The following is a 57,671-nucleotide window of genomic DNA, read 5'->3' as shown; positions in this document are numbered from 1 at the left end:
CCGTTCTTCTGAATTCCTCGAATCTGTCAAGAGCAAGGCTGATAATGGCTGCCAGATTTTCCCATTCACCTTCCGTAAGCTCATCAGGCCTTGTGGTAACGGCTTCAGGGAGTCTTACCGCCATTTTAAGATATTCAAAATCCGGCCCGTCTGATGCAATGCCTCTCAGTTCGCTGATGTAGGAGTCAATAAGCGGCTTATTGATCTTCACATCATTACTTTCTTCAAGATTCTCCAAAGTGATGTAGCAGTCTACTTTTCCACGGATAATTCTATCATTAAGAATTTTTCTGATCTCAAATTCTTTTTCCTTATAGCGTAAAGGTATCTTGATATTCAAATCAAAACTCTTGCTGTTCAGTGATTTAATATCTATAGAGATTTTTTTACCTTCAAAAACATCTTCGGCCCTGCCAAAGCCGGTCATTGATAAAATCATAGTTTTTTATTGTTGTACAAAGATAAACATTTAAATTAGCACTGTGAAAAATTTGATTTCTGTAGTAGGTCCCACCGGAATCGGAAAAACAAGGCTGGCAATTGATTTGGCTATCCATTTCAATACGGAAATTATTTCCTGTGATTCCAGGCAATTTTTCAGGGAAATGAAAATAGGTACTGCTGCGCCTTCCCAGGAAGAACTGGCAGAAGCTCCACATCATTTCGTCGGAAACCTTTCAGTACAGGAATATTACTCCATCGGACAGTATGAGCAGGACGCCTTACAAAAACTCGATCAGCTTTTCCGGAAATATGACACCGTGATCCTCGTAGGGGGGAGTATGATGTATGAAAAAGCCCTTATTGAAGGCTTGAATGACCTGCCCGAAGCAGATGCGGAAAATCAGAGGAAGCTTCAGGAGATCCTGGATGACGAAGGAATTGAAAAGCTTCAACTAATGCTGAAGGCACTCGATCCGGAATATTTTGAAGCCGTAGATATTCATAATCACAGAAGGCTTTTGCGGGCGATTGACATCATCTGGCAAACCGGCAAAAAATATTCGGATCTGATAGCGGTTTCGCAAAGGGCCAGAGATTTTAGCGTTATCAGGATCGGGATTGAGGCATCAAGGGAGGAATTGTATGACCGGATTAACAGGAGGGTAGATATAATGATGGAAAAAGGTCTGCTTGAGGAGGTGAGAGGCCTGGAAGGGTTTAAAGACTTGACTGCCTTGAAAACCGTAGGCTATACAGAATTATTCAAATACCTCGAAGGGGAATGGAACCTGGATTTCGCCGTTTCCGAAATTAAAAAAAACAGCAGGAGGTATGCGAAACGCCAGCTCACCTGGTACAGGAAAGCAAATGATATTCATTATCTGAAGCTGGGATATTCCCAAAAGGATTTTGAAGATCTGATCCGGTGGGTTGATGAGCAGACCCAATAGTTTATTCTGATACAAAACAAAAATGCGGTCCTGAGAGACCGCATTCAACAATATAATTTTATTTACTACTTCCAACCGCCGCCTAAAGCTCTGTAAAGATCAACAATACTGCTCAATCTTTGTCTTTTCACGGATGCCAGATTCAGTTCGGCCTGAAGGGAATTAGCCTGAGCCGTAATGACTTCCAGATAATTGGCCATACCTCCTTTGTATAGCATCTCGGCACTCTTTATCCCATCTTTCAGGGTAGCAACTTGCTCGGTAGCTTTCTGTTCCTGAACTTTCAGATTTTCGTTAGAAACCAAAGCATCCGAAACCTCACCCATTGCATTAAGAACAGACTGGCGGAATGCCAGAACGTTTTTCTCCCGCTGGATTTTGGCTACTTCAAGGTCGGTTTTCAACTGTCTTTTCTGGAAAATAGGCTGGGTGATTCCTCCTAAGGCAGATCCGAACAATGAAGCCGGGATCTGGAACCAGTTGTCGAACTTGAAAGAGTTGACACCACCATTGGCTGTAATTCTGAGAGAAGGGTACATATTAGCCTGGGCGATACCTACCATTGCATTGGATTCCAGTAAGATGAGTTCCTGCTGCCGTACATCCGGACGACGGCTTACCATTGCTGCCGGAAGGCCTGCAGAGATATCCTGTGGCAAAGAGGTATCAGACATTTCAATAGTCCTGCTGATCTTATTTGGGGTTTCCCCTACGAGAATGCTTAAAGCGTTTTCCTGGATGGCAATATTTTGTTCCAGCTGTGAGATCAGAAGTTCCGTAGACTGTTTCTGGGCCGTTGCCTGCTGTACACCCAAAGCGGTAGTATCTCCGCTTTCCCACATTTTTTGTGTAATGGAAAGCGTATTCTTGCTTAATTCCAGATTAGACTTTGCAATTTCCAACTGCTTATCGAGCATCAGCAAATTATAATACCCCTGGGCAATTGCTGCCACCACCTGAGTCTGAATCGCTTTTGAAGCTTCGTAGGTCTGCAGGTACTGGATCCTTGAAACTTCCTGCTGATTCTTGATTTTTCCCCAGATATCAGCTTCCCATGAAAGGTTGAAGGCTGCATTATAATCCTCCACATGGTTTTGTCCTAAAAAGAGATTAAGACTTTGCCCGTTCATGCTGTTTTTGGAAGGTCTGGAAATTTGTCCTGTCACTCCAAAGCTGGCATCCGGATATTGGAGGTATTTGGCCTGTTTCAGTTTTTCCTGTGAAGCCGCAACCTGTTTTAACGCGATCTGCAGATCATAGTTATGGTTGATTCCTTTCTGGATCAGATCCTGTAAAATGGGATCATTGAAAAATTTCTTCCATTCTAGATTCGCAATGCTCGCCGTGTCTGCGGTGGCCGTATACTGGAATTTTTCAGGGAGCTGGAGATCCGGCTCCGTGTAAGCCAATTTAGACACACACGAAACCGAGGCTACAGCCAATATAAATGTTAGAAAAATATTTTTTACTCTTTTCATTGTTATTCTTTTAAAACTTAATGAGCAGCTGTTAAAGCAACATCATGATTTTGTTTTTTAAGTCTTTTCTTTTTTCTGCTAGGCATTTTTTCATGCAGATACTGGAAGATCACATACATCACCGGAATAATAAAGATCCCGAACACAACGCCTGTAAGCATTCCTCCTACCGTACTGATACCGATGGAATGATTTCCTTTGGCAGAAGCACCCTGGGTCCAGACAAGCGGAAGCATACCGATGATAAAGGCGAAAGACGTCATCAGGATCGGTCTCAAACGTAATCTTGAAGCCTGCAATGCAGATTCTATCAGCGTTTTTCCTGCCCTTCTCCTCTGAACGGCAAACTCTACGATCAGGATGGCATTTTTTGCCAATAGCCCGACCAGCATGATCAATCCTACCTGTACATAAATATTATTATCAATTCCGGCCAATCCTGTGAAGGCAAACACTCCGAATATTCCCGTAGGAACGGTAAGGATAATTGCAAAAGGAAGGATGTAGCTTTCATATTGGGCAGCCAGTAGGAAATACACAAACAAAATACTTAAAAGGAAGATGAATGCCGTCTGACCACTTGCCTTGATCTCTTCACGGGTAATACCTGTCCACTCATATCCGTATCCTCTCGGCAGCGACTGTTTGGCCACCTCTTCAACCGCTTTGATGGCATCCCCGGTACTATAGCCGGGCTTCGGAGTTCCATTGATCGTTACTGCATTGAACAGGTTGTTCCTGGTCACCGTTTCAGGACCGAAACTTCTTTTCAGAGTAACCAGCGTTTTTACCGGAACCATTTCACCTAAATTATTTTTAACGTAGATCCCTTCCAATGAATTTACATCCGTACGGTAAGGAACATCTGCCTGGGCCATTACCCTGTAGTATTTTCCGAATCTGTTGAAATCGGATACGAAGCTACTACCATAATAGATCTGCATGGTCTGCATCAGCTCTGAGATGGAAACTCCCAGCTGATTTGCCTTGTCAGCATCCACTTCAATGGAATACTGGGGATTTCCCGCCGCGAAGGTAGTGAATGCAAAAGCAATTTCTTTACGCTTCATCAGCTCACCGATGAACGCCTGGGTTGTTTGCCCCAGCTGCTCAAAAGAACCGTTGGTTTTATCCTGAAGCATGAACTCAAATCCGGACACGTTACCAAAACCCTGAACCGTTGGGAAGTTGAAAAAGAAAGCATTGGCGTCTTTTACCTGGCTTACCTTTCCCGTCAGAGTAGCTGCGATCTGGTCAGGATCTTTCATTTCACCACGGTCTTTATAATCTTTAAGCTTGATAAAGCCTGCGGAATACGGGGACGCATTGGCATTACTGATGAAGTTCATACCATCCGCAACCCAAAGGTGATTGGTGGCTTTTTCTCCTTTTACGATCTTGTCAATCTGCTCAGTGGCGTTGTGGGTCCTTTCCAGGGAGCTTCCCGGAGGAGTATTTACCGCGTATAAAACAAATCCCTGGTCTTCGGTAGGAATAAATCCGGACGGAGCTTTCTTAATCAGGAAAATGCTTGCTGCCGTGATGACCACCAGACCTCCTACAGCGATCCATTTATTCTTAATTAAGAATTTAAGGCTGTAGATATACTTTTGGGTCATGGAATTGAAGCTTGTATTGAACGCGTTGAAGAACCTTGCTCCAAAGCCTTTTTTCTTACCATGGCTATGCTCCCCGTGTTCTCCCTGAGGGTCATTCAGGAAAATAGCACACAGGGCCGGACTTAAAGTAAGGGCATTGATCGCGGAAATCATGATTGCGATGGCCAATGTAAAGGCAAACTGTCTGTAGAAAACCCCCGCAGGCCCCTGCATGAATCCTACCGGAATAAATACCGCACACATTACCAGAGTAATGGAAATAATCGCTCCGGAAATTTCACTCATCGAATTCATGGTAGCGTGCTCTACAGACATCCCGGTATGCTCCATTTTGGCATGTACAGCTTCCACAACTACAATGGCATCATCCACTACGATACCAATGGCAAGCACCAGCGCAAACAACGTAAGCATATTGATGCTGAAACCAAAAAGCTGGAGGAAGAAGAACGTACCGATGATGGCTACGGGAACTGCAATAGCCGGAATCAACGTAGATCTGAAATCCTGAAGGAAAATAAATACAACGATGAATACCAGGATAAATGCAATCACTAATGTTTCTACTACCTGATGGATAGAAGCATCAAGGAAGTCTTTGGAGTTATACATGATGATCGGGTTCACTCCTTTTGGAAGATCAGCCTTAAAGGTTTCCACCTGTTTTTCAATCTCTGTAAGGATTTCATTGGCATTGGAGTCTGCAGTCTGCAAAATGGCAAAACCTGCTACCGGTTTTCCGTCCACCCTGTTGACAGCGGTATAGGTATAGGAACCAAATTCTACTCTCGCTACGTCTTTTAATCTTAAGAATGAGCCGTCGTTATTGGCTTTGATGGCAATATTCTCATAGTCTTCGTTCTTATTCAGTTTTCCTTTGTATTTAAGGATATATTCATAAGTTTCCTTACTTCCCTGCCCGAGACGTCCGGGAGCAGCCTCAAGGTTATGATCCTTGATCGCATTCATTACCTCCTGAGGAGAAAGATTATTGGCTGCCAGTCTGTCCGGCTTCAGCCATATACGCATGGAGTAGTCTCTGGTCCCGAAAACCTGCGCCTGAGCCACACCCGGGATACGCTGTATCTGCGGGATTATATTGATTTTGAGGTAATTTTGTAAAAACAGCTCGTCATACTGCTTGGGATCGTCACTGGACAGTCCCATGAACATGATCATACTGTTCTGTACCTTCTGGGTTGAGATTCCTGCCTGAACCACTTCCTGAGGAAGCTGGCTCATGGCTTTGGATACTCTGTTTTGTACATTTACCGCAGCATTGTCTGCGTCTGACCCCTGTTTGAAGAAAACGTTCAAAGTCATTGTACCGTCGTTACTTGAATTTGAGGTCATATAGGTCATATTTTCCACCCCGTTCACCGCTTCTTCGATTGGTGTTGCCACAGAACGGGCTACTACTTCCGCATTGGCCCCCGGGTAAAACGCTGTAACCTGAACACTCGGAGGAGCGATATCCGGAAAGAGGGCTATGGGCAAGTTAAAGAGGGATAAGGCCCCCAGTAATAGAAGTATTATGGAGATTACGGTAGAAAGTACCGGTCTTTCTATAAATTGTTTTAGCATAAGAAGTTTATTTTTTTAAGTCTTCTGTATTGGAAGGATCCTTATAGAGGTCTGGCTTTTAGTAAACTGTCGGAAGAAATGGCCTTCGGTTTGATGGCGGCACCGTCCTTCAGATTTCCAATCCCTGTATACACGATCTTTTCACTAGGTTTTAACCCTTCGGAAATAAAGTAATAATTGTTTGTTTTTCCTGAGATTTTTACAGGTCTGCTGGTTACTTTCTGGTCTTTTCCAAGTACATATACATAAGTTTTATCCTGAATTTCAAAAGTAGATTCCTGTGGAATCACTAAGGCATCCGAGAACAGCTGCGGCATGCGGATTCTGCCCGTATTTCCGGTTCTCAGCATACCGCTGGCATTCGGGAATACTGCACGTACGCTGATGGCTCCGGTAGTTTTATCGAATTGCCCGTCAACAATGCTCATCTTACCTTTCTGGGGATAAATGGTATTGTCTGCTATCACCAGCTCTACCATCGGCATATTCTTAAGCTTTTCTTCTAAAGTGGCACCGGGATATTTATTCTGAAAAGCAATAAAATCCAGCTCGCTTAAAGAAAAATATGCATATATCTCGCTGATGTCAGACAGCAATGTAAGGGGATTAGGATCTGTTCTGGAGATCAGGCTCCCTTTTTTGTAGGGAATCCTTCCGATATATCCGCTTACCGGGGCTGTAATGGTTGTAAATCCTACATTGATTCTGGCGTTTCCTACTGTGGCTTTAGCCTGTGCCGCTGCTGCTATTGCCGCCGCGTAATTGGCTTTAGCTGTTTTTAGCTGTACGTCTGAAACCACTTTGGCTGCTACCAGTGGCTGTAGACGGTCTACTTCTACCTTGGCCTTCTGGATATTGGCATTCGCGGCCTGCAGATTGGCCTGGGCCATGTTCATCTGCTCACCGTAAGCTCTGGAATCTATTTTAAATAAAGGCTGTCCGGCTCTTACAAAAGATCCTTCTTCTACGTATATCTTGTCCAGATAACCGTCCACCTGAGATCTGATCTCTACATTGTTTTTTCCCTCCAGCGCGGTAGGGTATTCCTGATATGTCGTAGCTGGAGAAGTAATTACGGTATATACAGGTAATTCCGGAGCGGGAAGGGTCGGGTTGGAGCCCTCTGCTGCTTTACTGCAATTCTGTAAAAGGATGATACTCGATATCAGTACGATAATCCTTGTTTTTCCAGGTATTTTCATTTTAAGTTTAAATTTTTTAATGAAGGTTTTAATTTTAATAATGTTGTTTTTGTTTTGATCCTGTTAATTTTTCTAACAGTGTTAACAGTTGATTCAGAATGATTTACAGAATCTTTCATAATAGTTACATTGCCATTTCCATAATTCTAATAGTTATTAAGTTTTGATTACTATATGAGGTGAGGTGTATTAATTATATGTTAATTTTTCTAACGGTGTTAATTATCAAGTTAAAAAAAATACTATGAAGTATTATCAATGATAAGGTTCCATTATCAGCATTTTTAATGAGTTTTGATTAATAATTTCAACTTATCTGATGTTATTTTTCCTAACAGTGTTAATTTGTTGTTCAAAAAAAATTTATAAAGATTTAATAAAAGCCGAAACCGTTTCGTCTAAAGTTGTTTTGTTCATTGTAGACGGAATATCCGTGTTACGCATCATCATAATGGAGATCAATCCGTGTACTGCTGAAAATAAGGCATGAGACATGTGGCAGGCATTGTCCGGGTTAGATCCGTTTTTCTTAATGATGCTGTAGGTACATTCATAGATCATATCCTGGAACGAAGAGAATTCCTCTTTCATCTGGCCTTTCCCGCTGCATTGCATTCCTAAGCCAAACATCAGCTGATAATACTCCTTGTTCTTGAAAGCAAAATTCCAGTATGCATCTACAATAGCCGTAAGCTGCTCTTCCGGAGTTTCATACTTTCTCTGGGCCTTTTCCAGCTCATTGTTCAAAAGATTGAACCCTTTCAGGGAAATCTCAAATAAAATAGCTTCCTTATTTTCAAAATAATCATACACAACAGGAGCGCTGTATTCAATGGCATCCGCTATCTTACGCATGGAAAGTGAACCCCAGCCTTCGGTTCTGGCCAAATTAAATGCCGCCTGCAAAATATTTGCACGGATAGATTCTTTCTCTCTTTGACGACGTTCATGTAGGCCCATGATATTTTTTACTAACAGTGTTAGCAAAACTACAAACTTTTAGCAATATCTTCCAAATAATATTTGAATTTTAACAATTGCTGTAAGTTTATAAACTCCCGAATTGGCTGTTAATAAAAGAAATTTTATCTTTGCTGGCAAAGAAATAAGGATATGAATACTCCGTCAAATATGCTGGCTTTAGGAACAAAAGCTCCTTTTTTTGAGCTTCCGAACCCATCCAAAAGTAACGAAATTCAGTCTCTGGACGAGCTGAAAGGAGAAAAAGGTACATTAATCATCTTTATGTGCAATCATTGCCCCTTTGTATTGCACGTTATTGATAAGATTAATGAGCTGTATGAGGACTATCACGAGAAAGGGATAGAATTTATTGCGATCAACTCGAACGATGTAGAAAAATATCCGGCAGATTCTCCGGAAAAAATGATCGAGTTCCAGATCGAAAAGAGGTTTGATTTTCCCTACCTGTATGATGAAAGCCAGGCCGTGGCGAAAGCTTATGATGCAGCCTGTACCCCGGATTTTTATTTCTTTGATGAAAAGCTGGATCTTATCTACAGAGGTCAGATGGATGATTCAAGACCGGGTAATCATAAGGATGTAACCGGGGAAGATCTGATCATTGCTTTTGAAAACCTTCTGGCAGGAGAGCCTCAGGAAGAAATTCAAAGGCCGAGTATGGGATGCAATATTAAATGGAAATAATGCCTAAAAGCTGTTCAACATGAACAGCTTTTTTTAGGTATATCATACCGGAAATAAGAAATAATGCTGTCAGATCAGTAATTACACCATAACCAGGTCATACACTTACCTTATTGTGGGAAAAGCTTTTAATAAATTCTGAAGGAGTCTTTTCGGTATACTTTTTAAACATCCGGTTAAAATAGGTAACATTATTAAAACCACAGCTATAGCTGCATTCCGAAATGGTCTTGTCCTGGGCCATCAGCAGGCACGCTTTATTAATGCGGAAACGGTTTACAAATTCGGTGAAAGTGATCTGCGTGGCCTTTTTGAAAAAATTACAGAAGGCAGGTAATGTAAGATTGGCCAGCCTGGCCACCTCCTCAATATCAATATCTTTGTCATAATGGTTTTCTACGTACGTGAAAATATTCTCAAGACGGGTTTTGTTTTTGGAAATGATGGTATAAGGCATTATCTCGTTATTCAATAAGATATAGTCTTTGCAATTTGAAAGCTCGAACAGAATTTCCAGTAACAGCAAATATCTTTTATATCCTTCTGATTCCAGCATCATCCTCAGTTTCGGAAGCATGGCCTTTTTAATCTTATGATGAAAATGAATGCCGTATTTTGAGAGCTCCAGAAGATTCTTAATGGATATCGCATCCACTTCCTGCTGCGGAAACTGCAGAATTTCTTCCCTGAACTGAAGTACGATTTCCTCGTGCGGATCCGTGGAATTCAGTCCGAATCCGGAATGGGGAATATTGGAACCGATCAGCACCAGGTCACCGTTGGAATAATTGCTTTTATGATAACCCACATGCCGGGTTCCACTCCCCGAAACTACGCAGACAAGCTCGATTTCCGGATGATAATGGTATTCCCATTTGAATTCCGAAATGGGAGAATTATTGTGGATAATATGAAAAGAGCTTTTTTCATCAGGGATTACCCTTTCAAATGTGACTTTCATTAAATTAATACATTTTAATCATTAAAAATAATAAATATATTAATATAGTTCAAATATTGATTTATTGTGTTAAATTAACGTTAAGTTAAATGCCTATATCTTAGCCGGAAAGAAATGATCCTGATGAAAAATTTCAATATCAAGGCAGTTTTATTTTTAAATTATTTCGTTTTTGCGATTCTGTTGAATTCCGTAGGAACGGTTATTCTCCAGGTACAGCAAAACTTCGGGATATCAAAATCGTCGGCGAGTGTTCTGGAGGGTTTTAAAGATCTGCCTATTGCCATTTGTTCTTTCATTCTGGCATCTTTTCTACCCAAAATAGGGATCAGGAATTCTATGCTGATTGCTTTATTTCTGGTAAGCTGTATGTGTTTTGTAATGCCTTTTTCCAACGATTTTTGGTTTTTCAAACTGTTATTTACGATCGTTGGGATTTCTTTTGCTCTGATAAAGATTTCGGTTTTCACCTCTATCGGGCTGGTGACGGATACAGATAAAGAACATTCAAGTTTTATGGGGTATCTGGAAGGGTTCTTCATGATTGGCGTATTGATGGGAAATGTTTTATTCAGCTTGTTTATTGATGATCATAATCCCAGATCTACCCATTGGCTGAATGTATATTGGGTACTGGGTGCCCTTACCACACTGTCATTCCTGTTTCTTTTCTTTTCCAAGCTGAATGAGAAAGAGGCCAGGAGTGAAAAGACCAACCTGTTAGGAGATCTTAGAAACAGTATAAGCCTGTTCAGCTATAAAAAAGTACTGTTTTTTCTGTTGTGTGCTTTTCTTTTTGTACTGGTAGAACAAAGTTTTCAGACCTGGACGCCCACTTTTTATAAGGAAATCCTGAAAGTGCCGACATCCATGAGTATCCAGGCAGGGGCGGTTTTAGCCGGAGCTTTTGCCCTGGGAAGGTTTCTGTCAGGATTTTTTTCAAAAAGATTCAGCTGGATCTATGTGGTTTCCTTTTGTGCGGCAGGTTTTGCTATCAGCTTACTGCTGGTTTTGCCTCTCACGCATGATATTCATATAGATGCCCGTACCAGCTGGCTGAACGCGCCGCTTGTGGTTTATCTGTTTCCTTTGATGGGAGGGCTGCTGGCCCCGATCTATCCAAGTATCAATTCCGTTATCCTGGCTTCAATTCCGAAATATCTGCATAGTGCGATGTCCGGGCTTATTGTGGTTTTCTCTGCCATCGGAGGAACGATAGGTTCCGTTATTACAGGTTTCGTGTTTCAGGAATTCAGCGGACAGCAGGCATTTTACCTTTCACTGATACCACTTTCACTATTGATTATCTCGGCAATTTTCATGAATAAGTTAAAAATAAATCCTAAAAATTAAAATGAGCAAGCAGCTTTACATAAATGAAATCCAGACCCTTTTTGATGAAGTACAGAGATCAGAAATCTTTGAAGATCAAAAGATGATGACAGATGCGGTTCCTTTATTTCCTGTGTCAGAGATCAATAAAAAATATGAGCAGGAAAAACAATCCGAAGGCTTTAACCTCAAAGGCTTTGTAATGTCGAATTTTGACTTTTTGGGAGCAAGGGTTTCTATTCAGAAAGAGGACCATCTGCCCATTGAGCAGCATATCGAACGGCTTTGGGATGAGCTTACCCGCACCGCGTATGAAGAGCAAGGAACCCTTTTAAAGCTGCCCAGACCTTATATCGTTCCCGGAGGAAGGTTTAATGAGTTCTTCTATTGGGACAGTTATTTTATCATGCTGGGGTTGCAGGTTTCGGGAAGAGTAGAAATGATGGAAAATATTATTGAAAATTGTTCTTACCTGATCCGGAATGTGGGGTTTGTTCCCAATGCCAGCAGAACCCATTTTTTAAGCCGTTCCCAGCCACCGTATTTTTCGCTGATGCTTGACCTGCTGTTTGAAACCACCCAGGACGAAACGGTCTATAGCAGGTATCATGATACCCTGGAAAAGGAATATGCTTTCTGGATGGACGGAAATCAGGAGCTGGACAAGGGCTCTGAAATAAAAAGGATCATTAAAACCAAAGACGGGGATCTTTTAAACCGCTATTACGATTCAGAGAATGCGCCCCGCCCTGAAAGTTATCTGATTGATATTGAAGACAGCAAGCGGGCATCAGGGGAAGAATTTTACAGAAATATAAGAAGCGCCTGTGAATCCGGCTGGGATTTTTCCAGCAGATGGTTTGCAGACGGAGAGCATATTGAGACCATAGAAACGCTGGACCTGGCTGAGGTTGACCTCAACTGCCTTTTGTGGCACCTGGAAAAAACACTGGCTAAATCTTCAGCGCTTCATCACCTCACAGAAAAAGAGAATTATTTTACTGAAAGAGCAGCAAACAGAAGACAGATGATCGATAAGTACTTCTGGGATGGAAATACATACAAAGATTATCATACAAAAAAACACAACAACACAACGTCTGAACATATTGCTGCTCTTTATCCTTTGTTTTTAGGCCTGGCCAGCGAAGAGCAGGCTGAGGCTGTTTCCGGTATCATTGCCGAAAAGTTTCTGTATAAAGGCGGGCTTGTTACTACAACAAAGCAATCCGGGCAGCAATGGGATTTTCCGAATGCCTGGGCACCTTATCAGTGGCTTGGATATAAGGCGATGATGAATTACGGTTTTACGGAGTTGGCGGAAAAAATAAAAAATAACTGGTGCTCTAATGTAGAAAGGGTATACAATAATACGGGAAAACTGATGGAAAAATACAATGCGCTGGATACCGAATCTATTGCAGGTGGAGGAGAGTACCCGAACCAGGATGGATTTGGCTGGACTAACGGAGTGTATCTGAAACTGAAAAAAACTAACTAAACAAATATAAAAAATCATAGGGCTATGAGAAAAAAGTCGATCTTTTTAATTGCCGGAATCGCTACGCTTTATTTTAATAATGCGTATGCCCAGGAAACCGTTCCTCAGGATTCCACAAGAACAGGATCTATCGATCAGATAGTTATTACGGGAAACTCAAACCCGAAAAAGAAGATTGAATCCAGTACAGCAATTTCCACTTTCAGTGCAAAGGAAATCCAAAAGCAGAATCCGGTAAGTACTGCTGCTTTGTTACAGCGGGTTCCCGGCTTTGCGGTAGAGACTTCTGGAGGTGAGGTGGGCAATAACCTTTTTGCCAGAGGTATTCCCTCTGCCGGAGCCTACGAATTTGTACAGGTACAGGAAGACGGATTGCCGGTTTTTGAGGACGGCGCTTTACAATTTGCCAACGCGGATAATTTTTTTCGTGTAGATAATACGGTAAGCAGGCTTGAAGCATTAAGAGGAGGTTCCGGATCCATTTATGCCAACAATTCCCCCGGGGGTCTTGTTAACTTTATTTCCAAGGAAGGGACTAATGTTTTCAGAGGCGTGGCCAAATTAGAGACCAGCACTTACGGTTTAATGCGTACCGACGTTAATTTAGGCGGGGCTTTGATCCAGGACAAATTATTTTTCAATATAGGCGGATTCTACCGGACGGATGACGGAATCAGAAAAACCGGCTTCAAGGCCAATAACGGAGGACAGGTTAAAATGAACCTGAAATATGTTTTTGATAAAGGATATGCAAAAGTCTACTACAAAAAGCTGGATGACAGAAATACATTTTATCTTCCGATTCCTTTGGTGCAGGAGGGAAATGACTTAAAAGAATTTCCGGGGTTTGATGCCAATTATGGCACATACAGCTACAGGGCTATCAGCCAGCTTAATATTCCTCAGGCAGGAGGCGGCTTTTTCAGCAGGAATCTGGAGGATGGGATTCATCCGAAAATGGATGTCCTGGGCGCTGAATTCAAATATGACCTGGGCAATAATTTCAGTGTCTTAAATAAAACAAGGTATACTGATATCAATATGAATTATACGGGCATATTCCCGGCAGGCGCCCCTCAGCTTGCTTCCGCCTTTGCTTCGGCCAGTGACATATCCGGGAATAATTATCAGTATTCCCTGGTAGGGAGCGGGTCCATAGTGAATCCCCAGTATGTTCAAAAGCTTGGTTTTTGGGCTATTGATAAGCAAATGAACAATTTTATAAACGACCTACAGTTTAATTATAAATTCGACAAAGGAAATGTTACAGCAGGTTTTTATAAGTCTAACTGGAAATCACATCAGTACTGGAACTGGAGCAATATCCTTACCACAGCTACAGACAGACCCCAGCTGCTTAACCTGGTAGATACTTCTCTTACTCCTGCTGACGTAGGCTATTCAAAAACGTATAACGGGGTCACAGACATGTCTTTCCTGATAAGAGATTCCCAGATACAGGGTAGCCTGAATGACCTGTATCTGAATTTGGATTACAATATTACGGATGACTTAAGTTTCAACGGAGGAATCCGTTACAGCCGTGATTTCTATAAAGGATACGGAGTAAATACAACAACGGCAAATCTGGATAATTCCGGCTTAACCACAGACGGTGTTCATAGCTTCGCCGCCACAACGGCAGATGATAATATGAGCGTTCTGGGAAATAGGTATACCTACTGGTATTATGATATAGATAAGGTATCCTATACGGGAGCCGTAAATTATAAATTCAACAGACAAAATGCTGTATATGCCCGTTTCTCCCACGGCTTCAGGTCTCCTAATGAAGAAGCGTATTACAATAATATGAATAATCTGAGCGACATCAAACCCGTTACCACCAATCAGCTGGAGATAGGATATAAATATTATTCCAGCAGGCTGGATATTGCTGTGATACCTTTCTATTCAGCCCTTAAAAGACTTTCGTTTACGGACGTTTTCTCTGACGGAACTTCAGAGAATAAATTTGCCAACACTACGAATATCGGGGTAGAGCTGGAAGGATATGCAAGATTATTCAATAACCTGCTTGAAGTAGCTTTCAATGGTACCATTCAAAATCCTAAGTATAAGGATTTTACCGGAAGAAATGCCGATGGGACCACTTTCGACTATGACGGAAATACGGTAAGAAGAATGCCTAAATTTTATTTCAATATTTCACCGGCTGTAAATATTACAAAACAGTGGAGGGCCTACGTAAGCATGAACTACTATGGCAAACGATTCCAAAATGAAGGAAATACCGATGATAATATTTTACCGTCATTCACCGAATTTGGTGCGGGAACCTCTTATCAGTTAGGCAAAATACGTTTTGCCATTGATGGAACAAATATTTTCAATACCATTGGTATCACGGAAGGTGACCCAAGATCTCCGGTATCTTCGGGAACTGATCTCAGAATGGCAAGACCGATCATGGGAGCTGCCGCAAGAGCTTCAATAACCCTGGATTTCTAAGCCAAACTATATAATTAAAGCCTGTCTCATCATTGTGGGATAGGCTTTTTATATACATATTGCGGATTGTTCATTTAAAATTCCGATAGGGTTCTTCCAAATCCGGTTGAACTGGCCTGTGGTTTTAAATCAGTCCAATCAATCTATTCTTTAGGTCCAGGTCCGGTTATTTTTTATCTGAAAAAAGGGTTATATTGCTTTTCAAAGCCGATCGTCGTAGGGTTTCCATGTCCTGAGAATACCTTTGTTTCTTCATCCAGAATGAAAAGCTTGTTTCTGATCCCGTTGATTAACTGTTCGTAATTGCCTTTGTACAGATCTGTTCTTCCTATGCTGCCTTCAAAAAGGACATCACCGGAGATCATGAACTTTTGTGAGGGGTTGTGGTAAACAATACTTCCCGGGGAATGTCCCGGTACATGGTATACTTTAAATTTTTCTCCGTCAAGGTCGAGCTCATCACCCTCACTAAGGTATTCGATGTCCACCTGTAAAGGCTGGATTTTAAACCCGAACCGCATTCCGCTTGCCTGGAACATATCTAAAATTTCCTGATCGTCTTTATGCATGTTCACAGGGATTCTGAATGTATTAAAAGCCCACTGCAGCCCGAGAATATGATCAATATGAGCATGGGTCAGAAGTATTTTCCGGATCTGTAAACTATTGTCGCTGATGAATCCCTCAATAACCCTGGTTTCCCGCTCATCCATATTTCCCGGATCTATGAGCCAGGCATTTTTGTTTTCATTATAAAGTATATAGGTGTTTTCGCTGGCGAAATTGAATACGAAGCTCTTAATCTGAAGCATGATCTTCTTTTATTTTTTTATCAAAAATACGATATTATACAGAAAGTCCCGATTTTTCGTTATCTTCGTCGTAATGAAAACTTTACGATTTTTTTTACTTTCTTTGAGCGGATTGGTTTTTGGGCAAAACATCCAAAGTATACAGCTATTCAATCCGCAGACAAATGACGAAACACCTGTAATCGGCTTTAATCAACAGTTAGTTCTGAGCTTTGATGACCTTACCAACTCAAGCGAAATTTACCGGTATACCATCAAGCATTATGACAGAAACTGGAATGATGATAATCTGTTCTTCACGGAATTTGCAAACGGCAGCTTGAACGGATTGCTTGATAAATTCCAGTATTCATTCAATACACTGCAATCCTATACGCACTATACCCTTACTTTCCCGAATGAAAAAATGCAACCTAAAATTTCAGGAAATTTTGAAATAATTGTCTATAAGGATTCTGCGGAAAAGCCACTTTTCAAAAGGAGATTTTATGTAGTGGAAGATGTGGCTACCCTGGCTTTGAATATTTCCAGGATTGCAGATGCCAAAAATCCTAATATTAACCAGAGGGTAGAGGTACAGGCAGTTACCAAGGGAGGAGATTTATCCTCTAATGTCAATTCGATAAGCCTGAATGTGATGCAGAATAATAATCCTGTAATGACGGTTAAAAATTTAAAGCCAAGCTCTACATTAGGAAGCAGGCTGCTTTTCCAGCAAATGAGTCTGACATTTCCGGGAAATAATGAATTTTATTATTTTGATAATAAAAATATGAATATGGCGGCCGATATGGTCCGTGCTACAGAAGTAAAAGACGGCGTTAATTATACTTATCTGCACCCGGTATGGGCGTTTCCGCTTAATTACCAATACCAGCCTGATGTAAACGGAGCATGGTATTACAGGAGAAATGATCTGGGAATTGAGAGAAATGCAGAAAGAGAGGGAGATTACTCCTGGGTACAGTTCTCATTAGATTCCGATCCTGTAGATAAAGAGATTTATGTATTAGGAGGCTTCAACGACTTCAAGCCGGGCAAGGAAAACCAGATGCAATATGATGTAGCTTCAAAGCAGTACATTGCTAAAATATTTCTGAAACAAGGCTTTTATAACTATATCCTGGCCACTAAAGATGCGGACGGATCTTTGAATTTTGGCGAAATCAACGGGAATTTCTGGCAGACCGAAAACCTTTATCAGGCATTTCTGTATTATGCCCCGTTCGGAAGGAACTATGATGGCCTTATGGGATACGGTGAGTTCAGAACTCCGGTGAGATAAATGTATGATCCTTATACAATAACCATATTGAAATAACCTCCATTCCGGAGGTTATTATATTTCAAATAAAGATCTGATGGCCTCTATCCAACGGCCGGCAGTTCTCAGCCGGACAGCCAATGTTGATTCTTACCTCTTCCTGGAATCCGTTAACTCTAACCGGACCTGTTTATTATACCAGGTAAAAATCATTCAGCTTCTCCTCGCACAGGATTTTGATAACCTCAATCCAGCGGTCTTCATCATTCAGACATGGAATGTAATGGAAATTCTCACCTCCGGCATGTAAAAACTGCTCTTTGCCTTCCACCGAGATCTCCTCTAAAGTCTCCAGGCAATCCGAAACAAAAGCCGGACAGACAATGGCCAGATTTTTAATCCCTTTTTTAGGAATAGTTTCAAGAGTCTCATCAGTATAAGGCTCGATCCATTTGTCCTTACCTAATCTTGACTGGAAAGAGACAATTGTCTTTTCTTTTGGTAAATTCAGTTTTTCAATCACCATATCGGTAGTCTTAAAACATTGGTGACGGTAGCAGAACTGATGGCTTGGGTTGGTATCTCTCGAGCAGCAATCATTGAGATTACAGGTCCTGGTAGGATCTGTTTTATAAATATGCCTTTCCGGAACCCCGTGATAGGAAAATTGCAAGGCATCGAAATTTTCCGGAAGCTTTTCCTTAATGCTTTCTGCGAGACAATTAATATAAATATCCCTGTGGTAAAAAGGCTGGATATAGCTGATCCTGATCTCCGGAAATTTCTTTTTCCTTACTTCCTCGGCTTTCTCGATCACTGTTTCTGTGGTACTCATAGCATACTGAGGATACAATGGGAAAAGAACAATTTCGGACACGCCCTGGTCAGCCAGTTTTTGAATTCCTGCTTCAATGCTTGGCTCCGCATATCTCATCCCGATTTCTACAGGGACATCCACCAGTTTTTGTAATTTTTTCCTGATCTTTTCTGTAATGACGATCAGAGGAGATCCCTCATCTGTCCACACTGTTTTATAAGCCTCGGCAGATTTGGCAGGTCTCGTCCTCAGAATAATCCCACGGACCAGCAGAGCTCGGAAGATCCATCGGTAATCAATTACCCTTTCATCCATTAAAAATTCATCAAGGTATTCCTTTACATCATGTACTGCCGTAGATTTTGGCGACCCGAGGTTTACCAGCAAAATCCCTTTCTTTGGTGGTCCTGGATTCGGGAATTGAGATTCTTTCTGCAAAATTTTTATTTCTAAAAGATTAACAATCAATAATAAAGTGAAACAGGTTTCTATCCGTTTACTGCCTCTACTTTTTCTACCAGATCAGGTAAAAACTGCTTCAGGATATTTTCAATACCGTTCTTTAAGGTTGCTGTGGAGCTCGGGCATCCTGAGCATGCGCCCTGTAGAAGCATTTTTGCCGTTTTATGTTCCTGATCATATTCCATGAGTGAAATCTTCCCCCCGTCATTTTCTACTGCCGGAGCTACATATTCGTTCAGCACATCAGAAATTTTCTGCTCTTCTTCCGTATAATCCCTGTTGATGATTTTTTCCACAGGGCTCTCATGTTTCTGGGGTTCCAGTCTGGAAATTTCACCTCCGTTCTGAAGGTATTCAGCGATCAGGGCACGAACGGCCATCATTACCTGATGCCATTCAACAGAGTTATTCCTTGTTACCGCCACAAAGTTATCCGAAATGAAAACTTCCGTAGCAAAGTCGAACTCTTTGAAAATGGCTTGTGCCAGAGGAACCTGGTCTGCAGCTTCTCTCGACTTTACCTCTACGAAACCGTCGATCAGCAGTTTGCTGGAAACAAACTTCATTACATTGGGATTAGGGGTCATTTCCGCATAGATCTGATACATTTCCTTTCTTTTCTGGATATAGATCCTTGGATTGGCCAAGAGCTCGTCCTCAATCACGTTCTTAAGGCTTTCGGCCACATGCTCCCATTCCACAGTATCCTGCTTGGCAACGGCCACAAAATTGGCGGTAATGAAAATTCTTTCTACAAAGGGATAATTAAAAAGTTCCTGTGCAAGAGGAATTTCCGTAATATCTGAATTTCTGTCCAACTCTAAAGATCCCGGAATTAAGTTATAATCCGCAACAAATTTCATCACTTTCGGGTTTTCGGTTGGTTCTATAATTATAGTACGCATTTTTTCGTTAAATTTGAGATACAAAAATACGCAAATTAGAAGTTAGAAGCTGGAAATAGAAGTTAGATTTTTGCTATCACGGCAATTTAGAAGTTAGATGCCGGAATGATAATTTCAAAATGCGTTCAATTTCACCTTAAAATATCATCAAATTAAAGCTATGGCACTTATAAAAGAACTTTTAGGCAAAACACCACAAATCGGAAAAAACACCTTTCTGGCAGAGACCGCAACTGTTATCGGAGACGTTACTATGGGCGAAGATTGCAGTATCTGGTATAATGCCGTCATAAGGGGAGATGTTCACTATATCAGAATGGGAAATAAAGTCAATGTCCAGGATAATGCGATGCTGCACTGTACCTATCAGAAGCACCCGCTGAATATCGGAAACAATGTTTCAATAGGGCATAGTGCTATTGTTCACGGCTGTACTATCCAGGATAATGTTTTAATAGGAATGGGGGCCATAGTGATGGATGACTGTCTGGTAGAGGAAAATTCTATTGTAGGTGCAGGCTCTGTGGTTACACAGGGGACACACATCAAGTCCGGAGAAGTATGGGGTGGGGTTCCCGCAAAAAAAATCAAGGATATCAATTCCCAGTTGTTGGAAGGAGAAGTTAACAGGATCGCTGACAATTATGTAAAATATTCTTCATGGTATAATGAAGACGTTAAAGAAAGAGGTTAAATCATACTTAACCGAATACAAAAGCTCTGTCCTTCGACAGGGCTTTTGTATGATAATCCTTAGTGAAAAACTCCTGATGAGTTAAGTTATTAAGTGTACAGATCCTGTTATTGAGTAGTCGTTTCCGTAACCAGCACCGCTTTTTCCTTGCTGCATTTAACGGCGGCGGGAGGAACTACCAGCATACAATCGGATGTAATTTTATATTTTTCATTGAAGGCCTTTACCTTTTCCGTATAATCGTTGATTTTGGGCAGGATGGTAGCTTCAAGTTTTTTAGGATAGGCAATATACATCTGAGGGCCGCCGCAGGATTTTGCACCCATTGGAGCAAAAGTCCATTCCTGGGCATCAGTGCATTTTTCTTTGGCAATCTCAGACAGGATGGAAGCTTTCAGTTTATCCAGCTGGGCCTCGTCATATTTCTGGCTGCTTTCATCTGCCGGTCTCTCAGAAATGTCCTTGGGCAAATTGAGGCTGGCATTTTTTGCTGAATTGCAGGAAATCAGGGCAAGTGTAGTACATAATACTATAGCCGGTATCTTTATAAATAAAACTTTTATCATAATTTCTGTTGATGATCAATAATTTTCAAAAGTTATGCCAACACAAAAAAATCAAATTCATTTCCGTAATTTTGACAGGCGATGAACAATCATTTTTTTGACTTAATAGAATATACCAACAGAAGCGTCTTTCTTACAGGAAAGGCAGGAACCGGGAAAACGACTTTTCTTAACGACTTTGTAAAAAGAACAAGGAAAAAGCATATTGTTGTGGCACCTACCGGAATTGCGGCCATCAATGCGGGAGGTGTTACCATTCATTCCATGTTCGGATTGCCGTTGAGAACATTTCTGCCTACTACAGACCGTATTGATGGGAGCATAGCCAATAATATCGCTGACCTGATGCCCCATTTCAAATACCGTAAGGACAAGCTTAAGCTTCTGAGGGAGGTTGAGATCATTATCATTGATGAGGTTTCCATGTTGCGGGCAGACGTTCTGGATATGATGGACTTTTCGTTGCGGTTTATCAGAAGGAACAACCAGAGGTTCGGGGGAGTCCAGATGCTGTTCATCGGAGACCTGTATCAGCTTCCGCCCGTGGTAAGAGATGAGCAGGTTTTAAGACAGTATTACCATTCACCCTTTTTCTTTGACAGCCATGCCATTAAGGAAATTCCTTTGATCACGATCGAACTTACGAAGGTCTACCGGCAGTCTGACCAGGAATTTCTTGAAATCCTGAATGCCATTCGGGACGGTGATGTGGACAAGATAGACTTTGACCTCCTCAATAAAAGATACGATCCTGATTTTGAGAGTGGAAACGAATCTTATGTTTACCTGTGCTCGCACAATAAAATGGCGGATGAAATCAATCAGGAAAAACTGGCAGGAATAAAGCTGGAAGCCAAAACTTATGAGGCCAAGCTTTTCGGGGAATTTAAGGAAAATCAGTTTCCGAACGAGCAGTTCCTGGAATTAAAGGTCGGGGCACAAATTATGTTTATCCGGAATGATGTTTCACCGGACAAAAAATACTTTAATGGGAAATTGGGAGAGATCTCTGCTTTGGATGAAAATGAGATCCGTGTGATCCTCGACGGGAGCGAAAGGGAAATCACCGTAAAAAGGGAGGTCTGGGAGCAGAAAAAATATTTTCTTGATGCGGAAAAAAATATCAAAGAAGAAGTTCTGGGCAGCTTTGAACAGTTTCCGGTAAAGCTGGCCTGGGCAGTGACCATTCATAAGAGCCAGGGGCTGACATTTGATAAAGTGATTATCGATGCGGGGAAAAGCTTTACCGCCGGTCAGGTATATGTTGCGCTTTCGCGCTGCAGAACACTGGAAGGAATTGTACTTAAGTCTCAGATTACCCCTGATGTTATTTTTAAAGACAACAGGATCTTACAGTTTCAGGGGGACACACTTGCCAATGATCATGTAGAAGCTATTCTTGATCAGGAAAAGTATGACTATAGCATAAGGAAAGTTTTACGTACTCTTGATTGTCTCTGGTTTTTACAGGAGGTGGAAGACTGGAATACACTTTCCATGACTACAAAAAATATTGACCGGGTGAAAACCAGCCAGCTTTACCTTCAGCTGAAACATGAAATCGTCAGTCTTGGAAAGATTTTTGAAAAGCTGGAAAGGATTATTTTTCAGAAGGTTAATAATTTTATTAGCCAGAAGGAAGAATGGACCGAAATTGAAAATAAAATCAAAGGGGCCGTTAATTTCTTTTTTACAGAGATAAGGGATAAAATTTTTAATCCTTTAAAAGAATTTTATGCTGAGATCAAAGGAGCGAAAGGCTTAAAACAATACAATGAAGAATTCAGGACCTGGCTGGAGGATATTGAAGAATATCTGAACAGCCTGAAAGACATCCACCTGCTGGAAACAAAGCTTTTGGATGAAAAGCACAACGGAGAGGTTAATTTGAAGATTGCAAAAGTTCCGTCACAGGTTCTGACCTTTCAGCTTTTTGAGCAAGGAAAGACCATTGCCGAAATTGCACTGGAAAGAGGTTTGGTAAAGGAAACCGTGATCGGGCACCTGGCTAAATTTGCGGAACAGGGATTATTGGATGTTTCCAGGGTGATCACTTCGGATAAAATCAGGATTTTTGAGGACGAGTTTAATAAAAACCCCCACGAAACCCTCACAGAGTGGAAAAATGCGCTTCCGGGAAACTTTGAGTTTAATGAAATCAGGATTCTGCTTAACCACTTTACGTATCAGAAAAATAAAGTAAAGGGTTAAATAACTCGAAACTTAGCCGATAAAAACCACATGGGCAGGGCACAAAACTGTTGATTTTATTTCTTAGCAGCAGCCTGTGCTGTTTTTTCAATATCGTAATTTATCGGAACTGCCTTCACCGAATCCGGCTGGAATTTCTATGCTGGATGGTAAGCAGCCAGATATCTGATAACTCTCATGCTGTCACGAACTAACAATTTCAATAGTTTTTCCATGAAACTATCGATCAATCCTATCAATTACAAAAAGTAACCAATACAATTTATATCCTTTAAATTTGTTTGGTTTTTTCAGACCTAAAATTTAAAACTATGAAAAATTTTGAAATTTCTGTTTTAGACCTTGCGCCTGTAAAGCAGGGAAAAAGCATTCATGATACATTTCAGGACAGTTTGTCCCTGGCTAATCATACTGAAAACTTAAACTATAAAAGATTCTGGCTGGCGGAACACCATAATATGGAAAGCATTGCCAGCTCCGCCACTTCCGTTCTGATCGGCTTTATAGCCAATGGGACGAAAAAAATAAGGGTAGGATCGGGAGGTGTGATGCTCCCGAACCATAGTTCGCTGATTATTGCTGAGCAATTCGGAACATTAGAATCACTGTTTCCCGGAAGGATAGACTTAGGATTGGGAAGGGCTCCCGGAACAGACGGATTAACGGCAAAAGCGCTGGGAAGAAACCCGATGATCATCAATGAGCAGTTTCCAAGGCAGATTCTGGAATTACAGACTTATTTTTCAAAAGAAAACTCGGATGCACTCGTTCGTGCGATTCCCGGAGAAGGTCTGGACATCCCTCTTTATATTCTGGGTTCCAGTACAGACAGTGCCTGGCTGGCTGCGGAGCTCGGGCTTCCGTATGCATTTGCCGGGCATTTCGCTCCGGAGCAGATGGAAATGGCTTTTAAAATTTACAGGGAACATTTTGAGCCTTCAAAACAGCTTGACCAACCTTACGTAATGGCCTGTGTCAATGGGATTGCCGCTGAAACTTCGGAAGAGGCTCACAAAATTTCAACAACCCTGTTCCAGGCATTTATCAATATTGTAAGGAATGACAGGAAGCCTTTTGCTCCACCTGTTGATGATATGGATGAAATCTGGTCACCTATGGAAAAATCCATGGTATTGCAGAAATTAAGATATACTTTTATTGGTGATCAAACCGAAGTTGAGGAAAAATTAAGCAGTTTCCAGGAAAAATTCAATGTTGATGAGCTGATTATCAATTCTCACATTTATGATCATCAGAAGAGGCTGGATTCCTACAGTATTTTCAGGAAAGCTGCCGACTCCCTGTTTAAAGCTTAACAAACCATTTATATTAATTGGAAGGTGCTTATTTTTATGAGTATCTTTGCACAAATTTAAAAAGTAAAAATGTCTGATATTAAATTGAATACTATTCCTGAGGCTATTGAAGACCTTAAAAATGGTAAAGTAATTATAGTTGTAGATGATGAAGACAGAGAAAATGAAGGAGATTTTCTTTGTGCCGCAGAGCTTACAACCCCTGAGATCATCAATTTTATGGCTGTTCACGGGAGAGGGCTTATCTGTGTGCCGCTTCCGGAAAAACGATGTGATGAGCTGGGCCTGGATATCATGGTAAGCCGAAGCAGTGATCCTAAGGAAACTGCTTTTACGGTGTCTGTCGACCTTTTGGGAAATGGAACTTCCACAGGGATTTCCGCAGGTGACAGGGCAAAGACGATCTTAGCTTTAATGGATGAAAAATCAAAACCAACGGACTTTATGAGGCCGGGGCATATCTTCCCCCTTCGTGCCAGAAAAGGCGGTGTTTTAAAAAGAGCAGGGCATACGGAAGCAGCAATTGATCTTACTCATCTGGCGGGATTAAAGGAAGGAGGAGTGATCTGCGAGATTATGAACGAGGATGGCACTATGGCCCGTTTACCGGAACTGTATGCTTTCGCCCAGAAGCATGATATAAAAATCGTGTCTATTGAAGATCTGATCCACTATCAGCTTAAAAAAGGTAATCTTATTGAAAGGATTGAGGAAAGAAAAGTCAAGACTTATTACGGAGAATTTGATTTCTTTGCATTCAGGGAAACCTCCAATGATCAGATTCATTTTGCGTTGACAAAAGGTGCATGGACGGTTGATGAGCCGGTACTGGTAAGGGTTCAGTCGTCTGATTCCTATTTTGATGTTCTGACAAGATTGAATAACGGTGAAAAGCCTTTGCTGGAAAAGGTGACCAATATGGTGAATGAAGCCGGGAAAGGTGCTATTATCTTCATTAATAATGTTTCTAATTCAGAAAACACCCTGAGAAAGCTGCAGCAGTTCTTGAATTATCAGGACGGACAGGAGCAGCATCCTACATTAGCCTATAATTACAGGGATTACGGGATCGGAACGCAGATATTGAAGAACCTGGGAATCAATAAGTTCAAGGTTATCACTCAGAATCCGGATATCAAGCCTCAGGTTGGAGGATATGATGTTGAGGTTACTGAGATGGTTCAATTATAAATTATCACTTATTGCCGAAGCGGGTTATCCGTAAAATTGGTAATAAAGTGCTCGACGAAATAAAAATGGCCTGATAAATCAGGCCATTTTTATTTCGTCGAAATTCCGGAATCCGTTCAGAAAGTCCTTTACATTCATTCTTTTTTTTCCTTCCAGCTGTAATTCCAAAGGATAATAAATACCGTCCTGGGTGTAAATCTTAAATTCATTTTTTGAAATTTCCAGAGTTCCGGCCTTTTTTCCATGATCGGAAATCTCAAATCTCCCTCCGAATATTTTTAGTCCTTTTTCTTCATCCCCTAGTTTTAAAGTAGTAAAAGCTGCGGGATAAGGAGACATTCCGAGGATGAACTGATGAACAGTTCTGGCCGGGGCATTCCAGTTAATCCTGGTATCTTCCTTAAAGATCTTGTAGGCATTTTTAGGATGTTCAACCTGCGGCTGGGGCTTTTCTTCAATAGAGTTCTCAGCCAGTCCGTTTAAGGTTTTTACAACCAGCTTTGCGCCCATTACCATCAGCCGGTCATGGAGGCTTCCCGCATTTTCATCCGGCATGATTTCCAGCTCTTCCTGCAGGAGGATGTTCCCTTCATCAATTTTTTCATTGATAAAGAATGTTGTAGCTCCTGTTTTCGTTTCGCCGTTGATAATGGCATAATTGATGGGAGCAGCACCTCTGTAGTCCGGAAGAAGGGAAGCATGAAGATTGAAGGTCCCCATTTTAGGCATTTCAAATAGAACCTTAGGCATCATTCTGAAAGCCACCACTACAAAAACATCGGCATCCAGCTTTTTGAGCTCTTCCAGGAACTGCGGGTTTCTAAGCTTTTCAGGCTGGAAAACGGGAATATGATGTTCAGCAGCAAAAATTTTTACGGGAGACTGACTGATCTTCTGGCCGCGGCCGCTTGCTTTATCAGCCACCGTCACTACACCCACGATTTTATGATCGGATTGATATATGGCCTCCAATGAAGCTTTTGCAAACTCAGGAGTACCTAAGAAAACTACTTTCAATGATTTCATGGCGCAAAGATAATCTTTGTTGATTTAAAAATTAAATAATTGTGATTCATTGAGCCGGGACCTGTTGTCCGGTTATCCTTATGCTAACGTGTATGTTCTGAAATTCAGCATTTTCACCTTTCCGGAATCCAGCAGAAAAATGAGATTTTCCAGAATGTTTTCCTTTGAATGATAGCTTAGCTGTACAGACAGCTCCTCAATGGTTGAAGGTTTTTTAGCTAAAAGATCAATGATCTGGGCTGAGATATTTTTTCCGAAAATAGATTGTTTGTTTTTTTCACATACAAAACATTTCTTGCAATTTTTAGAGTCCTTTTCTCCGAAATAGGAAAGAATAAGTTTCATTTTACAATAGTCATTATTCTCTATGTAAAATTTCATTTCTTCCCATTTTTGAATTTTATTTTTCTGAATATGTTCAAAGAGTTTCCAGTACGCTCCGTTGATCGTTCTTTCATCCCGAGGTTTCAGAAATTTTATGCTGGATAATGCGCCGTCAACATATTCGAGGTAATTTTTTTGCTGCAGTTCTTTCAGGCGTTCCTTTATGAGATGTATGCTTACGCCGGTTTTGCTACTCACCTGCTGCTCGCTGAACATCACTTTATGAGTGGTAATCCCTGAAATTGTACGAAGAAGAAGCTCGATGAAATAGGAATCCTTAGGAGGCAGCTGGTCTATCTCATCGGCCTGTATCAGCAATTGTAATGAGGACAGGCTCTTATTTTCATTATAGAAAATGATCTCCTGATTATGCAGAAAGTTCAGGACATTTTTAATTTTTGCCGCTGATAGTCTGGTGAAGTTCTGTATGCCGGCTGTATTCAGCTGGAATACCTTTTCAGGAAGTTCAAACTCTGCAACCTGGAAAATAGAGTAGACATAAGTGATGATTCTTAAAAACTCACTTTTACCGGGGATTTGGTTTTTGAGGATCTGATCAAAGCTGGATAATTCCTGCTTATTCCACAGCAGGAAAGCAAAGCTGTTTTTTCCGTCTCTTCCGGCCCTGCCTATTTCCTGATAATAATTTTCTAAGGAAGCGGGAGGGGAATAATGGATGACAAACCGTACGTTATCCTTATCTATTCCCATTCCAAAGGCATTGGTGGAAACCAGAACATGCTGATCACTATTATTCCAGACGCTTTGTTTTATATTTTTCTCCCTGGTGGTTAATCCTGCGTGAAAAAAATCAACATTTTTCAATTGGTTTTTATGCAAAAACTCCGTAAGAAGCTCAGCCTCTTTTCGGGTGCGTACATATATGATCCCTGATTCGTTGGTATACTTTAGAATATTTAAAATCCTTTGGAATTTATCGGAAACCTCCTCAGTGAAAATCCTTATGTTTTCTCTTTTAAAGCTTTTCTGAAATATTTCAGGGTCTTTGAGTTCCAGTTTCGTTTTTATTTCTTCCAGTACTTTGGGGGTAGCCGTTGCGGTCAGGGCCAGGCAAGGGATCTCCGGATTGTTTCTTCTGAATTCTTTTATATTCTGATAGCTGGGCCTGAAATCCTGTCCCCATTCTGAGATACAGTGCGCTTCATCCACAGCGATAAATGAGAGCGGAATGATCTCTATATTTTGTAAGAACTGAGTATTCGTTAATCTTTCCGGGGAAATGTATAATAATTTCGTTAAGCCTTCTTTGCAGCGATCATAAATGGCTTCAGCATCATATTCGTCCAGTTCAGAAGATAAGTATTCCGCCTCTATTCCTCTGGATTTTAACTGGTTTACCTGGTCCTTCATCAGGGCAAGCAAAGGGGATATGACCAGGCAGGTTCCTTCTTTCAGTAAAGCGGGAAGCTGATAGCATAAAGATTTTCCTGCTCCTGTAGGCAGGAGTACCAGAGTATCTCTTTCCCTGAGGACAGAGTCTATAATTTCCTCCTGTGAATCTCTGAAGCTGTCATAACCCCAAAAGAAATTCAGGGTATCATACTTTAGCCGACGAAAGTCTTTTTGAGAAATCATAGGGTAAAAATAAGGAAAGTATTAAGACAAAAAAAGCCACGCAGGCTTGCGTGGCTTAATTTATAGATAAATTGGATTATTTTGCTTCAAAGTATACTCTTCGGTTAGCTCTGTTTTTCCATTCAGGACATTTAGTAGCAGGATTACACTCAGGGTATTTAAGGTCTTTCTCACCTCTACCGATAGCATTTAACTTAGAAGAATCCACACCGTTTTTGATCAAATAATCTTTAACGTTATTAGCTCTTCTTTCTGATAGTCTTTGGTTATAAGCGTCAGAAGCTCTTGTATCGGTAGCCCCGATCACGTTATAAGAACCGTTTGAAGAGTTAATATAGTTTACGGCATTATTAAGGATAGGCGTGTTGGATGGTAAGATTCTGTCTGAATCCAGATCAAACTCAATTCCTTCCAGTTTAGTCTCTGTTTCTACAACAGGCCCGGTTGTAGTTGTAGGACAACCATTGTTTTCTACAGGTCCAGGAACCGTTACACACTTATCGTATAGATCGATCACTCCGTCAAGGTCTGTATCAAGGGCAACACCAGCTCCGTCAACTCTTGCACCGGCAGGAGTATCAAGTTGTCTATCCCAATCGTCACAAACGCCATCATTATCAGCATCACCTTTCTTACAAACTTCAATGTCTTGATTTTTATTAGCTAAAACATCCAGTTTGTAGTAGATTTCCTGTAATGGGTCATGCCACATCAGGTGAGATTCGTGTTTTCCTAGCTTAAGAGAAATCCCTAAAGTTGCGTTAAAGAAGTTGTCAGAAACCTGTTCTTCACGTCTGTTGATATCGCTGTATTTGTAGCCGCCGCCATCAAATTCATCATCTCCGGTCATTACGTACATCAATCTACCTTCGATATCTAATCTTCTGTTAACCTTAAATTTAAGACCGGCACCAGCCTGAGCAAACATAGAACCAAGTTTGAATGGCTTAAGTTCCGTTACCATTCTTTGTCCTTTTTCGTCTTTCTGGTAAGCTCTATACGCTAAAGTACCAATACCTGCATACCCGTGTAATGCCCATCTGTATGGAGAGTGGTTATCAACTCTTCTCAAAAGGTTGGAGAAATTGATGTCTCCTAAGATAGAGATCGCATCGTATTGGGTTCTGGCTCCTACCTGTTGGTATTTAGAAGCGTCAGCAGGGGCAGGGTCTTTGGTATTGAACCACCCTTGTCTGGTCTCTCCTCTGTCATATTGTAATTTAAGACCAAAAGCATGGGTAATCGCTTTATCAATACTGATATATGCAGAATAACCAAAAAGGTTTTTTCCGTTACCGTTCTTTATAGATGTTAAATCTGCAGATTGAATCAAAGGAACACCGGCACCGATAGAGATCGCCCAATCATTGAATCTTTTTGATTGTGTCGTAAACGGAGACACGTTAGCAGAGCCGGAAGAAAATGTATTCGGATATTCTCCATTTGAAACTGCCGTTGAGTCTTGTGCAAAGCTCGCTGTAGGAACAGCCAATGCTAATGCAACAATTGCTAAACTTAATTTCATAGTGTATTTTTTATTTAGTTAATTAAATGATTATTTTTATTTCAGTAGTAGAAATGGTTCCTATTCTGTATAGCTGAATTACTTACCAGCAGTAGCGGTAGTAGGACAGCCATTGTTTTCTACAGGTCCTGGAACTGTCACGCATTTATCGTATAGATCAATCACTCCGTCAAGATCCATATCCAATGCAACTCCGGCTCCGTCAACTCTTGCACCGGCAGGAGTGTTCAGTTCTCTGTCCCAGTCATCACAAACGCCGTCATTATCATTATCTCCTTTTTCACATACAACAAGGTCTGTTGCTGCGTTTTCTAGAACATTGGTTCTATAATAGGCTTCTTGCAAAGGATCATGCCATGCCAGATGAGACAGGTGTTTACCTATTTTGAAAGACACACCAAGGTTAACGGTCCATAAGTTATCTGACCGCTTGTCATTAAGCATATTGTATTTTGAAACTTTCGAACTGGTATCATAATCAGCAGGACCTGCCCATCCGCCACCGTCAAATTCATCATCACCGCTAAATATATACATGGTTCTAGCCTCAATGTCGATTAATCTGGATACGTTATATTTTAATCCCAGACCTACCTGATAGAAAAGGGAATTGATATCCAGCTTCTGCTTAATAAACAGAGGAACTCTTGCAGGACTTGTGCTCCATCTGAACTCGTTATTGTCATGCAGAGATGTATTGTAGCTCATGACACCGATACCTCCGTAACCATGAAAAGCCCATCTGTAAGGAGAATGGTTGTCCACTCTTCTCAAAAGATTTGAGAAGTTGATATCTCCTAATAAGCCAATCTGGTTATATTTGGTATTGGCTTCAGCAACACCGGCCAGCTGTCCGGCTGCGCCTCCCAGTTTCGCTTTCTGCGTAGTTTCACCTCTTTGATAGATAAGGCTTACACCAAATGTATGGGAAATCTGTTTATCTACACTTACGTAAGCATTATAGCCCCAGTTGACCTTTTTATCGTAAATGGAATTAAGATCGGAATGCACCATGAATGCTGCACCACCACCAACTGAGATAGCCCAGTCGTTAAACCTTCTGGCCTTATTATCGAAAGGTTGAACATTGGCAGAACCTGAAGAAAAAGTATTCGGGTATTCTGTAGAAGAACTAATTGCAATACTGTCCTGCGCGTAGGTAGCGATAGGTAAGGCGGCCAATAATAATAAACCTAATTTCATACAATATGTTTTATGTTTCGTTTAAATAAAATCTTTTAATAATGTTTTTGAGAATTCCCTTTCAAAAAGATGCTTCTTATGAGGGATTTCCAATCTTTCTGATAAAAAATTTAGTTCATTAAACTTAACGATATCAATGTCTATTATTCTGTCTGTATAGCCTCCGGACACCTTTGAATCGTTAAATCTTCCCATCTCGGCCTCAATACTTTTAACAAAATCAAGCAGTTGAATCGGCGAAAGATGTGTCAACATTATTGTTGCAATATTACAAAAAATATTGGAACTGGCAAATTCTACCGGCTCAGATATTAAAAATTCACTTATTTTTAATATTTCATTTCCCCCTTGTTTGAGTTTTTCCAACGCTGTTTCCAGATTCTTTTTTTTCTCTCCAAGATTGCTTCCGAGTAACAAAATGACTTTATGATGCGACATATTGAGAAATTGATTTGATTTATGAAAAGTTTTTTTAAAAATGTCCTGGCAAATATAGTGGCAATTGTCATATTATGTGTCGTGTTTTTCTTCTTTTTCATTATAATGCTGGTATTCGGTTCAATGGGGAGTGAAAAATCAGTAATAGTAAAGAAGAATTCTATACTTACGATTAATCTTAAAACCAATATTATTGACAGCCCTACTGAAGAGCAGATGGGTTTATTCAACTTTAATGACCAGAGCAGGAGTGTACTGATCTATGAAGCGCTTGAAGCCATTAATAAAGCGAAAACGGACGATAATATCAGAGGGATCAGCATAGAGGCTGATGATCTGAATGCCGGAATCACCCAGATTGATGATTTGAGAAATGCCCTTGAAGATTTTAAGAAAAGCGGAAAGTTTGTATATGCCTATGGAAATTCGGTTTCACAGGGGGCTTATTACTTGGGGTCCGTTGCTGATAAATATTATCTGAACCCATCCGGGATGATCGAGCTGAAAGGTCTTGCCACGGAAGTTACCTTCTTCAAGGATTTTGCTGATAAATATGGCATAGGAATCGAAGTGATCCGCCATGGAAAATTTAAGTCTGCGGTTGAGCCTTTCTTAAGAAATGACATTTCTCCGGAAAACAGAGAGCAGCTCAGTACCCTTTTAAACGATATCTGGAAAAATACCTCTGCAAGAATTGCAGTATCAAGAAAGATAGACACTGCACAGTTCAGAACCGTAGTAGACAGCTTATACGGAATGATCCCGGAACTGAGCCTGAAATACAGGCTTGCGGATCAGCTGATTCAGAAGGCGCAGTACGACGAACTGATCAAGTCTAAATTAAACTTAAAAGAAAAAGAGAAATTAAATAAAATTTCATTAAGAAAATATATTGCTTCCTACGCTGCTGATGAGAAATCAGGAGACAAGGTGGCAGTGCTGTATGCTTCCGGTTCTATTAACAACGGGGATAATTACAATGAGATTTCCTCCGAAAAATATATTAAATACATTAAGGAGCTTCAGGAAAACGATAAGGTGAAAGCTGTTGTATTCCGTATCAATTCCCCTGGCGGAAGTGCCAATGCCTCAGACGAAATCCTGTTTGAGCTTCAGCAGCTGAAAAAGAAAAAGCCGCTTATTGTTTCTTTTGGTGATTATGCTGCTTCCGGAGGATACTATATTGCCATGGCGGCAGATAAAATTTATTCCGAGCCTAATACCCTTACCGGCTCTATCGGAGTTTTCGGATTGATGCCTTATTATAAGGAGATTGCCAATAAAAACGGGATACGCTCGGATATTGTTGCCACCAATGCCAATTCTCAGTATTATTCCGCTTTGAATGGGGTCAGCCCTTATGGAGTAAACATGATCACGAAAAGTGTGGAAGGCACTTATAAAAGATTCGTACATTTCGTGACTCAAAACAGAAAACAGACTTTTGAGCAGATCGACAATGTAGGTGGGGGAAGGGTATGGAGCGGAACCCGTGCCAAGCAGATCGGTCTGGTAGACGAGCTGGGTACTTTAAATGATGCAGTGAAGTTTGCGGCACAGAAAGCAGGATTAAAATCCTACAGCATTGCTTCTTATCCCAGAAAAATGACTGCTTTTGAACAGATTTTCCAGGATTTGAATGAAGATGATGTGGAAGCAAGAATTATCAGGAATAAAATAGGTAAAGCCAATTATGAGATCTTACAGCAGATCACAAACGAAAAATTGCAGTCCGAAATAAAAATGGAAATGCCTTATCAGATAAAGATTAACTAAATTATATTGTACACAAAAACCCCGGATTTTATTTTGAAATCCGGGGTTTATTTTTTATCTAACGTTTTCTCGTGGCCATTCCATATATCCAGAGGACAATCAGAGCTCCCCCAATAGCCAGTATCCAGCTTCTCGGATTCCAAAAAGTGGTTACGTCTCCCCAGTTAAGGATATAAACTCCTATGGCTCCTCCTACGAATGCTCCTACGATACCTAATATGATAGTCATTAGCCAGCCTCCTCCCTGATCTCCCGGCATGATCATTTTTGCAATTGCTCCTGCAATAAGACCGAATAAAATCCATGTTAGAATTCCCATAATTTTTAATTTTTTAATTGTTAATATCTGTGAACTTGTACGTGCTAATTTAAAAATAAAACATGATAAAAATCATCTTTTTTTGAAAAAAGAGTCAACAAATTCCGTACCATTGAACAATTGCAGGTCCTGCATCTTTTCGCCGACACCGATATATTTTACAGGGATCTGAAACTGGTCGGATATCCCGATCACCACGCCGCCTTTAGCTGTTCCGTCAAGCTTGGTTACGGCTAATGCATTAACCTCGGTAGCAGCAGTAAATTGTTTTGCCTGCTCAAAGGCATTTTGTCCTGTAGAGCCGTCCAGCACCAGTAATATTTCATGGGGAGCATCGGGGATAACCTTTTGCATTACTCTTTTGATCTTGGAGAGCTCATTCATCAGGTTTATCTTGTTATGGAGCCTTCCGGCGGTATCTATAATAACTACATCCGCATCTTGGGCGACTGCGCTTTGTACGGTGTCAAAAGCAACGGAAGCCGGGTCTGCTCCCATGCCCTGCTTTACGATCGGAACATCCACTCTTTCGCTCCAGATCGTTAGCTGGTCTACGGCGGCAGCCCTGAAAGTATCAGCAGCTCCAAGGACCACTTTTTTCCCTTTGGATTTAAACTGATAGGCTAATTTCCCAATGGTTGTGGTCTTGCCTACACCGTTTACCCCTACTACCATAATAACATAAGGTTTCTTGGTAGTATCTATATTTCCTGTTCCGGCATGGGGATTTTCAAGCAGCAATCCTGAAATCTCCTCCCGGAGAATCTTATCCAGTTCGCTTACATTTACATATTTATCTCTGGCAACACGTTCTTCAATTCTTTCTATGATCTTAATGGTGGTGGATGCGCCCACATCGGATGCAATGAGTACTTCTTCCAGGTTATCCAATACTTCGTCATCTACTTTGCTTTTCCCGACTACTGCTTTAGTCATTTTTTCAAAGAATCCCTGGCTGGATTTTTCCAATCCTTTATCTAAAGTTTCTTTTTCCTCTTTCTTAAAAATGTTTTTAAACCAACTCATATCAGAATTTTGATTTTATATAGGATGTTGTGTTGTCTCTGCTTAACAAAGATAACAAAAAAACTACCCAAAAGCTGAGTAGTTTTTTATATTGTAAATAAAGCGTAGATTATTTTTTCAAATAACCGTCTACTTCGTCTGCATTCATTACTTTTTCTTCGAAAACGTAAGCACCTGATTTAGATGACTTCACCATTTTCACCACTTTGGTCATTTTTTTAGACTGACCGCTTTGTAGGGTTGCTACTACTTTTTTTGCCATGGTAAATTATATTTTAATAAATTACTTGATTTCTTTATGAACGGTATATTTCTTAAGAACAGGATTATACTTTTTAAGTTCTAATCTCTCGGTAGTGTTCTTTTTGTTTTTGGTTGTAATGTATCTGGACATTCCAGCCATACCGCTTTCTTTATGTTCTGTACATTCAAGGATTACTTGAACTCTGTTTCCTTTTTTTGCCATGATTTCTTAATTATTTAATAAATCCGTTTCTTGTTGCTCTTTCAAGAGCCTCTTCAATTCCAATCTTGTTAATTATTCTCAATCCATGAGCAGAAACTTTTAACGTTACGTGCTTATCTTGCTCCGGAAGGTAAAACTTCTTCTCCAATAAGTTAATTTCAAAACGACGCTTCGTTTTGTTATTAGCGTGAGAAACGTTGTTACCAACCATTGCACGCTTTCCTGTTATTTGGCAAATTCTTGACATATCTCGATGTTCTTATTTGTACTATAATATTTGAGAGTGCAAAATAACGAAGAATTTTTGAGATAGACAAATGTTTTAGAAAATTATTTACAAATAACTGATTGATTAATAATATTGAAATCCGCGTCATAATTTCAGTCAAAATCTGCTGATACCTATAAAAACTTATATAAACAATATACACGGGACCGGACTGACCAGCTGAACATCATCTCTGATCAATTGTATGCAGATATTTGATTTCCGCTCTAATTTCCGGCTTTTTGGATCCTGTGCTGAAATTTCCTGATTAAAAAATAAAACAGCAAGAATCCCAATGCGAAAATTGAAATTCTCGAAAGAAGATCGCCTGCCCGCGTATAAAAGGTCATCCTGTCGTAAAGGTTCACTTTTGCGAATAAAGCAGTCTGATCTCCGTAAAAAGTATCTGCGGTAATTTCTCCTTTGGCATTGATATGAGCAGAGATCCCGCTGTTGGCGGAACGGGCGATTTCCCTTCTGGTTTCAATTGCCCTTAATCTCGCGTAAGACAGAAGCTGTTTGTGCCCTTCCGTTACTCCCCACCATGAATCGTTGGTCATAATCCCTAAAAAGTTGGCTCCCTTTTTTACATAATCCCCGACGAATTCTCCATAGATACTTTCATAGCAGATGATAGGGGCGATTTTTCCTTTGTTGTAAGGATTAGAAAAAGCTACCCTTTCCTTATCGGTTCCCAATGAGGCTACTGTTCCGCCCAGATTAAGCATCGCGTTGCCCAGAATAGGCTTCAATACATTCATGTAAGGGAAGATCTCAACTCCCGGAACCAGTTTTCCTTTATGGTACACCTCTATTTTCCGGCCGGGAACTACCTGAATGGCTGAGTTGAAGTTCTCTACCCAAACATTCGGTCCCACCTGGTAAGCTTCCTTAGGCAGGTTCTCCTCGCTTAAATAATAACGATGGGACGAGATTCCTGTCTCAAAAACAGACCCCGGATGCCTTGAAAGGAAATCTTTGAGATTGTTTAAAAGAAGGCTTTTTTCAAACGCCGTTTCGGAAATGGATCCTCTTCCCGGAATCGCTGTTTCAGGGGCAATATAATAATCGATCTTCCCTGTGGAATACTTTTCCGCCAGATTGAGCAGGTCATTTTCGATCGTCAGGCTGTCTTTTGAATATTTTTCGGCATAAGGGTCGAGCTCAGGCTGAAGCAGCAAAACATTGACCTGTCCGACAGGCTTTTCATTAAAGTTATTATACTGTATCCATGAAATCCCCATCGGGATAAGGATTAAAAAGGCCAGTATTGAGGTATTGGTGATGAGATCCTTTCTTTTTCTTCCCGCTTCCCAGATCCGTACAGTATAGAAAATGAGGACATTGATCAGCAGAATCCAGAAGCTTCCTCCTGTTGCCCCTAAAGTATCATACCATTGGATTAGTTTTGGGTATTCTGAAAATACATTTCCCAGATTCAGCCAGGGCCATGTCAGTTCCCAGTACAAATGGAACTTCTCAAAGCTCATCCAGATGGCAATAAAAAATGCTAATCCCCAATAAGTACCCTGCGCATTTTTATACCAGTGATAACATTGGAAAACCAGGGAATATAAAAATGAATTGACCAGGACAGGGAATAAAACTGCCATCAGGGAATGGCTGCCGTCCGGATTTTTGGATCCGTATAACCAGCCGGTCGTCACTACGTTCCAGATCACAAAGCAAAGATAGGAAAGCCCGAAAATTATCCAGCTTTTTCTTTTGTAGGCTGAAAACCTGGAAATCCCGTGTTCCATCATCAGGAGAGGAACAAGGGCGAAAAATATGAAAAAAGGAACACCGTAAGTTGGCCATGATACAGACAGCAGCATTGCTGAAATGAGTGTAAGTAAGATGTATTTCATTAAATTAAATTAACATACAAATTTAATGTTTTTGAAATGAATACATTTGTAATTGATGTTAAAGAAATTTTACCGGCTTATTATTATTCCCTATACTGTGTTTCTTCTCTATCTTATGTTTCTTGGCATGGGAAGGTTCCAGTATGAAGATAATATTGCAAGGCTGGTGCCCGTGTATGCGACCGTGAAATTCATCGAACTTACAATTTCGTGGCTGTACATCACCGAAATTATTCTCGGGAATATTGTGATGTTTATTCCATTTGGCTTTCTGGGATGGCTTTTTCCGAAGCTTAAGGACATGAAGAGCCTGCTGTTCGCCTTCATATCGGCAATTACCATTGTGGAAGCATTGCAATACTTTACCAGGATGGGGATATTTGAGACGGATGACATTATCCTTAATACCTTAGGCGTTTATCTGGGATGGGGGCTCTGCAGATTTATGGAAGCCAAATCAGGCCGTTGAGTCTTTGTTTCGATCCCTTTAGGGATTTCTCTGAAACCGCTTGCTTTCCCTTGTATCTCCTTTGTTGCAGCATTTTTTATTATGCTCTTTAAGGTGGAATGCCTATGCTCACGTGTTCTCAGTCTTTAAGGTATTTTCTGAAGATTAAAGTATAATTATCGTTAAAAGTAATCATTTCTATTTTTTTGAAAGGGATTTTGTGCGGTCTTTTGTCTATTTTGCCGGTAGGATCATAATTCTTTACCGTTACAGATTTATCGTCCACCTCGGAAAGCTCTCCGATTGAGAATTTTTTCTTTTTTTTAGAACTTTCAATGATACAGTGGAAGTTTTGTTTTTTTAATGATCTGAAAAGAGATTCAGGGTCTTTAAGGGAAATATTCTGAACCATTTTCTGGTCGGTCTTTATCAGCCGTTCTTCGGATAATATCTTTTTAAAGAATTTATCAAAGCTGTTGTTGCGGATGCTGAGGACTCTTTCCTGCGGAATGATCTTAATGCCGTTCGGGATAAAGTCATAGACTTCCTGAACCATTAAGAATTCATCTGACATTTTAAGAATAAATCCGAATATAGATTCATCAGGACTTTCTTCCGAAAGATAAATTTTAACGAAGTTGTTCTTATCAATATGTTTCTGAATTAATTTATTAAATTCTTTGTTGGATAAGGCTTCCCCCATATTGATGCGGCTTTAGTGGAATACGCTAAAGTAATGTATTTTTTCAGATAATAATGTATTTTCTTTATTAAATCTTCAGGAAATTGTTTATTGTTGTGAAAAATGGGATCGGGCATTGCTTATATGATATTCACTTCCCGCTCCAGTTCTATTCCGAATTTTTCTTTCACAGAGCTGATGATCGCGGAAGAAAAATCGAAGATTTCTTTTCCCGTGGCACTCCCTGTAACGTTAATGATTACCAGGGATTGCAATCTGTGGGTGGCTACATTTCCGATTTGTTTTCCTTTCCATCCGCATTGTTCGATCAGCCATCCTGCCGGGACTTTTACCATTTCTTCACCGGCATATCCCTGTATATCAGGAAATTCAAGCTTTAACCGCTCAAATTGGGCTGAAGGGATGGTAGGGTTCTTGAAAAAGCTTCCCGCATTTCCGATGTCTTTAGGATCCGGAAGTTTGCTTTGCCTGATGCTGATAACGGCTCTGGAAACATCCTGAATGCTGGGATGCCGGATGCCCGACTTTTCCAGTTCAGATCGTATGGCGCCGTATTCTGTTTTTATGATGTGATGTTTTTTGGTCAGGCGGAAGGTTACCTGCACAATAACGTATTTACCCTTTCCTTCCTGCTTGAAAATTGAATCACGGTATCCGAAGCGGCATCTTTCCCGATCGAAATCCTCCGTTTCCAGAGTTTCAAGATTTAATGCTTTGCAGCTGACAAAAACATCTTTGATCTCTGTACCGTAAGCACCGATGTTTTGTATAGGAGAAGTCCCTACATTACCGGGGATCAGCGATAGATTCTCCAGGCCGCCATAATTTTTTCTTAAACAGGACAGGACGAAATTATGCCAGTTTTCCCCGGCACTGGCTGTAACCCAAACCTCATTATCACCCCGGCTTTCTTCAATGATCCCTTTCAGGTTTAGTTTGATCACCAATCCGTCATAATCTTTTGTGAATAAAACATTGCTCCCGCCACCCAGAAATAGAACAGGATCGTTATTTCCGGAGAGTGCAAGCTTTAGCTCCTCAATAGAATGTACTTCTGTGAAATATTTGGCTTTAGCTTCTACACCAAAGGTATTATAAGGTTTTAGGGAAAAATTTTCGTACATGGTTTACTGATATTCTTTGGGAAGAATTTTATTTAATTTTATTTTAAAATTCTCAAACTGTTTGTAATGAATGGTATCAATATAGGAATTGACGTATATATGAGAATTTTTTGTGGTCCTGATCTGAAAAATTTCGTCAATACCGTCTACGGATTGTTTACTGGGTGAGCTTTTGATTTTGTTCAATGTTCTTATATCGAATGAAGACATAAGCTGTTCCCATGTTCTGGAGCTGATCCCTGCGCTCCACTGTTTATGGATTTTAAGGTCTGCAATGCCTTTCTCCAGCCGGACGGAATCTTTTGTAACTTTTATAATGCTGTAGTTTCCCTGGCTTCCCCCGATGTCAGACACACTGATAAAGGTGATCTTATCAGGTGTATTTACGGGAATGTTCCCGGTTTTTTTATTACAAGAAGAAAATATCAGCAATAAAAATACAGAAAAACAAGTTGTTTTTATGCCCGTTTTTTTTATTGCTGACATTTCTATTGGATTACAGATTGAATTCCAGTTTATATTTTTGAAGAGCATCCTGTAACAGTTCAGCACTTCTTCTCAAATCTTCTTCCTTCAAAACATAGGCGATCCTTACCTGTTTTTTTCCTAATTCAGGATTGCTGTAAAAGCCTCCTGCAGGCGCTACCATAATAGTCTCATTATTATTGGAATATTTTTCCAGCAGCCATTGGGCGAATTTTTCGGAATCATCCACGGGAAGCTCGGCAACGCAGTAGAAAGCACCTTTAGGTTTCGGGCAGATCACTCCGGGAATAGCATTCAGCAGATCAACCAGTATATTTCTTCTGTGGGTATATTCGTCCCTTACGGCCCGGATGTAGGCGCCGTCATTCTGGTGGGCTGCAGTGGCGGCAATCTGTCCTAAAAGCACGGGACTAAGCCTTGCCTGGGCAAAAAGCATAGCCGCGTCGTGGATTTTTTTTGAGCGGGTGATCATGCATCCTATCCTTACTCCGCACATGGAATATCGCTTGGATTCCGAATCAATGATGATGCTGTTTTCGCTTAATTCAGGAAATGCTAGCATTGAGATCTGCTGTTTTCCGTCATATACATATTCCCTGTATACCTCGTCAGAGATAATTACAATGTCATATTTTAATGCGATTTCCGCTAATTTTTGCAGTTCTTCATGGGTATAGAGATATCCTGTAGGATTTCCGGGGTTGCAGATAATGATAGCTTTTGTTTTATCTGTAATTTTTTTCTCAAATTCTTCAATCGGAGGCAGCGCAAAGCCGGTGTCTATGGTGGACGGGACAGCTGTTACATTTACATTGAAGGTACTTGTAAATCCGTTGTAGTTGGCATAATAAGGCTCAGGAATGATCACTTCATCTCCGTCATCGCACAAGGTTGAAATAGCAAAGTTTAAAGCTTCAGAACCCCCGTTGGTTACAATGAAATTATCAGGAGTCAGATCTGTGAAGTCCAAAGAATGATAATATTCAGTAAGAGCTTTTCTGTATTCAAGGTTTCCCTCAGAAAGAGCATATTCCAGTACTTTTAAATCAATGTTTTTTAAAGCATTTAAAGCCGTTTCCGGGGTCTCAATGTCAGGCTGCCCGATATTAAGATGATATACTTTTATTCCTTTTTGTTTAGCCTTTAAGGCGAATGGAACCAGTTTTCTTACCGGTGAAGGCGGCATATGAAGTGCCCTGTTTGAAATTTTTGGCATTGTTTAAAGAATTTGTATGGCAAAAATAAGATTTAATTCTTCAATATTAAAATAATGGTAGGCTGTTATTCTCTTTGCTGTAATTTCTAAACACTTCGACCCCGGGTTCGGGAGTCTATGGCAGAATTGATGAATAGGGTAAATAGAGAGGCTATAACCGCAATATAATGAATTCATTCTGTTGAAAAATTCGTGCTTGTCAAAAGAATCATTGATGCTGATGTTTTAAAGATAATATAAAGCAGGTAACAGAGTTAGATGCGAATAATGCCTTTCCGGGAAACGCTTATTATCTCAATCTTTCCTATGCAACAAACCGGTTTGGGGTAATAGCCAGTTTGAGGAGACTGGAAAATTTCAACTTTTATTCTCAACGTGATCAGATCGGAAACATCTACCACAACGCTATTCTGAACTATGTGCCTGCCCTTACCAAGCAATATGACTATAGTCTCGCCAATATTTATGTTTACCAGGCACAACCGCAGCTTACCTTTCTCCCTCAAAGAAAGGCAGGAGAGATAGGCTCACAATTCGATATTTTCTATAAAATAAAAAAAGGAACGTTGCTGGGTGGAAAATACGGAACGGATGTGTCTCTGAACATGTCCAACTGGTACGGTTTAAAGGGTACTTACCGAACTTATATCAATGACGATGATAAATATGATACAGACTTCCTAAAATTAGGAGACCGGTATTATTCTGACCAAAGTATCGATATAAGAACCAGGCTGAAAGACAATTGGAAAATCGCTTTTGTTTTTATCAATCAATATTACAATACCTATCGTACGGAGGAAACATCGGGTGAAGTAAAGGCCCAGACTGTAGTTCTGGATAATATTTATAAATTCCCGAAAAGTTCTGTAAAATTAGAGTTACAGCATCAGTGGGCGGACGCTTATCATGGAAATTGGATGGCTGGTTTGGCTGAATATAATTTTAAAAAGAACTGGTCTCTTTTTATCAATGATCTGTACAATTATGGTAACCCTGACAAAGAAAAACAGCTGCATTACTATACCGCAGGGCTGGTTTTTAGAAAAAACAGTGCCAGGATTCAGGCATCCTATGGCAGGCAGCGTGGAGGATTGCTGTGTGTAGGAGGAGTTTGCCGGTTTGTCCCTGAAAGTGCAGGATTTTCTTTAGGGATTAGTATGAATTACTGATATGGTTAGTCATCCAGATTAGTGACAGGAGGCCGGGAAAACTTTTGCATAGTACTGAAATTTGTACGGAATGCCTTCTCATCCGTATAAATATTCCGGCCTCATTTTACTTATGTTTATTTTTACCGTAATTTTGTTTCATAATTAAAATGAAATGAAATACCAGGCCGTATCCATAGAAGACTATATCTCCAAAATCCCTGAAGAAAGACAGGAGGTCTTTAAAAAGCTGTTTGATGTAATTAATGATAATTTACCTGAAGGGTTCAGGGAAAATATCAGCTACGGAATGGTAGGGTGGGGTGTTCCTCTGGAAACTTATCCGGCCGGTTACCACTGTGCGCCGGGCACACCGTTACCCTTTATAGGACTTGCTTCCCAGAAAAATTTTATAGCCTTCTACCATATGGGGATGTATGCAAACCCCGGTCTGTTGGAGTGGTTTGTGGCGGAATTTCCCAAATATTCCAAAAGAAAGCTGGATATGGGAAAATCATGTGTCCGCTTTAAAAAGATGGATGATATCCCTTTTGAGCTCATTGCGGAAGTGAGCAGGAAAATGACGGTGAAAGACTGGATAGAATGCTATGAGGAAAACTTTAAAAAGTAACAGGCTATTCAGGCACTTATTGGCTGTCACTTTTCTGTTATTATGCATTACAGGTTGTAAAAGTTCGCGGCTTTCAGGGCTGAGGAATGGAGATCTTCTTTTTGTAACCGCAAAGCAAACCGGGCTTTCAGGAGCTATCAATAATGTTACACAAAAACAGAAAAACATATCTTTTGACCATGTAGGGATCTTAGAGAAAAATGATAATCAGGCCTTTGTTTTGCATGCCGCGCCCAAAGGCGGATCCCAAAAGCAGCTGCTGAAGGATTTTCTTAAAGATCAGGCAGATGATGGGCAAAGAGTAATAGTTTACCGTTTAAAACCCGAATATCAAAAAGCCGTTCCGCCTGCAATAAAAAAAGCGGAATCCCTGTTGGGAAAACCTTACAACTTTGAATATATCTTAAATGATAACTCCTATTACTGCTCAGACTTTGTTGAAAGAGCTTTCAGGGAAGATCATATCTTCAGGCTGGAACCTATGACCTTTGTGGATCCGGATACAGGAAAGATCAGTGAATTCTGGAAAGAATTTTACAGACAAAAGAACCTGAAGGTTCCTGAAGGTGAGCCGGGATGTAACCCTAATGGATTGGCAGGTTCAGATAAATTGGAAAGAATAATGGAATTATAGAAGAGAAGAAGTTCTTCTCTTTTTTTTGTCCAAATGTAAAATTATTAGTCTATCAATTTGGTAGACTAATAATTTTTTATATTTTTGTGATGAGATTTAGCGGCTGATACCATAGATCCTTTATTTAACCCAATAACTTTTGCTATGATAATACCCAACCCTGATCCGCAGGTCCTGCAAAGCAAGATGAGCCTGCCCAAAAAAGAATGGATACTGGAAATAGAATTAAATGGGAAAATGAAATTTGAACATTTAATGAATGTTATTTATAACCAGTTGGGGATTTGTCACAGGGTTTTATCTGCCAATGTGGAATATGTGGAAGGGTGCAGCTTTGGTTCAGTACAGCTGTACATCAATGTGGATTCAGAAGATTTTGATCAGCTGCAATTTTATCTGGATAAAAATAAGCTTCTCAACACTACTGTTGAGTATGTATGCAGGAAATATTCTTGATAGATTCATATAGTTTTAATTTCAGGCGGCCGGTTATTGGCGTCCTGAACAAAACAAAAGGCACCGGAATTCCGCTGCCTTTGTTATTTTATGAGGTGTAATGACTGAAATGCCCCCGGTGCTTAAATTCTTTCAATGTCCGCTCCGATGGCTTTCAGCCTTCCGTCAATATTTTCATAGCCTCTGTCGATCTGCTCAATATTATGGATGATCGATTTCCCTTCCGCGGAAAGGGCGGCAATAAGAAGTGCGTTTCCGGCCCTGATGTCCGGTGAGGTCATGGTTGTTCCTCTCAGCGGGGTTTCCTGGTTAAGGCCGATCACGGTAGCCCTGTGCGGATCGCATAAAATGATCTGGGCTCCCATATCAATAAGCTTATCTACAAAGAACAGCCTTGATTCAAACATTTTCTGATGAACAAGAAGGCTTCCTTTGGCCTGGGTAGCAACTACCAGTATGATGGATAGCAAATCAGGAGTGAATCCCGGCCACGGGGCGTCTGAGATGGTAAGGATGGATCCGTCAATAAACTTCTGGATCTTATAGTTTTCCTGAGCAGGGATAAAAATATCGTCATTGCTTTGCTCAAGCTGAATCCCCAGTTTTCTGAATGTGTTAGGGATTACGCCCAGCTGATTCCAGTTTACATTTTTGATGGTGATTTCGGATTTCGTCATGGCAGCCAGACCGATCCATGACCCGATCTCCACCATATCCGGAAGCATAGTATGTTCGGTGCCGCGGAGATAGTCAACACCTTCGATCGTCAGCAGGTTGGAGCCGATTCCTGAAATATTAGCCCCCATTCTGTTCAGCATTTTACAAAGCTGTTGTAAATAAGGCTCGCAGGCGGCATTATAAATCCTGGTTTTTCCTTTTGCCAGAACAGCGGCCATTACAATATTGGCAGTACCGGTTACGGAAGCCTCTTCCAGCAGGATGAATTTTCCGCGGAGCTCTTTAGATCTCAACGAATAAAAATATTCTTCCTCATCATAGTGAAACTCTGCACCAAGCTCTACCAGCCCCTGAAAATGGGTATCCAGCCTTCTTCTTCCTATTTTATCTCCTCCGGGAGTAGGCATATAGGCCTCACCGTATCTCGCCAGCATCGGACCCATCAGCATAATGGAGCCTCTCAGCTTGGCCCCGTCTTTTTTGAATTCGTCAGACTTTATATAATCAAAATTTACCTTATCCGATTGGAAGGTATAATCTCCTTTTCCGTTTTTGGTAACTTTTACTCCAAAATCGCCCAGGATTTCAATCAACCGGTTTACATCATGAATATCGGGGATATTTTTTATCCTTACCTCATCGTCAGTCAGCAATACGGCGCATAAAATCTGCAGGGCCTCGTTCTTGGCCCCTTGTGGAGTGATTTCGCCTTGCAGCCTTTTTCCTCCTCTTATTTGAAATGTCCCACTCATTATTTTCTGTTTTTATGTCTCTTTTTGTTCGGTTGGTTTTTATTGTTGCTTTTATTGTTACGATTATTGCCAGTGTAATAGATCTTGCTTTTTTCGAGAGAATCAATGCCCGTCAGATCCAGCCTGTTCTCCGAAAGCTCTTTCAGATGACGGAAGATCACATCATCAGTTACATGTTCCTTATTGTATACATTATAGGATTTCTTCATATTGTTGGCAATGACCTCGATCAGGGCTTCCTTCTCGTCACCTGTTTCAAGCTCTATGGCTTTTTCGATCAGTTGAAGAATGCTTTTACCATAAAATTTGAAATCTCCCTGAAGTTTAGGGTACTCCATTTTTTTAGGCTTTTCAGAAAGCTGTTCCCGGGTTGGGAAAGGATATGGTGAATCTACATCCAGATCATAATTAGCTAAAATAAAAAGATGATCCCAAAGTTTATGATTGTAGTTCTCTTCATCACGAAGCTGAGGGTTTCTCTGACCCATAAAATCAATGATTGCAGTTGCCATTTCATTCCTTTCCTCTTTGGTAGGAAGCTCTTTGCAACGCTCAACCAATTGTTGTATAATCCTGCCGTATTCCGGCATATAAAGCTGAATTTTTTGGGTGTTGTATTCCATAATATGCAAATATATGGATTAATGGAAAAAATGTATCGAAAATTTAAAAGTTTATGATTTTTTAATGAAATTATAAGCAACGGATTGATATGTTATATTATTAAAAAACAGGATAATTATATGTTCTTTAGAATTTATATCAATAAAAGTGTAATTTAGTTAATGGTTTAATAATTAAAAACTTGTTGTATGAAAAAAATAAAAGTATTATTTTCTTTTGTGGTGCTGGGGCTTATAAACTCATGTCAGAACACTGATGAGATCCTGTCCCCGAAACCATCAGAAGTTCACAATAAAATTGTGAATGTTACCCATCATGACGGCAGGCCTTTCAGTATAGGCGGCGGAACTGCCGGTGCCAGATTCGTTTCAGGCCCGGGTGGCGGAGTCTTGATGCAGGGGTTTTATTGGGATGTTCCGGAAGGTGGAAACTGGTGGAACACGGTTAAAGGAAAACTAACCGACTGGTCGAACGCCGGAATTGGGGCGGTATGGCTTCCTCCCGCTTCAAAAGCACAAAACGGAGCCTTCTCCATGGGATATGACCCTACAGATTATTATGATTTTGGAGATTATAACCAGAATGGAAGTGTGGAAACCCGTTTCGGGTCAAGAGCAGAGCTGGAAGCCCTGATCACAAAGGCCCATACTGAAAATATGCAGGTATATGCGGATATCGTGATCAACCATAACAGCGGGGGCCAGTCTGAATATAACCCTTATACCGGAACCAATACATGGACCAACTTCTCGGGAATAGCTTCAGGAAAATTTACAAGAAATTATAATGACTTTTATAAAAATGCGTACGGAAACAATGATGAGGGAGCTTTCGGCGGGTTTCCCGATCTTTGTCACGCCAATCCTTATGTCCAGGACTGGCTGTGGGGAAGAGATGATTCTGTAGGCAAATATTACAAGAATGTGATGAAATTTGATGGATGGAGATTTGATTACGTTAAAGGTTTCGGACCCTGGGTAGTGAATGCCTGGAACTCGAATGTAGGTGGATTCTCCGTAGGGGAGCTGTGGGATTCTAATGTGAATACCCTGGAATGGTGGGCCAACAATGCCAACAGTTCCGTATTTGATTTCGCGGCATATTACAAAATGGATGAAGCTTTTGACAATGGTAACCTGAACATCCTGAATGACGATATGATGTGGAAAAGAAACCCGTTCAGGGCTGTGACATTTGTGGCCAATCATGATACTGATATCATCTGGAATAAAATGCTTGCCTATGCTTATATTCTGACCCATGAAGGCTATCCGACGATCTTTTACAGGGATTATGAGGAATGGCTGGATAAGGAAAGGCTGAACAACCTCATCTGGATCCATAATAACAAAGCAACAGGAACAACCTCTATCCTCTATACGGATAACGATGAATATATTGCAAGACGTAACGGCTACAACGGTAACCCGGGTCTTGTAGTGTACATCAACAATTCATCAGGCTGGCAGGAAAGATGGGTGGAGACCAACTGGAGCAGCCAGCAGATAAAAGACTTTACGGGGCATTCCACCTGGTATCCCACTACCCAGGGGGATAAATGGGTGAAAATACAATGCCCTCCGAATAGCTATTCAGTATGGTCATTGAATCAGTAGTATAAAGCAAAAAGGGAGCATTCGCTCTCTTTTTGCTTTATACTGCAATGAACTTTTTTCTTTGGTGAGGTGTAGGCAGATAGCATTTCTGGTTAGCCAGTTTCATTCTGTTCTTTGAGATCAGATCATAGAGCTTGTCGCTCAGAAACCTTGGAATCAGCCTGCCGATGCCTAACAGCCTGTAAACGCCGCCCAGCAAACCGGCTATCTGCAAAACCGCCCGGGATTTTATCAAATAGTACTGATCGGGTTTCCACAGATACATGGTATTGAACTCTGTTGTTTTCAATCCTCTTTCGGATAAAAATTTTTGCCCGAAATCCGACTGCAGGGAAGCGAACATAAACCGGTCCTTTTTGTCCCTTTCCAGGATCCATTGTACCCAGAAATTGCAGACACCGCAGTCGCCGTCAAAAAACACAACATATTTATTTTTCCAGTTTTCCTGCATGATATTCAATTTTAGAAGATCATTTTTCGTTCAGTTTCCTCTTTTTGCTTTTTGAAATACCTGATCAGTTCCTGTCTCTGATCTGAAGTCAATTTAGCATTCTGGTGTCCTAAAAAATAGGAGTCCAAAGGCATCTTCTCCTTTTCAATCATCTCAATACATTCCTGCAATTTGTGTGCCTGTCTTTTAGGCTCATACATGGCAAAAGTAGAAAAGTTCAATTCTCTTCTTCCTTCATCAATGTGCTTTTTTAAAAGCCAGGAGGCCGGTGCGATATTGGAATACCACGGATAGGTGGTTTCATTGGAATGGCAGTCATAGCAGGAAGTCCTGATGATGGCGGCGGTTCCGGAAGGCGTATGCTTGATCTTCAGAAAATCCATACCGGGATTTACGGGAGGGTTGGTTTTATCAATGGGAAAGAACTGAATAATAATAAATGCAACAAGGATCACTACCAATACTTTTTTCATGTGGTAACCGGTTTTTCTTAACAGATAAAGTTAGTGAAATTTTTATAAACAATATCTGGACTGATTCTAAAATACGGATTATTGATTTGAGCAATTCTAAATAACGCTCCTGCTGTTTTGTTTTTATTCAAATTGATCTTTAAAAATGTTAACTTAATTGCACAATTAGATTTTTGAATAAGTGTTAATGATAAAATGACAATTTTAATATTTATATAGTTTTTAACTATCTTAAAAATAATTTTGATAGATTGTATTTATTGATTAAGTGTTGTAAGTTTGTCAGAACATGATGATAAGAACCGTATCAACATAAAAAATTTAAATATATGGAAAAAGACTTGAATGACATCAGTAAATGCCCGTTTCACAACGGAACCATGAAAAAACAGAGTGTGGCGGGCGGAGGCACCCAGAATAAGGACTGGTGGCCGGATCAGTTAAGAATTGATATCCTCAGGCAACATTCGTCTCTCTCGAATCCTATGGATAAAGATTTTAATTATGCTGAAGCTTTTAAGAGCCTTGATCTGGAAGCGGTAAAAAAGGATCTGCATGATCTGATGACGGATTCCCAGGACTGGTGGCCGGCGGATTTCGGGCATTACGGCCCCTTATTCATCCGTATGGCATGGCACAGCGCAGGAACTTACCGTGTAGGAGATGGCAGGGGAGGAGCCGGCGCCGGACAGCAGCGTTTCGCTCCGTTGAACAGCTGGCCCGATAATGTGAACCTTGATAAGGCAAGGAGATTGCTATGGCCGATCAAGCAGAAATATGGTAAAAAGATATCCTGGGCGGACCTTCTGATCCTTACCGGAAATGTTGCCTTAGAATCTATGGGATTTAAAACTTTCGGATTTGCAGGCGGACGGGAAGACGTGTGGGAGCCGGAGCAGGATGTATACTGGGGCTCAGAAAAGACCTGGCTGGGAGGAGATCTGCGGTATTCACACGGATCTGAAGGAGTAGTGGAAAGCCGTGCCGTATTACCTACGGATGATGATGCGGATGGCGATATCCATTCCAGAGACCTTGAAAAACCTTTGGCTGCGGTGCAGATGGGACTCATCTACGTTAACCCTGAAGGCCCGGATGGCAACCCGGACCCCATTGCGGCAGCAAAAGACATCCGTGATACATTCGGGCGTATGGCTATGAATGATGAGGAGACAGTGGCTTTGATAGCGGGGGGCCATACTTTTGGTAAAACCCATGGTGCAGGTCCTGCCGATCATGTAGGAAAAGAGCCGGAAGCCACAGATGTTGAATCCCAGGGACTGGGCTGGAACAGCACCTATAATTCGGGGAAAGGTGCGGATGCCATTTCCAGTGGTCTGGAAGTAACGTGGACTGAAACCCCTACCCAATGGAGCAACTATTTTTTCAAAAACCTTTTTGAACATGAATGGGAGCTTACCAAAAGCCCGGCAGGAGCCCATCAATGGGTAGCTAAGAATGCTGAAGAGATTATTCCTGACGCTTTTGATCCTTCTAAAAAACACAGGCCGACGATGCTGACGACCGATCTCTCTTTAAGATTCGATCCTGTGTATGAAAAAATATCAAGACATTTCTACGAAAATCCGGACGCCTTTGCCGATGCTTTTGCCCGTGCCTGGTTTAAGCTTACCCACAGGGATATGGGGCCTCGTGCCCGCTATTTGGGTCCTGAAGTTCCTCAGGAAGAGCTGATATGGCAGGATCCGATCCCCGAAGTTGATCACGACCTGGTAGACCCTGCCGATGTCGAAGCTTTGAAAGATAAAATATTAAGCTCAGGACTGAGCATTTCCGAGCTGGTGTCCACAGCATGGGCTTCAGCCTCAACGTTTAGGGGAAGTGACAAGAGGGGTGGTGCCAATGGGGCAAGGATCCGTTTAGAGCCTCAAAAACACTGGCAGGTAAATAATCCGCCTCAATTGCAAAAGGTTTTACATGTGCTGGAAAGTATCCGGAAAGAATTTAATGAATCACAAACGGGAAATAAAAAAATATCCATTGCGGATCTCATTGTTCTGGCAGGAAATGCCGGTGTAGAGAAAGCGGCAAAAGCCGCCGGGCATGATGTAGCCGTTCCGTTTGCTCCGGGACGTATGGATGCCTCACAGGAACAGACCGATGTGGAATCAATAGGACATCTGGAACCTGCCGCTGACGGATTCAGGAACTATCTGAAGAAAAAATATAGTGTTTCAACAGAATCCTTATTAATAGATAAAGCGCAACTGCTCACCCTTACAGCTCCCGAACTTACAGTACTGATAGGAGGTATGCGCGCGCTGGATACCAACTTCGATGGCTCGAAGCACGGCGTTTTCACTAACCGTCCCGGAGTACTGACCAATGATTTCTTCGTCAACCTTCTGGATATGAGGACACAATGGAAAGCAATGTCAGATGATAACGAGTTGTATATAGGAACTGACCGGTCAACAGGGCAGCCCAAATGGACCGCTACCCGTGCAGATCTTGTCTTCGGCTCCAATTCCGAGTTGAGAGCTATCGCGGAGGTGTACGGAAGCGCTGATGCACAGGGCAAATTTGTCAAAGACTTTGTAGCAGCATGGACTAAAGTAATGAACCTGGACAGGTTCGATCTGGTCTGATTGCGAGATGAACCGAATTTTATCTGACTGTTGAATTATTGACAGTCAGATTTTTTATTACCCTATTTATAAAGTTCCAAAAAAATCAAGAACTAAAATTTCAGGCTAAGGTTTTTATTTATACAATTTTTCTGGCTTTATCTCTTTTCAATTTTTGTAAAAAGTTATCAAGCATGTTTTTTTTAACGTGATCCATGACTACTATTTTCCACCATTCGGGCTTCATATAATTATCTGCTACCAGATAATATTTTAAGGCTAATTTTTCAGAAATATCTTGAGCATCTATGGCAACAATATTCATATATGGGTTTCTGAAGTACCTGATTCCAATTTCATCTAAGGTGTCACACAGGTAATCTGTTTTACTGATCAGTTTTTGAATGGCCTTTGTCCAGCCTGCAGAACCGTAAGCCATTAATACCATCCAAACCGCTACGGCGTTGGCTCCCGAGCGGCTGCCACATAAAGTGAAATCCGAGCCGAAAACATAAGCAGCCTCCGCAGTTTGCACTTTTTCAATCAGCCCTTTTCTGCATAAGAATATTCCTGTTCCATAAGGGGTTTGTAGCATTTTATGCCCATCAATGGTAATGGAGCTGACCTCCGGATTTTCAAAAGTTAAATCTTTATCCTGTGATGAAAAAGGATAAATAAAGCCTCCGAAAGCGGCATCTATATGAACAAAATAGTCGGTGGTAAATTGTTTGACGATCTTTAAAAAAGGCTGGGATTCATCAATACTGCCAAATATGGTGGTTCCCATTGACAAATGTACAATCAGGTACTTTATATTTTGGGTCTGCGCTTTTTTAAGTTGTTCCGTGAGGTCATCCAAATTGACTTTCCGGTCAAAATGATTGACTTTCACAGATATGGGGGTTATGCCCAATATGTTGGCCCCTTTATAAACGGAATAATGAGAATCTTCGGTAAAAATAACCCCTATTTCTGAGATTTTGGCATTGTTTTCTTGCATGAAATGGTTGCGATACATCCATTGAGCCTGAATATTGGCTTCAGTGCCACCCGGAGCAACATATCCGTCATATTCCTTTCTTGGTGCACTTAAAATCTCTTCAGCACAGATCCTTAATAAATCAATCTCAAGCTTTTGAGTACCGGTAAAGTATTTCTCTCCCTGACTGTAGGTATGACAGCCAATATGGTTAGGATTGTTTATTAAAACCGACAGGAAAGGGGCTTTTTTTAAAAGCGGGATGTTATAAAACTGTTTCTGATTCAGGTAAGTTCCGGGAAGACCAAGTATAGATCCCTGATTGTAATTTATATTTTTATCTAATGCTTCAAATATTTTCTTTTTAATGATTTCTGCTGAGAGTTTTGGCCAATACATTTGATGGAAGTTATGATGTTTTTTTTTAAAAATTGGGTGCAAATATAAATACATTAAAATATACGGCTGAAAAATATAGTTTACATATTGTTAGTAATATATGTATATGATTATTAATAGTTTATAAATATACTTTTTCTGGTGAAGTAATAAGATTTATAAAATTTTTATGGTGATTATTCACTAAATTTTGAATTAAAATCAATTGATTTCAGTAATGAAAATGTTTTCATTTCTTTAAAATAAAAATGTATTTTAGCCAAAAACAAATGATGTATTATGGAAGAAAAATTAAAAAGCAGTATTCCGGGAACTGTGACTGTTGCGGTATCTAAGGATTGTTTGGATTCCCTGATTACAAAAGACGGATTTGAAATAATGCTGCCCGTGCAGAGAGGGGTTAAATATGACTTTTCAACTTTGAATATACTTTGTGGAGCTGTTTCTACTCCAATAAAAACAGAATTTTTAATCGATAAGGATTTAACTCACGGAATACAGCTTACAATAGATACCATATCTGATAATGGTGATCCTTTTGAGCCCGAAAATATCGTTTTAAAATTTTGGACAGATAAAAAGGCTTTCTGACCATACTTTTAATTGCTATGTTGTGTCAGGCTTAAAATTAAAATGACCGCTTTACCATGTTTCGATTATGGTAGGTTGATTATGCTGAACCTATACTTGAGGTAGGTGTTCTTTGAGTTTGATAACAAATATTTTATAAATTCAATATTTTATGATCCACATTTGGGTATGTTAATTTATTTTGTAATTTTACCAAAAAAACATTTAAAATGAGAAAAAGAATTTTTACCTTATCAGCGGTAATCTGCTCGCTATTTATGTACTCTCAGGTTGGGATTAATACACCAACTCCTCAAAAAAACTTACATGTAAACGGCTCCTTACAGGTCACAAATGAACTTAATGTAGGAGGAAATGCATCTACTGCGGGAAGTGCAGGGACAGCAGGGCAAATGCTTATATCTAATGGTCCGGGCACAGCTCCTTCATGGACTGATCTAAGTGCAGTCAGCGGACAATCATCCATAGCCTTTAATGTATTTAGTACCGGAAGGAGTATAAACGGCTCCACTACATTTAATCCGATTCCAGGTTTGGCTTATAGTTACACAGCACCAGCTAATGGTAAGTTAATTATACAAGCAAACATTTATACGGCATTATATGAAAATCCTGGATCATTTGCTTTTACTAATACCCAGATTGCTATACGAGTTAATGGAACCGAAACACTCTATGGTATGTCAACACCTTTTGGTTCTACTTCGGCAGGACAAAACCCTGTAACGACAGGAATCGTTGGCCAGATAAACCTTGTAAAAGGACAAACTTATAATATTGATACAGTAATAAAAGATGTTTATACAAATGGTAGCACCACAGGGTCTTATGGAGGGACTTTTGTATGGTCAACATATTCTTCTCCATCTTCTATATTAGCAATTTTCATAGCGGATTAAATCTAAATAAACAGTTATGACTTCTCTATTTCGTTATGAATTAATGGATGATGAATTGTTCCTAAACAAATAAAGAGATGATCTTGTCTGTCTTTATCCTGACAGATGAAGTAATAATATATAACGGCTGTTAAAGCATAATTTGCGCGGTTGTTATTTTTGTGTCAGGCTTAATTAACATGACCGGCTTACTATACATCTGGGGAGTTAATACTGCTATGCTACTTTTAAAGATTATAAAAGTTAAAAAAATAAACATTAATTATAAAGCTTCTCAAATTTTTCTTTAAAAGAGTGACGAAAATGTGACCAATATTGAAAAATGGCAAAAATAAAAGCAACCCGTTAATTTATAGCGGGTTGCTTTTGTTTGGTGTAGGCTCACAGCAATTGGAACCCGAAATCCAAAGAATTATTTCTTGCTAAGCTTACCGGTAAAAAGGTAATTTTTACCGCTAAATAATAAAACCTTATCTTTGCAAAAAAAATTGAGCTCCAAAAGTTGGGGAAACTCATTAATAATTAATTTATTAAACATTTTTTATGTCGAATATTGTCGCAATCGTTGGGCGTCCCAATGTAGGAAAATCCACACTTTTTAACCGTTTGCTTGAAAGAAGAGAAGCCATTGTAGACTCTACAGCGGGTGTTACCAGAGACCGCCACTATGGGAAATCAGACTGGAACGGTGCAGAATTTACGGTGATTGATACAGGAGGGTATGATGTGGGTTCTGATGATATATTTGAAGAAGAAATCCGTAAGCAGGTACAGCTGGCCGTAGATGAAGCAACTTCCATCATTTTTATGATGAATGTGGAAGAAGGGCTTACCGATACAGATCATGAGATCTACCAGCTTTTAAGAAGATCGAATAAACCGGTATACATTGTTGTGAATAAGGTGGATTCCGCCAAAGAAGAGCTGCCGGCCACGGAGTTCTATCAGCTGGGGATCGAAAAATATTACACCATTTCTTCTGCCACCGGCTCCGGAACTGGAGACTTACTGGATGATATCGTCAAAGAATTTCCGACTACGGATTACAAAGACCCGTTTGAAGGCCTGCCTAAGATCACCATTGCCGGTCGCCCGAATGTAGGAAAATCTACACTGACGAATGCTTTGCTGGATAATGAAAGAAATATTGTGACCGATATTGCAGGGACCACAAGAGACAGTATCCAGAGCCTTTACAATAAATTCGGACATGAATTTGTTCTGGTGGATACTGCCGGAATGCGTAAAAAATCCAAAGTGAATGAAGATCTGGAGTTTTATTCCGTAATGCGTTCCGTTCGGGCCATTGAAAACTCTGATGTAGTGATTATTATGGTGGATGCTACGCAGGGCTGGGAATCCCAGGATATGAATATCTTTGGAATTGCCCAGAAAAACAGGAAAGGAATTGTAATCCTTGTTAACAAATGGGATCTGATCGAAGATAAGAAGACTAACACCATGCGTGATTTTGAAAAGGCCATTAAAGAGAAAATCGGGCAGTTTCAGGATATCCCGGTCTTATTCGTATCTGCCCTGACGAAACAGAGGATTTTGAAAGCGGTTGATACCGCAATGGAAGTTTATGAGAACCGTAAAAAGAAGATCAAAACCTCCAGGCTGAACGAAGTGATGCTACCGATTTTTGAGAATACTCCGCCACCGGCAATCAAAGGGAAATACATTAAGATCAAATATTGTGTCCAGCTTCCTACGCCATCTCCGCAATTCGTGTTTTTCTGCAACCTTCCTCAGTATGTAAAGGAACCGTATAAAAGATTTACGGAAAACCAGCTGAGAAAAGAATTTGGATTCACCGGAGTCCCGATCGAGGTGTATTTCAGGCAAAAATAAAACCGCAGATAGATTGGCTGACTGCCAATAACAAAAGAACAGAATAAGGTTAAGCATAAATTCAATGGCAATGAAATCGGTCTGATCATCATTCCGTTGCATTTTCAAACATAGCGTTTTTATGGTAACAATACTTTCAACACAGTTTTCCTTAGTAAGCTCCTGGATCAATGAGCTCCGTAACGTTGAGGTCCAGAATGACAGGATGCGTTTCCGCAGGAATATGGAGCGTATCGGGGAGATCGCCGCTTTTGAGATCAGTAAAAATCTCGAACAGAAAGAAATTGAGATTCAGACCCCGCTGGATAAGATCCTGGTGAAAGAAATTGCAGTGCAGCCGGTAGTTACAACAATTTTAAGAGCCGGAGTGCCTTTGTTCCAGGGAATCCTGAATTACCTCGACAAGGCGGACTGCGGATTTGTGGCAGCATACAGAAAGCACGATGCCAATGATTACTTTTCCATTAAACAGGACTATCTTACCTGCCCGAATATTGAAGGAAGGCCTCTGATAGTGGCTGATCCCATGCTGGCTACGGGAGCCTCCTTGATTGAAGCGATCAAGGATCTGCTGACCAACGGAAAACCGACTCAGCTGCACATCGTGGCAGCAATTGCATCAAAACAGGGCGTTGAAACCATTGAAAAGGCCTATCCCCAAGCTCAAATATGGGTGGGTGCCCTGGATGAGCAGCTGACATCCAAAGGCTATATCACCCCTGGGTTAGGTGATGCCGGAGATTTAAGCTACGGAGAAAAACTACAAAGATAAGTTTAGGAAAGGTTCCAGAAATCTTTTATCATATCCAATAATAAAAAAGGGCGTACCTTATCCATTGGATGCTTTGTGCCGGGAAGTACAGCCAGTTTCGCCTCAGGAAGACTTCTGTAAACCCTTATGCTTTCTTCCATAGTTACCATATTGTCTTGGTCGCCCACCATGATTTGGACAGGAATATTAATATTGGCGAAATTGCCTTCCAAAGGTGGTTTTTTTCCCAGATCAATCATAAGATCAGCAATGGCCGGAAGCAGCTGCTTCCATTTAGAGCCGTGTTGAGACTCTAAAAGTTGGGCATATTGCGGGACCTTTTCGAGAATAGTATCAGGATTAAGCATTTTACTTTCTTTAAGCGCCTGTTCTTCAGTCCAGTCGAATTTTGTTCCCAACGTCATTACAGAGTTCACATTTTCAGGAGCTTTCATAGCATAATAAAGAGCCACGTAACCTCCCATGCTATGCCCGAATAAATATACATCAGCCAGGTGATTTTCATTACAATATTCTGCTAATTCCTCAACATATCTTTCAATAGAAATACCTTCTTGCGGGAGCTCACGATTCCCGTGTCCTGAGAATAAAGGAGTATGTACGGTAAAATACGGGCTTAATTTCTCTAAATAAGGCTTAAATTGACTGCTGTGGCCTAAAGCCCCATGTAATAAAATCAGATTTGGCATGATGTTGAATTTTTCCAAAAATAAAAAAAAAGAATCAAAAGATAGTTATTGCTGAAACTAATTAACCCGAGTTCGGGATAAGAATAAGAAATAAATTTGTGATAAAAAGTAAT

The 57,671-nt window shown here is 40.6% G+C and carries 53 protein-coding genes (1 of these 53 running past the window's edge); 22 read left to right on the top strand and 31 right to left on the bottom strand.

Features of this window, described 5'->3' with window-relative positions; genetic code table 11:
* Window positions 1-439: the 5' portion of a YicC/YloC family endoribonuclease gene (locus ABMQ40_RS12395; protein WP_370900045.1), read on the bottom strand. It extends 419 nt beyond the left edge of the window; only the first 439 of its 858 coding nucleotides appear in the window; it begins with the start codon at window positions 437-439; its stop codon lies beyond the left edge, outside the window.
* A gap of 43 nt (window positions 440-482) precedes the next feature.
* On the opposite strand from ABMQ40_RS12395, the gene miaA reads away from it, so the two are divergent.
* The gene (gene miaA / locus ABMQ40_RS12390; protein ID WP_370900043.1) at window positions 483-1,394 is read left to right on the top strand and encodes a tRNA (adenosine(37)-N6)-dimethylallyltransferase MiaA; all 912 of its coding nucleotides are present in this window, start codon (window positions 483-485) and stop codon (window positions 1,392-1,394) included.
* 65 nt (window positions 1,395-1,459) lie between these two features.
* Here miaA and ABMQ40_RS12385 read toward each other — a convergent pair whose 3' ends face one another.
* From ABMQ40_RS12385 to ABMQ40_RS12370, 4 genes are all read right to left on the bottom strand, one after another.
* Entirely contained in the window at window positions 1,460-2,872 is a 1,413-nt protein-coding gene (locus tag ABMQ40_RS12385) for an efflux transporter outer membrane subunit (RefSeq protein WP_370900041.1), read from the bottom strand.
* A gap of 17 nt (window positions 2,873-2,889) precedes the next feature.
* Window positions 2,890-6,075 carry an efflux RND transporter permease subunit gene (locus ABMQ40_RS12380; protein ID WP_370900039.1) on the bottom strand — a complete coding sequence of 1,062 codons (3,186 nt, stop codon included), beginning with the start codon at window positions 6,073-6,075 and terminating at the stop codon, window positions 2,890-2,892.
* 41 nt (window positions 6,076-6,116) lie between these two features.
* Complete coding sequence (locus tag ABMQ40_RS12375) at window positions 6,117-7,277, bottom strand: efflux RND transporter periplasmic adaptor subunit (protein WP_370900037.1); 1,161 nt, start codon at window positions 7,275-7,277, stop codon at window positions 6,117-6,119.
* Window positions 7,278-7,640: 363 nt separating this feature from the next.
* Complete coding sequence (locus ABMQ40_RS12370) at window positions 7,641-8,237, bottom strand: TetR/AcrR family transcriptional regulator (RefSeq protein WP_370900035.1); 597 nt, start codon at window positions 8,235-8,237, stop codon at window positions 7,641-7,643.
* A gap of 153 nt (window positions 8,238-8,390) precedes the next feature.
* Between ABMQ40_RS12370 and ABMQ40_RS12365 the strand changes: the two genes are divergently transcribed.
* Window positions 8,391-8,945, top strand: coding sequence for a thioredoxin family protein (locus ABMQ40_RS12365; RefSeq protein WP_370900033.1), 555 nt, complete (start codon window positions 8,391-8,393; stop codon window positions 8,943-8,945).
* 97 nt (window positions 8,946-9,042) lie between these two features.
* On the opposite strand, the gene ABMQ40_RS12360 is transcribed toward ABMQ40_RS12365, so the two are convergent.
* Window positions 9,043-9,906, bottom strand: coding sequence for an AraC family transcriptional regulator (locus ABMQ40_RS12360; protein ID WP_370900031.1), 864 nt, complete (start codon window positions 9,904-9,906; stop codon window positions 9,043-9,045).
* A 123-nt stretch (window positions 9,907-10,029) separates the two neighbouring features.
* Here ABMQ40_RS12360 and ABMQ40_RS12355 point away from each other — a divergent pair, with 123 nt between their 5' ends.
* Genes ABMQ40_RS12355 through ABMQ40_RS12345 form a run of 3 tightly spaced genes read left to right on the top strand, consistent with a single transcriptional unit; the run spans window position 10,030 to window position 15,211 of the window.
* Window positions 10,030-11,259, top strand: a complete 1,230-nt coding sequence (locus ABMQ40_RS12355; protein WP_370900029.1) for an MFS transporter — start codon at window positions 10,030-10,032, stop codon at window positions 11,257-11,259.
* Window position 11,260: 1 nt separating this feature from the next.
* Complete coding sequence (locus ABMQ40_RS12350) at window positions 11,261-12,739, top strand: trehalase family glycosidase (protein WP_370900027.1); 1,479 nt, start codon at window positions 11,261-11,263, stop codon at window positions 12,737-12,739.
* A 24-nt stretch (window positions 12,740-12,763) separates the two neighbouring features.
* On the top strand, window positions 12,764-15,211 hold the full coding sequence (locus tag ABMQ40_RS12345) for a TonB-dependent receptor (protein ID WP_370900025.1): 2,448 nt from the start codon (window positions 12,764-12,766) through the stop codon (window positions 15,209-15,211).
* A 173-nt stretch (window positions 15,212-15,384) separates the two neighbouring features.
* Here the strand turns inward: ABMQ40_RS12345 and ABMQ40_RS12340 are convergent, their stop codons facing one another.
* Window positions 15,385-16,023: an MBL fold metallo-hydrolase gene (locus ABMQ40_RS12340; RefSeq protein ID WP_370900023.1), complete on the bottom strand. Its 639-nt coding sequence runs from the start codon at window positions 16,021-16,023 to the stop codon at window positions 15,385-15,387.
* A 73-nt stretch (window positions 16,024-16,096) separates the two neighbouring features.
* Between ABMQ40_RS12340 and ABMQ40_RS12335 the strand changes: the two genes are divergently transcribed.
* On the top strand, window positions 16,097-17,308 hold the full coding sequence (locus tag ABMQ40_RS12335; protein ID WP_370900021.1) for a type IX secretion system plug protein: 1,212 nt from the start codon (window positions 16,097-16,099) through the stop codon (window positions 17,306-17,308).
* Between the two features lie 172 nt (window positions 17,309-17,480).
* On the opposite strand, the gene hemH is transcribed toward ABMQ40_RS12335, so the two are convergent.
* Both hemH and ABMQ40_RS12325 read right to left on the bottom strand, forming a co-directional pair.
* Window positions 17,481-18,542, bottom strand: a complete 1,062-nt coding sequence (gene hemH, locus ABMQ40_RS12330) for a ferrochelatase (protein WP_370900019.1) — start codon at window positions 18,540-18,542, stop codon at window positions 17,481-17,483.
* 50 nt (window positions 18,543-18,592) lie between these two features.
* Window positions 18,593-19,471, bottom strand: a complete 879-nt coding sequence (locus ABMQ40_RS12325; RefSeq protein WP_370900017.1) for a NifU family protein — start codon at window positions 19,469-19,471, stop codon at window positions 18,593-18,595.
* Between the two features lie 160 nt (window positions 19,472-19,631).
* On the opposite strand from ABMQ40_RS12325, the gene ABMQ40_RS12320 reads away from it, so the two are divergent.
* Entirely contained in the window at window positions 19,632-20,165 is a 534-nt protein-coding gene (locus ABMQ40_RS12320; protein WP_370900015.1) for a gamma carbonic anhydrase family protein, read from the top strand.
* Between the two features lie 107 nt (window positions 20,166-20,272).
* Here the strand turns inward: ABMQ40_RS12320 and ABMQ40_RS12315 are convergent, their stop codons facing one another.
* Window positions 20,273-20,731: a hypothetical protein gene (locus ABMQ40_RS12315; protein WP_370900013.1), complete on the bottom strand. Its 459-nt coding sequence runs from the start codon at window positions 20,729-20,731 to the stop codon at window positions 20,273-20,275.
* 81 nt (window positions 20,732-20,812) lie between these two features.
* Here ABMQ40_RS12315 and ABMQ40_RS12310 point away from each other — a divergent pair, with 81 nt between their 5' ends.
* From ABMQ40_RS12310 to ribB, 3 genes are all read left to right on the top strand, one after another.
* Window positions 20,813-22,942 carry a helix-turn-helix domain-containing protein gene (locus tag ABMQ40_RS12310; protein ID WP_370900011.1) on the top strand — a complete coding sequence of 710 codons (2,130 nt, stop codon included), beginning with the start codon at window positions 20,813-20,815 and terminating at the stop codon, window positions 22,940-22,942.
* Window positions 22,943-23,253: 311 nt separating this feature from the next.
* Complete coding sequence (locus ABMQ40_RS12305) at window positions 23,254-24,258, top strand: LLM class flavin-dependent oxidoreductase (RefSeq protein ID WP_370900009.1); 1,005 nt, start codon at window positions 23,254-23,256, stop codon at window positions 24,256-24,258.
* A gap of 69 nt (window positions 24,259-24,327) precedes the next feature.
* Window positions 24,328-25,449, top strand: coding sequence for a 3,4-dihydroxy-2-butanone-4-phosphate synthase (ribB, locus tag ABMQ40_RS12300; protein ID WP_370900007.1), 1,122 nt, complete (start codon window positions 24,328-24,330; stop codon window positions 25,447-25,449).
* Window positions 25,450-25,527: 78 nt separating this feature from the next.
* Here ribB and fmt read toward each other — a convergent pair whose 3' ends face one another.
* The 5 genes from fmt to folK form a co-directional block, all read right to left on the bottom strand.
* Window positions 25,528-26,475, bottom strand: coding sequence for a methionyl-tRNA formyltransferase (gene fmt, locus ABMQ40_RS12295; protein ID WP_370900005.1), 948 nt, complete (start codon window positions 26,473-26,475; stop codon window positions 25,528-25,530).
* Window positions 26,476-26,553: 78 nt separating this feature from the next.
* On the bottom strand, window positions 26,554-28,455 hold the full coding sequence (locus tag ABMQ40_RS12290) for a RecQ family ATP-dependent DNA helicase (protein ID WP_370900003.1): 1,902 nt from the start codon (window positions 28,453-28,455) through the stop codon (window positions 26,554-26,556).
* A gap of 76 nt (window positions 28,456-28,531) precedes the next feature.
* Window positions 28,532-29,980 (bottom strand): OmpA family protein, encoded by a 1,449-nt coding sequence (locus ABMQ40_RS12285; RefSeq protein ID WP_370900001.1) that lies wholly within the window; start codon window positions 29,978-29,980, stop codon window positions 28,532-28,534.
* A gap of 78 nt (window positions 29,981-30,058) precedes the next feature.
* Window positions 30,059-31,183, bottom strand: a complete 1,125-nt coding sequence (locus ABMQ40_RS12280; RefSeq protein ID WP_370899999.1) for an OmpA family protein — start codon at window positions 31,181-31,183, stop codon at window positions 30,059-30,061.
* 21 nt (window positions 31,184-31,204) lie between these two features.
* On the bottom strand, window positions 31,205-31,621 hold the full coding sequence (gene folK / locus ABMQ40_RS12275) for a 2-amino-4-hydroxy-6-hydroxymethyldihydropteridine diphosphokinase (RefSeq protein WP_370899997.1): 417 nt from the start codon (window positions 31,619-31,621) through the stop codon (window positions 31,205-31,207).
* Between the two features lie 21 nt (window positions 31,622-31,642).
* Here folK and sppA point away from each other — a divergent pair, with 21 nt between their 5' ends.
* A complete protein-coding gene (sppA, locus tag ABMQ40_RS12270; protein ID WP_370899995.1) occupies window positions 31,643-33,397 on the top strand; it encodes a signal peptide peptidase SppA in 1,755 nt (584 codons plus the stop codon).
* A 58-nt stretch (window positions 33,398-33,455) separates the two neighbouring features.
* On the opposite strand, the gene ABMQ40_RS12265 is transcribed toward sppA, so the two are convergent.
* From ABMQ40_RS12265 to lnt, 6 genes are all read right to left on the bottom strand, one after another.
* Window positions 33,456-33,716, bottom strand: coding sequence for a GlsB/YeaQ/YmgE family stress response membrane protein (locus ABMQ40_RS12265; RefSeq protein WP_370899993.1), 261 nt, complete (start codon window positions 33,714-33,716; stop codon window positions 33,456-33,458).
* 72 nt (window positions 33,717-33,788) lie between these two features.
* A complete protein-coding gene (gene ftsY / locus ABMQ40_RS12260) occupies window positions 33,789-34,742 on the bottom strand; it encodes a signal recognition particle-docking protein FtsY (RefSeq protein WP_370899991.1) in 954 nt (317 codons plus the stop codon).
* A 109-nt stretch (window positions 34,743-34,851) separates the two neighbouring features.
* The gene (locus ABMQ40_RS12255) at window positions 34,852-35,004 is read right to left on the bottom strand and encodes a DUF4295 domain-containing protein (protein ID WP_002976755.1); all 153 of its coding nucleotides are present in this window, start codon (window positions 35,002-35,004) and stop codon (window positions 34,852-34,854) included.
* 21 nt (window positions 35,005-35,025) lie between these two features.
* Complete coding sequence (rpmG, locus tag ABMQ40_RS12250) at window positions 35,026-35,208, bottom strand: 50S ribosomal protein L33 (protein ID WP_370899987.1); 183 nt, start codon at window positions 35,206-35,208, stop codon at window positions 35,026-35,028.
* 10 nt (window positions 35,209-35,218) lie between these two features.
* On the bottom strand, window positions 35,219-35,455 hold the full coding sequence (gene rpmB, locus ABMQ40_RS12245; RefSeq protein WP_370899985.1) for a 50S ribosomal protein L28: 237 nt from the start codon (window positions 35,453-35,455) through the stop codon (window positions 35,219-35,221).
* 248 nt (window positions 35,456-35,703) lie between these two features.
* Complete coding sequence (gene lnt / locus ABMQ40_RS12240; protein WP_370899983.1) at window positions 35,704-37,344, bottom strand: apolipoprotein N-acyltransferase; 1,641 nt, start codon at window positions 37,342-37,344, stop codon at window positions 35,704-35,706.
* Window positions 37,345-37,399: 55 nt separating this feature from the next.
* Here lnt and ABMQ40_RS12235 point away from each other — a divergent pair, with 55 nt between their 5' ends.
* Window positions 37,400-37,813 carry a VanZ family protein gene (locus ABMQ40_RS12235; protein ID WP_370899981.1) on the top strand — a complete coding sequence of 138 codons (414 nt, stop codon included), beginning with the start codon at window positions 37,400-37,402 and terminating at the stop codon, window positions 37,811-37,813.
* A gap of 118 nt (window positions 37,814-37,931) precedes the next feature.
* On the opposite strand, the gene ABMQ40_RS12230 is transcribed toward ABMQ40_RS12235, so the two are convergent.
* The 4 genes from ABMQ40_RS12230 to ABMQ40_RS12215 form a co-directional block, all read right to left on the bottom strand.
* On the bottom strand, window positions 37,932-38,495 hold the full coding sequence (locus tag ABMQ40_RS12230; protein WP_370899979.1) for a hypothetical protein: 564 nt from the start codon (window positions 38,493-38,495) through the stop codon (window positions 37,932-37,934).
* A 119-nt stretch (window positions 38,496-38,614) separates the two neighbouring features.
* On the bottom strand, window positions 38,615-39,619 hold the full coding sequence (murB, locus tag ABMQ40_RS12225) for a UDP-N-acetylmuramate dehydrogenase (RefSeq protein ID WP_370899977.1): 1,005 nt from the start codon (window positions 39,617-39,619) through the stop codon (window positions 38,615-38,617).
* Between the two features lie 3 nt (window positions 39,620-39,622).
* Window positions 39,623-40,105, bottom strand: a complete 483-nt coding sequence (locus tag ABMQ40_RS12220) for a hypothetical protein (RefSeq protein ID WP_370899975.1) — start codon at window positions 40,103-40,105, stop codon at window positions 39,623-39,625.
* Between the two features lie 10 nt (window positions 40,106-40,115).
* A complete protein-coding gene (locus ABMQ40_RS12215; protein ID WP_370899973.1) occupies window positions 40,116-41,321 on the bottom strand; it encodes a pyridoxal phosphate-dependent aminotransferase in 1,206 nt (401 codons plus the stop codon).
* A gap of 236 nt (window positions 41,322-41,557) precedes the next feature.
* Between ABMQ40_RS12215 and ABMQ40_RS12210 the strand changes: the two genes are divergently transcribed.
* The 4 genes from ABMQ40_RS12210 to ABMQ40_RS12195 all read left to right on the top strand — a co-directional run bounded on the left by ABMQ40_RS12210 (window position 41,558) and on the right by ABMQ40_RS12195 (window position 44,193).
* Complete coding sequence (locus tag ABMQ40_RS12210) at window positions 41,558-42,493, top strand: DUF6029 family protein (RefSeq protein ID WP_370900067.1); 936 nt, start codon at window positions 41,558-41,560, stop codon at window positions 42,491-42,493.
* Between the two features lie 154 nt (window positions 42,494-42,647).
* A complete protein-coding gene (locus tag ABMQ40_RS12205) occupies window positions 42,648-43,103 on the top strand; it encodes a DUF1801 domain-containing protein (protein WP_370899971.1) in 456 nt (151 codons plus the stop codon).
* Window positions 43,081-43,737, top strand: a complete 657-nt coding sequence (locus ABMQ40_RS12200; protein WP_370899969.1) for a YiiX/YebB-like N1pC/P60 family cysteine hydrolase — start codon at window positions 43,081-43,083, stop codon at window positions 43,735-43,737. The genes ABMQ40_RS12205 and ABMQ40_RS12200 overlap by 23 nt, the downstream gene beginning before the upstream one ends.
* Window positions 43,738-43,881: 144 nt before the next feature.
* Entirely contained in the window at window positions 43,882-44,193 is a 312-nt protein-coding gene (locus ABMQ40_RS12195) for an NIL domain-containing protein (RefSeq protein ID WP_370899967.1), read from the top strand.
* A gap of 122 nt (window positions 44,194-44,315) precedes the next feature.
* On the opposite strand, the gene murA is transcribed toward ABMQ40_RS12195, so the two are convergent.
* Window positions 44,316-45,623, bottom strand: a complete 1,308-nt coding sequence (murA, locus tag ABMQ40_RS12190; protein WP_370899965.1) for a UDP-N-acetylglucosamine 1-carboxyvinyltransferase — start codon at window positions 45,621-45,623, stop codon at window positions 44,316-44,318.
* A complete protein-coding gene (locus ABMQ40_RS12185; RefSeq protein ID WP_370899962.1) occupies window positions 45,623-46,246 on the bottom strand; it encodes a DUF4290 domain-containing protein in 624 nt (207 codons plus the stop codon). Before ABMQ40_RS12185 ends, murA begins: the two co-directional genes overlap by 1 nt.
* 189 nt (window positions 46,247-46,435) lie before the next feature.
* Between ABMQ40_RS12185 and ABMQ40_RS12180 the strand changes: the two genes are divergently transcribed.
* Window positions 46,436-47,863: an alpha-amylase gene (locus tag ABMQ40_RS12180; RefSeq protein ID WP_370899960.1), complete on the top strand. Its 1,428-nt coding sequence runs from the start codon at window positions 46,436-46,438 to the stop codon at window positions 47,861-47,863.
* A gap of 37 nt (window positions 47,864-47,900) precedes the next feature.
* On the opposite strand, the gene ABMQ40_RS12175 is transcribed toward ABMQ40_RS12180, so the two are convergent.
* Window positions 47,901-48,314, bottom strand: coding sequence for a thiol-disulfide oxidoreductase DCC family protein (locus ABMQ40_RS12175; protein WP_370899958.1), 414 nt, complete (start codon window positions 48,312-48,314; stop codon window positions 47,901-47,903).
* Between the two features lie 11 nt (window positions 48,315-48,325).
* Window positions 48,326-48,787, bottom strand: a complete 462-nt coding sequence (locus ABMQ40_RS12170; RefSeq protein ID WP_370899956.1) for a heme-binding domain-containing protein — start codon at window positions 48,785-48,787, stop codon at window positions 48,326-48,328.
* A gap of 329 nt (window positions 48,788-49,116) precedes the next feature.
* Here ABMQ40_RS12170 and katG point away from each other — a divergent pair, with 329 nt between their 5' ends.
* A complete protein-coding gene (gene katG, locus ABMQ40_RS12165; RefSeq protein ID WP_370899954.1) occupies window positions 49,117-51,396 on the top strand; it encodes a catalase/peroxidase HPI in 2,280 nt (759 codons plus the stop codon).
* A gap of 118 nt (window positions 51,397-51,514) precedes the next feature.
* Here katG and ABMQ40_RS12160 read toward each other — a convergent pair whose 3' ends face one another.
* Window positions 51,515-52,753 carry a pyridoxal-dependent decarboxylase gene (locus ABMQ40_RS12160; protein ID WP_370899952.1) on the bottom strand — a complete coding sequence of 413 codons (1,239 nt, stop codon included), beginning with the start codon at window positions 52,751-52,753 and terminating at the stop codon, window positions 51,515-51,517.
* A gap of 279 nt (window positions 52,754-53,032) precedes the next feature.
* Here ABMQ40_RS12160 and ABMQ40_RS12155 point away from each other — a divergent pair, with 279 nt between their 5' ends.
* The 4 genes from ABMQ40_RS12155 to upp all read left to right on the top strand — a co-directional run bounded on the left by ABMQ40_RS12155 (window position 53,033) and on the right by upp (window position 56,869).
* Entirely contained in the window at window positions 53,033-53,344 is a 312-nt protein-coding gene (locus ABMQ40_RS12155; RefSeq protein ID WP_370899950.1) for a hypothetical protein, read from the top strand.
* A 209-nt stretch (window positions 53,345-53,553) separates the two neighbouring features.
* On the top strand, window positions 53,554-54,243 hold the full coding sequence (locus ABMQ40_RS12150; RefSeq protein WP_370899948.1) for a hypothetical protein: 690 nt from the start codon (window positions 53,554-53,556) through the stop codon (window positions 54,241-54,243).
* 543 nt (window positions 54,244-54,786) lie between these two features.
* Entirely contained in the window at window positions 54,787-56,097 is a 1,311-nt protein-coding gene (der, locus tag ABMQ40_RS12145) for a ribosome biogenesis GTPase Der (RefSeq protein WP_370899946.1), read from the top strand.
* 121 nt (window positions 56,098-56,218) lie between these two features.
* Complete coding sequence (upp, locus tag ABMQ40_RS12140) at window positions 56,219-56,869, top strand: uracil phosphoribosyltransferase (protein WP_370899944.1); 651 nt, start codon at window positions 56,219-56,221, stop codon at window positions 56,867-56,869.
* A gap of 2 nt (window positions 56,870-56,871) precedes the next feature.
* Here upp and ABMQ40_RS12135 read toward each other — a convergent pair whose 3' ends face one another.
* A complete protein-coding gene (locus ABMQ40_RS12135) occupies window positions 56,872-57,558 on the bottom strand; it encodes an alpha/beta fold hydrolase (protein WP_370899942.1) in 687 nt (228 codons plus the stop codon).
* Window positions 57,559-57,671 lie beyond the last annotated feature (113 nt).

Origin of the sequence: Chryseobacterium gossypii (genome assembly GCF_041361455.1) — a bacterium.
Classification (GTDB): Bacteria; Bacteroidota; Bacteroidia; order Flavobacteriales; family Weeksellaceae; genus Chryseobacterium; species Chryseobacterium gossypii.
This window is presented reverse-complemented; position numbering and strand designations above follow the sequence as displayed.

Coding starts and splice junctions, on each gene's coding strand:
- ABMQ40_RS12185 (WP_370899962.1), bottom strand. CDS start 46,246: ATGGAATACAACACCCAAAAAATTCAGCTTTATATGCCGGAATACGGC.
- ABMQ40_RS12310 (WP_370900011.1), top strand. CDS start 20,813: ATGAACAATCATTTTTTTGACTTAATAGAATATACCAACAGAAGCGTC.
- ribB (WP_370900007.1), top strand. CDS start 24,328: ATGTCTGATATTAAATTGAATACTATTCCTGAGGCTATTGAAGACCTT.
- ABMQ40_RS12375 (WP_370900037.1), bottom strand. CDS start 7,277: ATGAAAATACCTGGAAAAACAAGGATTATCGTACTGATATCGAGTATC.
- ABMQ40_RS12235 (WP_370899981.1), top strand. CDS start 37,400: ATGTTAAAGAAATTTTACCGGCTTATTATTATTCCCTATACTGTGTTT.
- ABMQ40_RS12285 (WP_370900001.1), bottom strand. CDS start 29,980: ATGAAATTAAGTTTAGCAATTGTTGCATTAGCATTGGCTGTTCCTACA.
- ABMQ40_RS12370 (WP_370900035.1), bottom strand. CDS start 8,237: ATGGGCCTACATGAACGTCGTCAAAGAGAGAAAGAATCTATCCGTGCA.
- ABMQ40_RS12340 (WP_370900023.1), bottom strand. CDS start 16,023: ATGCTTCAGATTAAGAGCTTCGTATTCAATTTCGCCAGCGAAAACACC.
- ABMQ40_RS12175 (WP_370899958.1), bottom strand. CDS start 48,314: ATGCAGGAAAACTGGAAAAATAAATATGTTGTGTTTTTTGACGGCGAC.
- ABMQ40_RS12280 (WP_370899999.1), bottom strand. CDS start 31,183: ATGAAATTAGGTTTATTATTATTGGCCGCCTTACCTATCGCTACCTAC.
- katG (WP_370899954.1), top strand. CDS start 49,117: ATGGAAAAAGACTTGAATGACATCAGTAAATGCCCGTTTCACAACGGA.
- murB (WP_370899977.1), bottom strand. CDS start 39,619: ATGTACGAAAATTTTTCCCTAAAACCTTATAATACCTTTGGTGTAGAA.
- ABMQ40_RS12350 (WP_370900027.1), top strand. CDS start 11,261: ATGAGCAAGCAGCTTTACATAAATGAAATCCAGACCCTTTTTGATGAA.
- fmt (WP_370900005.1), bottom strand. CDS start 26,475: ATGAAATCATTGAAAGTAGTTTTCTTAGGTACTCCTGAGTTTGCAAAA.
- ABMQ40_RS12155 (WP_370899950.1), top strand. CDS start 53,033: ATGGAAGAAAAATTAAAAAGCAGTATTCCGGGAACTGTGACTGTTGCG.
- rpmB (WP_370899985.1), bottom strand. CDS start 35,455: ATGTCAAGAATTTGCCAAATAACAGGAAAGCGTGCAATGGTTGGTAAC.
- ABMQ40_RS12290 (WP_370900003.1), bottom strand. CDS start 28,455: ATGATTTCTCAAAAAGACTTTCGTCGGCTAAAGTATGATACCCTGAAT.
- ABMQ40_RS12360 (WP_370900031.1), bottom strand. CDS start 9,906: ATGAAAGTCACATTTGAAAGGGTAATCCCTGATGAAAAAAGCTCTTTT.
- ABMQ40_RS12385 (WP_370900041.1), bottom strand. CDS start 2,872: ATGAAAAGAGTAAAAAATATTTTTCTAACATTTATATTGGCTGTAGCC.
- ABMQ40_RS12265 (WP_370899993.1), bottom strand. CDS start 33,716: ATGGGAATTCTAACATGGATTTTATTCGGTCTTATTGCAGGAGCAATT.
- ABMQ40_RS12230 (WP_370899979.1), bottom strand. CDS start 38,495: ATGGGGGAAGCCTTATCCAACAAAGAATTTAATAAATTAATTCAGAAA.
- ABMQ40_RS12305 (WP_370900009.1), top strand. CDS start 23,254: ATGAAAAATTTTGAAATTTCTGTTTTAGACCTTGCGCCTGTAAAGCAG.
- lnt (WP_370899983.1), bottom strand. CDS start 37,344: ATGAAATACATCTTACTTACACTCATTTCAGCAATGCTGCTGTCTGTA.
- ABMQ40_RS12215 (WP_370899973.1), bottom strand. CDS start 41,321: ATGCCAAAAATTTCAAACAGGGCACTTCATATGCCGCCTTCACCGGTA.
- murA (WP_370899965.1), bottom strand. CDS start 45,623: ATGAGTGGGACATTTCAAATAAGAGGAGGAAAAAGGCTGCAAGGCGAA.
- ABMQ40_RS12315 (WP_370900013.1), bottom strand. CDS start 20,731: ATGATAAAAGTTTTATTTATAAAGATACCGGCTATAGTATTATGTACT.
- ABMQ40_RS12200 (WP_370899969.1), top strand. CDS start 43,081: ATGAGGAAAACTTTAAAAAGTAACAGGCTATTCAGGCACTTATTGGCT.
- ABMQ40_RS12195 (WP_370899967.1), top strand. CDS start 43,882: ATGATAATACCCAACCCTGATCCGCAGGTCCTGCAAAGCAAGATGAGC.
- ftsY (WP_370899991.1), bottom strand. CDS start 34,742: ATGAGTTGGTTTAAAAACATTTTTAAGAAAGAGGAAAAAGAAACTTTA.
- ABMQ40_RS12255 (WP_002976755.1), bottom strand. CDS start 35,004: ATGGCAAAAAAAGTAGTAGCAACCCTACAAAGCGGTCAGTCTAAAAAA.
- ABMQ40_RS12355 (WP_370900029.1), top strand. CDS start 10,030: ATGAAAAATTTCAATATCAAGGCAGTTTTATTTTTAAATTATTTCGTT.
- ABMQ40_RS12365 (WP_370900033.1), top strand. CDS start 8,391: ATGAATACTCCGTCAAATATGCTGGCTTTAGGAACAAAAGCTCCTTTT.
- ABMQ40_RS12205 (WP_370899971.1), top strand. CDS start 42,648: ATGAAATACCAGGCCGTATCCATAGAAGACTATATCTCCAAAATCCCT.
- rpmG (WP_370899987.1), bottom strand. CDS start 35,208: ATGGCAAAAAAAGGAAACAGAGTTCAAGTAATCCTTGAATGTACAGAA.
- ABMQ40_RS12180 (WP_370899960.1), top strand. CDS start 46,436: ATGAAAAAAATAAAAGTATTATTTTCTTTTGTGGTGCTGGGGCTTATA.
- ABMQ40_RS12320 (WP_370900015.1), top strand. CDS start 19,632: ATGGCACTTATAAAAGAACTTTTAGGCAAAACACCACAAATCGGAAAA.
- ABMQ40_RS12380 (WP_370900039.1), bottom strand. CDS start 6,075: ATGCTAAAACAATTTATAGAAAGACCGGTACTTTCTACCGTAATCTCC.
- upp (WP_370899944.1), top strand. CDS start 56,219: ATGGTAACAATACTTTCAACACAGTTTTCCTTAGTAAGCTCCTGGATC.
- folK (WP_370899997.1), bottom strand. CDS start 31,621: ATGTCGCATCATAAAGTCATTTTGTTACTCGGAAGCAATCTTGGAGAG.
- sppA (WP_370899995.1), top strand. CDS start 31,643: ATGAAAAGTTTTTTTAAAAATGTCCTGGCAAATATAGTGGCAATTGTC.
- ABMQ40_RS12335 (WP_370900021.1), top strand. CDS start 16,097: ATGAAAACTTTACGATTTTTTTTACTTTCTTTGAGCGGATTGGTTTTT.
- ABMQ40_RS12345 (WP_370900025.1), top strand. CDS start 12,764: ATGAGAAAAAAGTCGATCTTTTTAATTGCCGGAATCGCTACGCTTTAT.
- ABMQ40_RS12220 (WP_370899975.1), bottom strand. CDS start 40,105: ATGTCAGCAATAAAAAAAACGGGCATAAAAACAACTTGTTTTTCTGTA.
- ABMQ40_RS12160 (WP_370899952.1), bottom strand. CDS start 52,753: ATGTATTGGCCAAAACTCTCAGCAGAAATCATTAAAAAGAAAATATTT.
- ABMQ40_RS12325 (WP_370900017.1), bottom strand. CDS start 19,471: ATGCGTACTATAATTATAGAACCAACCGAAAACCCGAAAGTGATGAAA.
- ABMQ40_RS12150 (WP_370899948.1), top strand. CDS start 53,554: ATGAGAAAAAGAATTTTTACCTTATCAGCGGTAATCTGCTCGCTATTT.
- ABMQ40_RS12170 (WP_370899956.1), bottom strand. CDS start 48,787: ATGAAAAAAGTATTGGTAGTGATCCTTGTTGCATTTATTATTATTCAG.
- der (WP_370899946.1), top strand. CDS start 54,787: ATGTCGAATATTGTCGCAATCGTTGGGCGTCCCAATGTAGGAAAATCC.
- ABMQ40_RS12135 (WP_370899942.1), bottom strand. CDS start 57,558: ATGCCAAATCTGATTTTATTACATGGGGCTTTAGGCCACAGCAGTCAA.